This is a genomic window from Ruminococcus sp. MCC718 (genome assembly GCF_018783905.1).
Classification (GTDB): Bacteria; Bacillota; Clostridia; order Lachnospirales; family Lachnospiraceae; genus Hominisplanchenecus; species Hominisplanchenecus faecis.
In genome coordinates this window covers 1-48,804 of sequence record NZ_WQNP01000006.1, presented here as the reverse complement: position 1 = coordinate 48,804, position 48,804 = coordinate 1, and the positions used below count along the sequence as shown (strand labels likewise).

The 48,804-nt window shown below is 45.8% G+C and carries 26 protein-coding genes and 1 other annotated feature; of the genes, 24 read left to right on the top strand and 2 right to left on the bottom strand.

Annotated elements, in window-relative coordinates:
- Positions 1–418: 418 nt before the first annotated feature.
- A complete protein-coding gene (locus GPK60_RS00915) occupies positions 419–1,912 on the bottom strand; it encodes an AAA family ATPase (protein ID WP_147631749.1) in 1,494 nt (497 codons plus the stop codon).
- A gap of 180 nt (positions 1,913–2,092) precedes the next feature.
- Positions 2,093–2,357 (top strand) — a binding site (T-box leader).
- 106 nt (positions 2,358–2,463) lie between these two features.
- Between GPK60_RS00915 and GPK60_RS00910 the strand changes: the two genes are divergently transcribed.
- From GPK60_RS00910 to GPK60_RS00810, 21 genes are all read left to right on the top strand, one after another.
- Positions 2,464–5,115, top strand: a complete 2,652-nt coding sequence (locus GPK60_RS00910) for a valine--tRNA ligase (RefSeq protein ID WP_215658683.1) — start codon at positions 2,464–2,466, stop codon at positions 5,113–5,115.
- Between the two features lie 107 nt (positions 5,116–5,222).
- Positions 5,223–8,615, top strand: a complete 3,393-nt coding sequence (locus tag GPK60_RS00905) for a PD-(D/E)XK nuclease family protein (protein WP_215658682.1) — start codon at positions 5,223–5,225, stop codon at positions 8,613–8,615.
- Complete coding sequence (addA, locus tag GPK60_RS00900; RefSeq protein ID WP_215658681.1) at positions 8,615–12,256, top strand: helicase-exonuclease AddAB subunit AddA; 3,642 nt, start codon at positions 8,615–8,617, stop codon at positions 12,254–12,256. Before GPK60_RS00905 ends, addA begins: the two co-directional genes overlap by 1 nt.
- 161 nt (positions 12,257–12,417) lie before the next feature.
- The gene (locus GPK60_RS00895) at positions 12,418–15,498 is read left to right on the top strand and encodes a GtrA family protein (protein ID WP_215658680.1); all 3,081 of its coding nucleotides are present in this window, start codon (positions 12,418–12,420) and stop codon (positions 15,496–15,498) included.
- A complete protein-coding gene (locus GPK60_RS00890; RefSeq protein ID WP_215658684.1) occupies positions 15,488–16,669 on the top strand; it encodes an aminotransferase class I/II-fold pyridoxal phosphate-dependent enzyme in 1,182 nt (393 codons plus the stop codon). The genes GPK60_RS00895 and GPK60_RS00890 overlap by 11 nt, the downstream gene beginning before the upstream one ends.
- Position 16,670: 1 nt before the next feature.
- Positions 16,671–17,582, top strand: coding sequence for a UDP-N-acetylmuramate dehydrogenase (gene murB / locus GPK60_RS00885; protein ID WP_215658679.1), 912 nt, complete (start codon positions 16,671–16,673; stop codon positions 17,580–17,582).
- Positions 17,583–18,440 (top strand): RNase adapter RapZ, encoded by an 858-nt coding sequence (gene rapZ / locus GPK60_RS00880; RefSeq protein WP_022119807.1) that lies wholly within the window; start codon positions 17,583–17,585, stop codon positions 18,438–18,440.
- 11 nt (positions 18,441–18,451) lie between these two features.
- Positions 18,452–19,420: a DNA-binding protein WhiA gene (whiA, locus tag GPK60_RS00875; RefSeq protein WP_147631756.1), complete on the top strand. Its 969-nt coding sequence runs from the start codon at positions 18,452–18,454 to the stop codon at positions 19,418–19,420.
- Positions 19,413–19,673 (top strand): HPr family phosphocarrier protein, encoded by a 261-nt coding sequence (locus GPK60_RS00870; RefSeq protein WP_215658678.1) that lies wholly within the window; start codon positions 19,413–19,415, stop codon positions 19,671–19,673. Before whiA ends, GPK60_RS00870 begins: the two co-directional genes overlap by 8 nt.
- 73 nt (positions 19,674–19,746) lie before the next feature.
- Positions 19,747–21,264: a response regulator gene (locus GPK60_RS00865; protein WP_215658677.1), complete on the top strand. Its 1,518-nt coding sequence runs from the start codon at positions 19,747–19,749 to the stop codon at positions 21,262–21,264.
- On the top strand, positions 21,261–23,033 hold the full coding sequence (locus tag GPK60_RS00860; protein WP_215658676.1) for a sensor histidine kinase: 1,773 nt from the start codon (positions 21,261–21,263) through the stop codon (positions 23,031–23,033). The genes GPK60_RS00865 and GPK60_RS00860 overlap by 4 nt, the downstream gene beginning before the upstream one ends.
- A gap of 2 nt (positions 23,034–23,035) precedes the next feature.
- A complete protein-coding gene (locus GPK60_RS00855; protein ID WP_252191253.1) occupies positions 23,036–24,412 on the top strand; it encodes an extracellular solute-binding protein in 1,377 nt (458 codons plus the stop codon).
- Between the two features lie 392 nt (positions 24,413–24,804).
- Positions 24,805–25,569 carry a tRNA pseudouridine(38-40) synthase TruA gene (gene truA, locus GPK60_RS00850; protein WP_215658674.1) on the top strand — a complete coding sequence of 255 codons (765 nt, stop codon included), beginning with the start codon at positions 24,805–24,807 and terminating at the stop codon, positions 25,567–25,569.
- A 62-nt stretch (positions 25,570–25,631) separates the two neighbouring features.
- The gene (argS, locus tag GPK60_RS00845) at positions 25,632–27,398 is read left to right on the top strand and encodes an arginine--tRNA ligase (protein ID WP_147631761.1); all 1,767 of its coding nucleotides are present in this window, start codon (positions 25,632–25,634) and stop codon (positions 27,396–27,398) included.
- Positions 27,399–27,620: 222 nt separating this feature from the next.
- Complete coding sequence (locus GPK60_RS00840) at positions 27,621–28,169, top strand: hypothetical protein (RefSeq protein WP_215658673.1); 549 nt, start codon at positions 27,621–27,623, stop codon at positions 28,167–28,169.
- A 219-nt stretch (positions 28,170–28,388) separates the two neighbouring features.
- Positions 28,389–28,673 (top strand): hypothetical protein, encoded by a 285-nt coding sequence (locus GPK60_RS00835; RefSeq protein WP_215658685.1) that lies wholly within the window; start codon positions 28,389–28,391, stop codon positions 28,671–28,673.
- A gap of 49 nt (positions 28,674–28,722) precedes the next feature.
- A complete protein-coding gene (locus GPK60_RS00830; RefSeq protein ID WP_173899291.1) occupies positions 28,723–30,063 on the top strand; it encodes a serine/threonine-protein kinase in 1,341 nt (446 codons plus the stop codon).
- Positions 30,064–30,115: 52 nt separating this feature from the next.
- Positions 30,116–32,626, top strand: coding sequence for a hypothetical protein (locus tag GPK60_RS00825; protein WP_215658672.1), 2,511 nt, complete (start codon positions 30,116–30,118; stop codon positions 32,624–32,626).
- Between the two features lie 63 nt (positions 32,627–32,689).
- Complete coding sequence (locus GPK60_RS00820) at positions 32,690–33,298, top strand: type II CAAX endopeptidase family protein (RefSeq protein ID WP_022117964.1); 609 nt, start codon at positions 32,690–32,692, stop codon at positions 33,296–33,298.
- 464 nt (positions 33,299–33,762) lie between these two features.
- On the top strand, positions 33,763–38,316 hold the full coding sequence (gene gltB, locus GPK60_RS00815; protein ID WP_215658671.1) for a glutamate synthase large subunit: 4,554 nt from the start codon (positions 33,763–33,765) through the stop codon (positions 38,314–38,316).
- Positions 38,317–38,328: 12 nt separating this feature from the next.
- A complete protein-coding gene (locus tag GPK60_RS00810; protein WP_215658670.1) occupies positions 38,329–39,816 on the top strand; it encodes a glutamate synthase subunit beta in 1,488 nt (495 codons plus the stop codon).
- 29 nt (positions 39,817–39,845) lie between these two features.
- On the opposite strand, the gene GPK60_RS00805 is transcribed toward GPK60_RS00810, so the two are convergent.
- The gene (locus GPK60_RS00805) at positions 39,846–40,286 is read right to left on the bottom strand and encodes an ATP-binding protein (protein WP_173866199.1); all 441 of its coding nucleotides are present in this window, start codon (positions 40,284–40,286) and stop codon (positions 39,846–39,848) included.
- Positions 40,287–40,621: 335 nt separating this feature from the next.
- Between GPK60_RS00805 and GPK60_RS00800 the strand changes: the two genes are divergently transcribed.
- From GPK60_RS00800 to GPK60_RS00790, 3 genes are all read left to right on the top strand, one after another.
- Positions 40,622–42,877, top strand: a complete 2,256-nt coding sequence (locus GPK60_RS00800) for a S8 family serine peptidase (RefSeq protein WP_173866198.1) — start codon at positions 40,622–40,624, stop codon at positions 42,875–42,877.
- Between the two features lie 42 nt (positions 42,878–42,919).
- Positions 42,920–45,277 (top strand): leucine-rich repeat domain-containing protein, encoded by a 2,358-nt coding sequence (locus GPK60_RS00795; protein ID WP_173866197.1) that lies wholly within the window; start codon positions 42,920–42,922, stop codon positions 45,275–45,277.
- Positions 45,278–45,347: 70 nt separating this feature from the next.
- Positions 45,348–48,605: a hemoblobin-interacting domain-containing protein gene (locus GPK60_RS00790; protein ID WP_173866196.1), complete on the top strand. Its 3,258-nt coding sequence runs from the start codon at positions 45,348–45,350 to the stop codon at positions 48,603–48,605.
- Positions 48,606–48,804 lie beyond the last annotated feature (199 nt).

Here is a 48,804-nt window from a genome sequence, read left to right as displayed (position 1 = left end):
TCTCTGTTTTTTCGTGTTTTGTAATTTGGCCTGAAAGGACTGTTCCGCTTAAGCGACCCCCGGCAAGCCAGGAGCTTTTAACAATGTGCAAACGAACGGTATCGTAAAAAATAGTGCGTAAAATAATACAGCCATGATGAATTCGAAAACAAATCGCTCTGACGGTAGCAAGGCTTCCGTCGTGAGGTTTGCGATGCTGCCGCCTCAAGGAGCCGCTGTCTGAGACTCGAAGAGGCGAGTTTAGGCGAAGGGCGGCTAACCGACGAGCGAACCGAACAGGAAACGCAGCGTGTCAGGAGATTGTTTTCGAATCATCATGGCGTACTATTTTTTACAAAACTATTTTATGGCGTTCATTTGCACATTTACAAACCTTCTGCACAGATCATTTGCACATGCATAAATCTTCCATGTATGCTTAGTCGCGTAAGAGGCTGCGTACCATCTCTGCGGTAAACACAACTTCGGAAACACGGTTAACTTCGATCTGATACAGTGCATTTGCTGCGATATGTTCGGCGGCCTGTTCCAGATCACGGATTCCGGAGGTGTTGGAGAACAGTTCAATTACAGCATCCAGTGCTTCGTCTGTCATCTTGCACTCATTCTCTTTGAGGCTCATACGTTTGAGAATCTTCGGCAGTGCAAATTTGGAGAAGATGATCTTTTTCTCATCCGGTGTGTAATCCGGGATGTCGATCACGGCAAAACGTGACATCAGAGGTGCACTGATCTGCTCTTTGTTGTTGGCTGTGGCGATAGGATAAACGCCGGTCGTTGGAATCATACATTCCATATAGTTATCGGTAAAGCCGAGGTTGTCAAGCAAAGTCAGAAGCACGTCTGCCGGATTGCCGTTTCCCTTGCCGGAGGCTGCCTTATCCAGCTCGTTGATGATGAAGACCAGATTGGACTCTCCGGATACTGAGAAAGCCTCCATAATGATTCCGGGTTTTGCGTTTGCATAGACACGGGAGCTTCCGGTCAGCTGTTCCGGATCGTTGATGGAGCTCATGTCAAGCGTAGTCCAAGGAAGACGCAGGATACGTGCAACGGCATAGGCAATCTGAGATTTACCGGTTCCGGCAGGGCCGACCAGCAGCAGACCATATGCCGGCAGGGTATGCGTGCGGTTGATCTGGATGATCGTCTCCATGATACGCTGTTTGACGCGTTCCATACCGTAAAGTTCTTCATCGAGAATACGGCGTGCAGCAACCGGATCGATGGCTTCGAAGTAATTGCTCTTCCACTGAATGTTCATCATGATGGAGAGGGCACGCTGGGCATGGCGGCGTTCTTCAGGGGAAACTTCATGGGAACGTGCAACGGCAAGGTTGCGTCTTGCCCACAGGCGGATATTATCCGGCAGGGTGCGGCCGGCACAGATCATAAAGTCTGTGATGCTCTGAAGGCTGGTCAGTTTCATCTCATCGCCGACTTCCTCCAGATCTTCGTCTTCACATTCTTCCAGAAGCGGAGCATTGCTTGCAAGCAGACGTTCAATCATGAACTGAAGGAAACCATCCTCTGCAGAAAGCTTGGTGCCACCGCCGAAAGCAGTCTCGCGGATACGGTAAACCATATAGCCGCCCTCCCGGTTTTCACCGGATAAACGAACCGGAATGTGATTTTCACCGAGCCAGCGGAGCAGGCTTACAAAGCGGGCATCCACTTTTTTGATATCAGCGATTACAGTAGAACCATCATCTTCTTTAAATTCAAAAGCGGTACGCTTGTTCTGATTGGTAAACGTTCCGCAGGAGTGATGTTTCCAGGCTTTTTTGCTGTTGTCAAGGACAAGAAGCGGTTTGTCTGCGGAAGAAACATTTTCGTCGGAAGCAAAGGTGGTATAAGTACATTCCGGAACAGCATCCGGTTCCGGGGTGTTATTGAAATCAAATACAGGCATAAAAAAACTCCTTTCATCATTAGCACCAGAAAGAAAAGCGAAATATTGCAAAATCTTCTGTGTGTCAAGTGTATCATGGATTGCTGGCCGGCTCAATAGTATTTTCGCATCAATTTCACCGGAACAAAATCCACAGTCATCTCTTGACAAATCCGTCTGCCTTCGCTATGATTAACATGGACAAAGGCGAGGAAGAAGAGGAGTACATACACAGCTCTTTCAGAGAGGGTTTTTCGCAGGCTGGAAGGAAACCTAAGGATGCGTGGATGGAAGGTAGCTTTGGAGCCGGAGGGCAGAACGAGTTCTGTGACAGGCGGTATGCAGATAAGTATACGCGGACAGGACAGTAAGCTTTCACGTGACCCGACGTTAAAGGGAAATGAGGTATGCATCCGTCTGTGATGTATATGAAAAAAGGTGGTACCGCGTAAATGACGCCCTTTGCAGAATCTCCGTTTCCGGGGATGATGCAGAGGGCTTTTTTCGTTGAAACATTCCGTCTGGAGTGTATTTGATTTAATGTGCAGAACAAACAACAGCAGGAGGACAACATGAGCAAAGAATTGGCAAAGACTTATGATCCGAAGGGAATCGAGGATCGTATTTATCAGAACTGGTTGGATAAGAAATATTTCCATGCGGAAGTCGACCGCAGCAAGAAACCGTTTACGATCGTTATGCCGCCGCCAAACGTAACCGGTCAGCTGCATATGGGACATGCACTGGACAACACGATGCAGGATATCCTGATCCGCTATAAGAGAATGCAGGGCTATAATGCACTGTGGCAGCCGGGAACAGACCACGCGGCGATCGCTACGGAAGTAAAGGTCATCCAGAAACTCAAAGAGCAGGGCATTGATAAAAACGATATCGGACGTGAAGAATTCTTAAAACACGCCTGGGAGTGGAAAGAGGAGTACGGGGGACGTATCGTAAATCAGCTGAAAAAACTGGGTTCTTCTGCTGACTGGGACAGAGAACGTTTCACAATGGATGAGGGATGTTCCAAAGCAGTTGAAGAAGTTTTCGTAAAATTATATAACAAAGGTTATATCTACAAAGGTTCCAGGATCATCAACTGGTGTCCGGTATGTAAAACTTCCATTTCAGATGCAGAGGTAGAACACGTAGATCAGGACGGATTCTTCTGGCATATCAATTACCCGATCGTCGGAGAAGAAGGACGTTTCGTGGAGATCGCGACCACTCGTCCGGAGACACTGCTTGGAGATACGGCCGTTGCCGTAAACCCGGAAGATGAAAGATACCAGGATCTGGTCGGCAAGATGCTGAAGCTGCCGCTGACAGACCGTGAGATCCCGGTGATCGCGGATTCTTACGTAGATAAAGAATTTGGAACCGGATGCGTAAAGATCACACCGGCACACGACCCGAACGACTTTGAGGTTGGCAAGAGACATAATCTGCCGGAGATCAATATCATGAATGACGATGCGACGATTAACGAACTGGGCGGCAAATATGCAGGTATGGATCGTTATGAGGCAAGAAAAGCCATGGTAGCAGACCTGGATGCACTGGGACTTCTGGTAAAAGTTGTTCCGCATACACACAGCGTCGGTACACACGACCGCTGTAAGACAACCGTTGAGCCGATGATCAAACCGCAGTGGTTTGTAAAGATGCAGGAGATGGCGAAACCGGCGATCGAAGCTCTGAAAAAGAACGAGTTGAATTTTGTACCGGATCGTTTTGACAAGATCTATCTGCACTGGCTGGAGAACATCCGTGACTGGTGTATTTCCAGACAGCTCTGGTGGGGACATCGTATCCCGGCATATTACTGTGACGAGTGCGGCGAAGTGGTCGTTGCAAAAGAAATGCCGAAGGTCTGCCCGAAATGCGGATGCACACACTTTAAACAGGATGAAGACACACTGGATACCTGGTTCTCTTCCGCACTGTGGCCGTTCTCCACACTTGGCTGGCCGGATAAGACAGAAGATTTTGATTACTTCTATCCGACCGATGTGCTGGTAACCGGATATGACATCATTTTCTTCTGGGTGATCCGTATGGTATTTTCTGCGATCGAGCAGACCGGAAAAGTGCCGTTCCATCATGTACTGATCCATGGTCTGGTGCGTGATTCCCAGGGAAGAAAGATGAGTAAATCTTTAGGAAACGGTATTGATCCGCTGGAAATCATTGACCAGTACGGAGCAGATGCCCTGCGTCTGACACTGATCACCGGAAATGCTCCCGGAAATGACATGCGTTTCTACATGGAGCGTGTGGAGGCAAGCCGTAACTTCGCAAACAAGGTATGGAATGCATCCAGATTTATCATGATGAACCTTGAAAAAGCAGAAGTTCCGGGTGAAATGCCGAAAGATCAGCTGACGGCAGCCGATAAATGGATCCTCTCCAAAGTCAATACACTGGCAAAAGAAGTAACCGAGAACATGGATAAATATGAACTGGGTATTGCCGTTCAGAAAGTGTATGATTTTATCTGGGAAGAATTCTGCGACTGGTACATCGAGATGGTAAAACCGCGTCTGTACAATGACGGGGATACCACAAAATCAGCAGCACTTTGGACACTGAAGACGGTTCTGGTAAATGCTCTGAAACTGCTGCATCCGTATATGCCGTTTATCACAGAAGAGATCTTCTGCACGCTGCAGTCCGAGGAAGAATCCATCATGATCTCCAGATGGCCGGAGTTTACCGAAGAGTGGCATTTTGCAGAGGATGAGGCAGCCGTTGAGATGATCAAAGAGGCAGTCCGCGGCATCCGAAACGTGCGTACAGGCATGAACGTACCGCCAAGCAAGAAAGCAAAAGTATTTGTCGTATCCGAAAGCGAGAATGTGAGAAATACGTTCGAAAACGGAAAAGTATTCTTTGCAACCCTTGGAAGTGCAAGCGAAGTGACGGTTCAGGCAGACCGCAGCGGCATCGACGAAGATGCAGTATCTGCCGTGCTTCCGGAGGCAGTCATCTATATGCCGTTTGCAGAACTGGTTGACATCGACAAAGAGATCGAGCGTCTGCAAAAAGAAGAACAGCGTCTGACAAAAGAGCTGGCACGTGTCAACGGCATGCTGAGCAATGAGCGTTTCATGAGCAAGGCACCGGAGAGCAAAGTTGCAGAGGAACGTGCAAAATTAGAGAAATACAGCCAGATGATGGATCAGGTAAAAGAAAGACTGACTCATCTTCAGGCAAGATAGGAAACAGGATGCCTCCGGCATTCTTACTGTGAAAAAAGTGGTTCTGTACTTTGTGCGGGACCACTTTGCAGCATCAGGCAAAACAGGACACAGGAAGGGAAATGCTTATGTCATTGCAGTTGATCTACGGCCCATCCGGCAGTGGAAAATCGTATACACTTTATAAAAAAATCATAGAGCAGTCCATACGGGAGCCGGACCGGGAGTTTATCGTGATCGTTCCGGAGCAGTTTACCATGCAGACACAGCGGGAACTCGTAGAACTGCATCCAAACAGGGGAATTTTAAATATTGATGTGCAGAGCTTTTTGCGTCTGGCATGGAGGATCTTTGAGGAAGTCGGGGTGGATACACACACCGTTCTGGAGGACACCGGAAAGAATCTGCTGCTGCGGCGTGTGGCATCCCGTCAGAAAAATGATCTGACGGTGCTTGGACGAAATTTTCGCAAGCCCGGCTATATTTCGCAGGTCAAATCCATCATTTCTGAGCTGAAGCAGTATGATGTTTCACTGGAAGAACTGGATGAGCAGCTGCGTTCGGGGAAAAAAGATGCATTATCTTATAAATTACAGGATATTCGAAACCTGTATGAGGGATTTCAGGAAGAACTTCAGGGAAAGTACATTACTTCGGAAGAGATCCTAGAAGAGCTCTGTTATGTCGTAAAAAAATCTGAAATTTTAAAAGGCTGTGTGGTCGCCCTGGATGGATTTACCGGATTTACGCCGATCCAGAACAAGCTGCTGAGGGAACTGATGCAGACGGCGGAGAAAATCTATGTCACGGTGACGTTGGATGCCTGGGAAGATCCGATGAAAAAGGTTTCCATGCATAAACTCTCTTATCTGAGCAAAAAGACGATACAGCAGCTGGCCGGGGCGGCAAAAGAATGTGGCTGCATGCTGGAAAAGCCGGAAGTGCTCGGAAAAGAAGGAAGCATCCGTTTCAGAAGTGCACCGGCACTTCGCTTTCTGGAGAGACATCTGTTCCGACCGGGCAATCAGATTTATGAAGCCCAAGATTCACAGAAGCTGGAGCGGGAGATGTCTTTGCATGTGGCAAGAGATGCGAAAGCAGAGGCAGAATTTGCGGCACGGACGATCTGGCATCTGGTGCGTGAAGAGAATCTGCGTTACCGGGATATTGCCGTGATCACCGGGGATATGGAATCATTTGGTGACCATATGAAAAAGGAATTGCAGCAGAAAGGCATTCCGTGTTTTATCGACCGCACCAGGAAGCTCCTCTTAAATCCGCTGGTTGAATTTCTGCGGTCGGCCCTTCAGATCGCAGCCAAAAGCTTTCGCTATGAAAGCGTGTTCCATTATCTGCGGACCGGGCTTGCGGGGCTAAAAAAGGATGAGATCGACCGGCTGGAAAACTATGTGCTGGCAAATGGGATCAACAGCCGCAGACGCTGGGAAGAGCCGTGGGATGAACAGGAAGAACCGTTCAAAGAGAAGATCCTGCCGCCGCTGCTTGCCTTTGTGGATCAGGTCAGAGAAAAGGATGGGACGGTGCGTCAGAAAACAGAAGCACTTTATGATCTGATGGTGCATTATGGTATTGAGCAGAAAATGCAGGATTACCGGGAAAAATTTGAGCAGGAAGAGGCTTATGACCTTGCAAGAGAATACGAGCAGATCTACGGCATAGTGATCGAGCTGTTTGACAAACTGGTGGAGCTGCTTGGTGATGAGCCGATGAGCCTTCAGGAATATACCGAAATCCTCGATGCCGGATTTGAGGAGGCCAAGGTTGGCATGATCCCTCCGACGATGGACTGTGTGCTGGTCGGCGATATCGAGCGTACCAGGTTAAAGGACATCAAAGTACTGTTTTTTCTGGGGCTGAATGACGGCTGGGTGCCGAAAAAAGAAGAAAAAACCAGTATTCTCTCCGATATGGACCGGGAAACCTTATCCGAGCTTGGCATGGAACTGGCACCGACGGCAAGGGAAAACAGTTATATCCAGAAGTTTTATCTGTATCTGAATCTGACAAAACCATCGGCAAAGCTTTATCTTTCTTACGGAAGGATGGGGCTGGACGGACGAGTGCTGCGTCCTTCCTATGTGGTCGGAAGTATTTTAAGGATGTTTCCGCAGCTGACGCTTCAGGATGAAGATCTGATTGAAGATCCGCTTGCAAGGATCACAACGGCAGAGAGCGGGATTGTGCATCTGGCGGACGGACTGAGAAAAGCGGCACTTGGAAGCGTGGAGAAGACGGCGGCCAGTCTGTTTGGATGGTACGAAGGACAGGAAAAATATCAGGATCTGGCGAAAAAGCTGCTGGATGCGGCCTTTCTGCATGGAAAGACGGAGCCGATGTCAAAGACGACGGCAAAACGGCTTTACGGACAGACGTTGGTCAACAGTGTCAGTCGGCTGGAGAAATTTTCGGCGTGCTCCTATGCACATTTTCTGGATTATGGTCTTCGGGTATCGCAAAGAGATCTGTTTGTATTCCAGCCGGTGGATATGGGAAATATTTTCCATAAGGTGCTGGAGTCTTACGCACGAAAAGTGGAGGCGAGCGAATATACCTGGTTTAACATTCCGGAGAAAGAACAGAAACGTCTGGCGGCGGAGACGGTAGAAGAGGTTTCCGAAGCTTATGCATCAACCCTTCTGCATTCCAGTGCCAGAAATGAATATGTGATCCGCCGCATGAAGCGGATCATGGAACGCACGATCTGGGCACTGACCAGGCAGGTGCGTGCCGGAAACTTTATTCCGTCCAATTTTGAAGTGCCGTTTTTAAGTTCTTCGGACTTGAAGACGGTGAATATCGCACTTTCGGACGAAGAGACGATGCGGCTGAAAGGGCGGATCGACCGCATTGATCTGTACGAAACGGAGGATGAAGTTCTGGTAAAAGTCGTAGATTATAAATCAGGAAATAAAGTGTTTGATCTACAGGAATTTTATTACGGACTGCAGATGCAGCTTGTCGTTTATCTGAATGCGGCACTGGAGATGGAACAACGCATTCATCCGGATAAAAAAATAAAACCGGCAGGCATCTTCTATTATGCAATGAAAGATCCGATCGTGGATCAGAAGCATGGGGAAAGCGAAGAAGAGCTGGAAAAACGGATTTTGAAAGAGCTGCGTCCAAATGGTCTTGTCAATGCAGAAAGTGAAGTGGTAGAAGCACTTGACCGCAGTCTGGAGAAAACATCCGAGGTCATTCCGGTTGCCAGAAACAAAGACGGCAGCTATTCTCGCTATGCGAGCGTGGCATCCGAAGAGCAGTTTTTGACACTTTCGAAATTTGTGGAAGAGAAGATGCGGGCGATCGGATGTGCGATCCTTGAGGGAGATGTAAAGATCAATCCTTATGAAAAGAAAGGAAAAACAGCCTGCGATTACTGTGAATTTAAAGATATCTGCGGTTTTGATCGGAAAATACCGGGCATGCATTACCGGAGGCTCAAAGAACTGGATCCGGATGATATCTGGGAATTTTTGCGAGAAGGAGGGGATTTTTGATGGGAAATCTGTGGACAGAAGAACAGAAGCAGGTCATCTGGCTTCGAAACCGGAATATTCTGGTCTCGGCGGCGGCAGGTTCCGGAAAGACAGCCGTTCTGGTAGAGCGTATTTTGCAGAAGATCACGGACAGGGAACATCCGGTGGATATTGACCGTCTGCTGATCGTGACGTTTACAAGAGCTGCGGCGGCAGAGATGCGTGAGCGGATCGGACTGGAAATCCAGAAAAGGCTGCTCGCAGATCCGGATAACGAGAATCTGCAAAGACAGGAAACGCTGCTTTTCCATGCACAGATCACGACGATCGACAGTTTCTGTCAGTCGGTGCTTCGGACATATTTTCATCTGATCGATCTGGATCCGGCGTTTTCCATCGTGGATGAAGGAGAGGCAAAACTTCTGAGGCGAGATACGGCGGAAGAGCTTCTGGAAGAAAAGTATCGGGAAGGCAATACGGACTTTTTACAGTTTGTGGAATGTTTTGCAAACGGAAAAAATGATGAGAATCTGATTGAAATGATCTGGCAGGTCTATGAATTTTCCAGAAGTCATCCATGGCCGGAAGAATGGCTGGAAGAATGTAAGAAAAATTATGATATTGATACACTGGAAGATCTGATCTCAAGTGAATGGATGAAAATGATCTGTGAGCAGGTCGATCAGACCCTGAATGATCTGGAAATGATCCGAACAGAAGCCCTGAAAGTCGCAAATTCGCCGTACGGACCGTGGATGTACGCAGATGCCCTGGAGCAGGATGGCGAGATCTTAAAACAGCTTTCTAAAGGCAATGATTACGCAGAATATGCCAGACGTTTTCTGAACATCAGAAAATTTGCAGTGCTTTCCAGAAAAAAAGATGAAGAAGTATCGGATGAAAAGCGGGAACAGGTAAAGCTTTTGCGTGATCAGATCAAAAAAGGCATTGCCTCTTTGCAGGAGCAGTATTTTTACCAGAGTCCGCAGGAGATGTTAGAAGAGCTGAAGGCGGGAAAAGTGTCCGCACAGATGCTTCTGATGCTGGCATCCGAGTTTGGATTGCGGTTTACGGAGAAAAAACGGGAGCGAAATCTTTTGGATTTCTCAGATCTGGAACATCTGGCACTGCAGATCCTGGTGAAAAAAGAGAATGGAAATGTGGTGCCAGGTGAAGCGGCACTGGCTTTTTCAAAGCAGTTCGAAGAGATCATGATCGATGAATATCAGGACAGCAACATGGTCCAGGAGCTGATCCTGACCAGCATTTCCAGATGCAGCATGGGGCAGAACAATCTGTTTATGGTTGGTGATGTCAAGCAGAGCATTTACCGGTTCCGTCTTGCCTGCCCGGAGCTGTTCATGGAAAAATACGATACCTATACGACGGAAGACTCCGAAAATCAGAAGATCGAGCTGCACAAAAATTTCCGAAGCCGAAAGGAAGTGCTCTTTGATGTCAATTTTATTTTTCGCAAGATCATGCACCGGAATCTCGGAAATGTAGAATATGATGATAATGCGGCACTCTATGCCGGGATCGAATTTCCGAAACTGGTCACCAATGTTGAGACGGATGATCTGACGGCAGCAAAATCTCCGCTTTCCGGAAGTGAGATCCTGCTTTTTGATGCAGATTCGGTGACAGACACAAATGCAAGAGAGGCCGAAGCACGTATGATCGGCGGACAGATCAAAGCGATCGTCGGAAGAGAGCTGGTCTATGACAAAGAAAGCAGGCATTACCGAAAAGCAGAATATCGCGATATTGTCATTTTGCTGCGTTCCTTAAGCGGCTGGTCGGAAGAATTTCTGGCAGTTTTATCGGATATGGGGATTCCGGCGTACACCGGGACGAGAAGCGGTTATTTTTCGGCACTGGAAGTGCGTACGGTGCTGTCCTTTCTGCGTGTCCTGGATAATCCAAGACAGGATATTCCGTTTACCGCAGTGCTGACGTCTCCAATCGGCACGTTTGCGACAGAAGAACTGGCGAAGATCCGTACGGAGAATCCGGAAGTTTCTTATTATGAAGCGTGCCGGGCGTATGAAAATGCGGGCAGCGACGGGATTTTAAGAGAAAAACTTCAGAAGTTTTTTAAAGTGTTGGAACATTTCCGCAGTTGTGTGCCGTATACGCCGATGCACGAGCTTCTGTGGAAAATTTACGAAGAAACCGGATATTTTGACTATGTATGTGCGATGCCGGCGGGATCGCAGAGAAAGGCAAATCTTGAGATGCTCGCAGAAAAGGCGGCAGCTTATGAGAGTACCAGCTACCGCGGCCTGTTTAATTTTGTGCGATATATCGAAAATCTGCAGAAATATGAAGTGGATTTCGGTGAGGCAAGTACAATCGGAGAAGAAGAGAATACGGTGCGGATCATGAGCATCCATAAGAGCAAGGGACTGGAGTTTCCGGTCGTCTTTGTGGCAGGACTCGGAAAAGCATTTAACCGGCAGGATGCCAGAAGTACGATCGCCATCCACCAGAATTATGGCGTGGGCTGTGACGTCGTTGATCCGCTGCTTCGGACCAAGGCACCGACAATCTTAAAGAAAGCGATCCAGCAGATCCTGCTGACGGAAAGTCTCGGGGAAGAACTGCGAGTCCTCTATGTGGCGGTGACACGTGCAAAAGAAAAGCTCTATTTGAGCGGAAGTCTCAAAAAAATGGAAGATACGCTCTCGAAATGGAGCGGCGGGGCAGGAAAAAAGCAGCTGTCTTATCTGGAGATCAAAAATGCCGCATCGATGCTCGAATGGATTCTTCGCTCTGTGCTCTATGAAGAAGGGATACAGTCAGAAATTCCAATCCGCAAATATAGCGTGGATGACCTGTACCGGGAAAAACTGGATGAGGAAAACCACGGCGATACGATCTTGCAGCAGTTCAGAGATCACCTTTTTGAAAAGGAGGAAGGATATGCCGTTTTTCTTGCCTGGATGACGCAGGAGAGTGCGAAAATCTATCCATATGAAGGAAGGCTGGAGATCCAGGGAAAATGTTCGGTTTCAGAGATCAAGCGCCAAAGTCAGATACAGGAGCAGAAAGAAGAACCGGAAAATCAGGGGATCGTACTGATAAAAGAACCGGAAGATACGGCAACAGTCCCAAAATTTCTGGAGGCAAAAGAAGAAAAGAGCGGGGCGGTGAAAGGAACAGCCATGCATCATGTGATGCAGCGGCTTGATTTTACGGCAGCGGATACGGTCCGACAGGTGGAAGCACAGCTTTTGGAACTTCAAAAGAAAAAGCAGATAAGAGAAGAAGAGATATCGCTTTTGAACATTCCGGCGATCGTGCACTTTTTCCGAACCGATATCGGGAAACGGGCGGCAGATGCGGCCAGAAGAGGTCAGCTTTATCGCGAAAAACAGTTTGTGATCGGTGTGCCGGCATCGGATATCCGGCCGCAGTGGGATAAAGAAGAAATGGTTTTGGTACAGGGAATCATTGATGCATGGTTTTATGAAGGAGACCAGATCGTTCTGCTGGACTATAAGACGGACCGGGTTTTAAAAGGACAGGAACAGAAGTTAAAAGAACGCTATCAGGCACAGCTTGATTACTATGCAAAGGCACTGAAACAGACGACCGGGCATGAAGTAAAGGAAAAAATCATTTATGCGTTTTCTTTGCAGGAGGGCATCGCTCTTTAAACCTTGCATTTTGCTGCCGGTCGATATATACTGGAAAAGATATGGATGCAAAGATCAGGGTGTGGACTTTGTTCTTGTTCTGTGTAAAGATCAAAGCATCCAAAAAACGTAGTGCGGCGGATCATAAGAATCCGCTTTACAGAAAAAGTAAGGAAGGTAATATGGCAGAATTTATAAAAAAATTGTACCGTAATCAGGGCATCCGCTATATTTTCTTTGGCGGGTGTACGACATTTGTAAATCTTGGAAGTTATGCCCTGCTGCGAACTGTACTTGGGGTTGATATGACGCTTGCAAATGTGCTGGCGATCTTTCTCTCTATCCTGTTTGCATACGCAGTCAACAAACAGTTTGTTTTTGAAAGCCGCACGCATGGAGTGCGGGAACTGGCCGTGGAAATGGGCAGTTTTATCGGAATGCGTCTCTCCACAATGTTTATCGAAGTGTTCGGCGTTGTTTTTCTGAGCTGTCTGTTTGGCATTCCGGAAGTGGGTTCCAAGCTGGCACTTCAGGTGGTTGTGCTGGTGTTGAACTATATTTTCAGCAAAGTGTTTGTATTCTCGGAAAAAGAGAAGGCACCGGTAAATCCGGTAAAACGCAACTGCTGCATCCTCGGCTTTGCCATTCCGGCACTGACGATCGCACTGGCGTTTGCAGTCAATCAGGTATTTCCGTTTGGAGATCATGGTGTGCTGATCATCGATTCACTCCACCAGTATCTTCCGTTTTTTACGGAATTCCATGAAAAACTGGAACAGGGAAGTTCCCTTCGCTATTCTTTTGGAGGAGGACTGGGCTTTAATTTCTGGGCAACGTATGCCTATTATCTGGCGAGCCCGCTGAATTTCCTGATTGTGCTTTTCCCGAAGAGAAATATGATGGATGCGATGGCACTTCTGATCGTGCTCAAGATCGGACTTTGTGGTCTTACCTCTGCATGGTATTTCAGTACGAAGAGCAAAGGCCAGACTTACATGCCGCTTGTGTTCTCGCTGATGTTCTCTCTTGGCAGCTTTATCATCGGATACTATTTCAACCTGATGTGGCTGGACAGCATTGCCATGCTGCCGCTTGTGATGATGGGGATCGAGCAGATTTTAAAAGGAGAGAGGGGCAGTCTGTTCTGCATTTCCCTGTTTTATGCATTATACTGCAACTATTACATCGGCTTTATGCTCTGCCTGTTTTCCTGCCTTTATTTTGTGGTTCTGTGGATCAGTGCAAGAGAGATCAAGATCAAAAACATCATTACTTCAGCAGTCAATTTCGGCTGGCATGCCCTGCTTGCAGGAGGTATGGCTGCCGTGGTACTGCTGCCGGCCTATGTCGCACTTGGCGTTACGGAGTCTGCGGAGAACAGTTTTCCAAGCCCGATCAAGCTGTTTGTCAATAATTTATCGCAGCTGACGAGCCAGTTTGCATTCTGCGAACCGATCAACATTGCGGACGACCAGATCGGTGTCAATGCATTCTGCGGAACGGTGACGCTGATCCTGGCTGTTCTGTATCTGCTGGATAAAAATATCAAGCTGCGTGAACGGATCGCAAAGACGGCACTGCTTGTGCTGCTCTATGCAAGCTTTGATGTCAATGTGCTCAACTATATCTGGCATGGTTTCCATGTACAGAACGGACTGCCGAACCGTTTTGCATTTATCTATATTTTCCTGATGCTCACGATGGCGTTTGATGCCTGGAGGCATATGCATAAGTTTAAGGTATGGCAGGTTCTTCTGGCGATGGCAGCACCGCTTGCGTTTGCCATCTATTCTGCAGTGACCGGACTTGGCGAACGGGAACTGTATACGTATGGCATCACCATCGGACTTCTGATCCTCTATGGTATGGCGATGCTGATCTATCGCCTTGGGAAAATGCACCGGGAGGTCTTCCGCTCTCTTTTCTTTTTCCTGGCAGCGGTGGAAATGGTAAGTTATGCGATCTTTGGTGTATTCTGCAACGGAACTGTGGGACGAAGTACCTATCTGGATGAGCAGATCGCCTATGAAAAAACAACCGAACGACAGGAAGGCAGACAGGGAAATCAGGATAATTTCTATCGAAGCGAGATTGACAGCAACCGTATGCGTGACGAGAATATGTTCCTCGGAGCGGACGGCGTGGTTCTGTTTTCCTCTACAATGCCGGCAGCTACGGTTGATATGTGCAAAGGCCTCGGTATTGAGGCGAGAACGAATAAAAACGGTTACAATGGATTTACCAAACTGGTCAATGATATTTTCGGCGTAAAATATGTGCTCTCGAGCCGCGGAACCGATCAGCTCTATCAGATGGAGAAAGTCGATCAGGAAGGTGATATGAATCTGTATAAGAACAGCGGGGCATTGAGTCTTGGATTTATGGTAAAAGATGACATTATTGACTGGACGACAGACAGCACCGATCATTTTGAGGTACAGAATGATTTCGTGACGATGGCAACCGGTATGGATGAAGATCTTTTTGAACTGGAAGAGACGATCGACATGGAAGACGGCGGCACTTATACAATCGTGCTTCCGGCGGGCAAACAGGTTTATCTGGATGTGACCTCATCTGTGTCCAGCATTGAGATCACGACACCGGATTATACAAGAACATATGACACTTATAACGATCATCTGTATGACCTCGGATGTTTTGATGCGATCGACAATGCGACAGTCACCTGCACCTTTAAGGAAAACCAGAGCGGACCGGTGACAGCGGAAGTGTGGACCTGCGATCAGGAACTCTATCAGCAGGTACATGATGAGCTGGCCAAATCTCAGTTACAGCTCACAAAATTTGAGGACGGAAAGTTTGAAGGAACGGTGGAAGCGGCCGAAGACGGCGTTCTGATGCTTTCGCTTCCATATGATGAAGGATGGAGCGTCAAGATCGATGGCGAAGACGATGATTATTATATGATCGGAGATGCACTGACCGGTGTTGATGTGACAGAAGGAACACACACGATCACGTTTGAATATACGCCGGAAGGACTCTGGAAGGGTACCTGGATCAGCCTGATCTGTGTGGCACTTTACCTGCTGACCAGTGCGATCTGGATCAGAAAAGGTAAAAAGCCGGAACTTTTATCTGCAGGTGATGCGTTTGAAGAATATGATTTTGAAAACGGACAGGCAGAAAAAGACGCAGATGAGAAAGATGAAACAGCAGAAGAAACCGTATCTGCGGATCAGGCGGACGCAGATACAGGAGATATACAAAAAGGAGATGGAGAGGATCATGGAATTTGAGTTCTCGAAGAAAGCGGACAGCTTTCAGGCAGGAATTTTTGCAATATTAAATGAAAAGAAAGAAGAGATGGTGAAGGCGGGAAAGAAAGTTTATAATCTTTCCGTCGGCACACCGGATTTCAAGCCGGCACCTCATATCATGGAAGCTGTTTCAGAGGCGGCAAAAGATCCGGAAAATTATAAATATGCACTGACAGACCGCCCATTTCTTCTGGAGGCAGTGCAGAATTTTTACAAGAGAAGATTTGGTGTATCCATTGAGCCGGAAGAGATCATGACGATCAACGGTTCACAGGAAGGTATGGCTCATATTGCCTGGGCACTCTGCAATCCGGGCGATGTGGTCTTAACTCCGAATCCGGGGTATCCGATCTTCAGCATCGGTCCGTCTCTGTGCGGTGCGGATGTGCGTACTTATCCTTTGTACCGTGAAAACGGATTTCTGCCGAAGCTTTCCGATATTCCGGAAGAGATGGCAAAAGCAGCAAAATACATGCTGGTTTCTTATCCGTTAAATCCGGTCTGTGCAACGGCGAATGATGCCTTTTATGAAGAGCTGATCGCATTTGCGAAAAAATATAATATCATTATTTTACATGATAATGCATATTCTGATATTATCTACGGAGGAAGAGAAGGAAAATCTTTCTTAAGCTACGAAGGGGCAAAAGAAGTCGGTGTGGAGTTTTATTCTCTGTCCAAGTCTTACAACCTTACCGGTGCAAGAATTTCTTTTGTGATCGGAAATCAGAAGATTGTAGATAAATTCCGTTCTGTGAGAACGCAGTTTGACTATGGTGTTTTTCTGCCGATCCAGTACGGTGCGGCAGCAGCACTGAACGGTCCGCAGGACGCAGTGCTTGCACAGTGCGAAGAATATGAGAGAAGAAATCAGGCATTCTGCGGCGGACTTCGCAGCATCGGCTGGGATGTTCCGGACAGCGAAGGTACGATGTTTGTATGGGCACCGGTGCCAAAAGGACATGGTACATCGGAAGAATTCTGTATGGAACTGATGGAAAAAACAGGACTGATCGGTGTGCCAGGCAGCAGTTTCGGAAGTCTCGGAGAGGGATTTATGCGATTTGCCCTGGTAGAACCGGTTCCGGTGATGCAGGAAATTGTAAAAGCAATCGCAGAGAGCGGATTGTTGGAAAGAAAAGGAGAATGATGTGAAGCCAGATTTTTTAAAGCAACTTTGTGAAATTGCGGGAAAAGAAAATGTCAGAATAGACGAACCGATGAAACAGCACACAACGTTTCGCATCGGCGGTGCGGCGGATTATTTTGTTTCCCCACAGACAACAGATCAGATAAAAAATATTATAGACTTATGTAAAAGCGAGGCAATGCCATGGTATGTGATCGGAAACGGAAGCAATCTTCTGGTCAGTGACCGTGGATTCCGTGGAGTGATCATTCAGCTTTTTAAAAATTTTTCAGATCTTCGCGTGGAGGGAGACAGGCTGTACGTGCAGGCTGGCACACTGCTTTCCAGGACAGCGAAAAAGGCACTGGAAGCATCTCTGACAGGGTTTGAATTTGCAGCCGGGATTCCGGGAACCATCGGCGGAGCCATGGTAATGAATGCCGGAGCCTACGGCGGAGAAATGAAAGATGTGACAGAAGAAGTCACGGTTCTGACAGAAAAAGGCGAAATAAAAACCTTAAAAAGAGAAGAACTGAAGATGGGATATCGGACAAGCATCATTGCAGAAAAAGGCTATCTTGTGCTGGAAGCTGTTCTGCAGCTGACAGACGGAGATCTAAAAGAAATCCGTGCCGTGATGGAAGATCTGAAGAAAAAGCGGATTTCCAAACAGCCGCTGGAATATCCGAGTGCCGGAAGTACGTTCAAACGTCCGAAAGGATACTTTGCCGGAAAGCTGATCATGGATGCCGGACTTCGCGGATTTCAGGTCGGCGGTGCACAGGTATCGGAAAAACACTGCGGTTTTGTGATCAATACAGGCGATGCAACGGCAGAAGATGTCACCGAACTGATCCGTCAGGTGGCGGAAAGAGTAAAAGCACAAAGTGGTGTGACACTGGAGCCGGAAGTGAAATTACTGGGAGAATTTTAAATGAGATTTGTGATTGTGACCGGTATGTCAGGAGCCGGAAAAAGTACAGCATTAAACAGACTGGAAGATATGGGATATTTCTGCGTGGACAACCTGCCGATCTCGCTGATTTCCAAATTTGCGGAGATGGCGTACACACCGGGAAGTGAGATCCAGAGGGTGGCACTTGGCGTGGACGTAAGAAGCGGCGAGGCACTTGGAAAACTGGAAGATGTGCTGGAAGGCATGGCGGCAGCCAGTCAGAAATACGAGATCCTGTTTCTGGATGCAGCTGATGAAGTGCTGGTGAAGCGTTATAAAGAAACGAGAAGGACCCATCCGCTGGCACGCGGCGGCCGCGTGGACCGCGGGATCGCACAGGAGCGTGAGAAACTTGCGTTTCTGAAGCGTCATGCAGACTATATCATCGATACCAGCAAACTGCTCACAAGAGAGCTTAATATGGAGCTGGAAAAGATTTTTGTGGAAGGAAGAGAGTTTAAAAGCCTGGTTGTGACGGTACTCTCTTTTGGGTTCAAGTACGGAATTCCGGCGGATGCCGATCTGGTATTTGATGTGCGTTTTCTGCCGAATCCGTATTATATCGATGAACTGAAAAAACAGACCGGAAATGACAAACCGGTGCAGGATTACGTAATGGGATTTGATGTTTCCCATGTATTTTTAAATAAACTGACGGATATGGTGCAGTTTCTGCTGCCGAACTATGTGCAGGAAGGAAAAAATCAGCTGATCATCGGCATCGGCTGTACAGGCGGCAAACACCGTTCTGTGACACTGGCAAATAAGCTGTTCGAAAGCCTGAGTCTCCAGAATGATTACGGCATTCGCATCGAACACAGAGATATCGGGAAATAACGGAGGATGCCATGTCATTTTCAAGTGGAGTGAAGGACGAATTATCCAGACACCAGACGTTGGCACGCCATTGCCAGATTGCCGAGATCGCGGCGATCATCAGCATGTGCGGCGGTGTTTCCATATCCGAAAAAGACCATTACAGTTTAAAAATCCAGACAGAAAACGTATATGTTGCAAGAAAGTACTTTACATTATTGAAAAAAGCATTTAATATAGAAGTTGAAGTTTCAATCAGGCAGGGTACATTTTCAAAAGGAAGCCGTACATATACGGTGGCGGTGTTGAACCATGAAGATGCGATACGTATTCTGAAGGCGGCCAGGCTGTTCAATGCGGATATGGAAATTGAGGAGCAGTTTTCTATCTCGGACAATCTGGTGATTCAAAAAACATGCTGCCGACGGGCTTTTATACGAGGTGCTTTCCTGGCGGCGGGTTCCATCAGTGATCCGCAGAAATTTTATCATTTTGAAATCGTATGTGCGACGGTTCACAAAGCAGTTCAGCTTCAGGAGATTATGAATGATTTTGGCGTGGACGCGAAGATCGTACAGCGAAAAAAGCATTTTGTAGTGTATCTCAAAGAAGGATCCCAGATCGTAGATATGTTAAACGTGATGGGAGCTCATGTTTCTTTAATGGAGCTTGAGAATGTACGCATCTTGAAGGAGATGCGTAACTCAGTCAACCGCAAGGTCAACTGTGAGACAGCCAATATTCATAAGACAGTAAGTGCGGCAGTCAGACAGATCGAAGATATCCGCTATATTCAGCAGAAGATCGGTTTTGAGCAGCTGTCCGAGGGACTTGCAGAGATTGCAAGGCTGCGTCTGGAGCAGCCGGAGGCAACGCTCAAAGAGCTGGGGATGATGCTTTCAACCCCGGTCGGAAAGTCCGGCGTAAATCACAGACTGAGAAAATTAAGCGATATTGCGGAAACGCTAAGAGATAATGAGGAGGAAAATTATTATGATTAAGAAACCGATTACCATTCAGATTCCAAGTGGGCTGGAAGCAAGACCGATAGCACTGCTTGTTCAGGTTGCCAGCCAGTTTGAAAGTGATATCTATGTAGAGAGCGAACAGAGACGCGTCAATGCAAAGAGTATCATGGGTATGATGACATTAGGACTGACATCAGGGGAAGACATCATGGTGTCTGCCAGTGGTGAAGATGAGCAGGAAGCAATTGCAAACATCGAGAAATACTTAAGCGGCAAGGCAAATTAAATACAAACTGCAAAAGAAAATGTGCAGCCCCGATTTTTTCGGGGCTGTTTTTATACAGGGAGGTAGCAGTGCTATGACCGATATTATGCTGGTAGACGATGAAGTACTGGCACTGGAATATCTGAAAAACATGGTGGATTGGGAAAGAAACGGCTATCATGTGGTGGGATGTGCGACGAGTGGGAAAAAGGCTCTGGAACTTTTTGACAGGACGCATCCGCAGATCGTGATCTCGGATATCCGCATGCCGGGAACGGATGGTCTGGAGCTGACAAGACAGATCAAAGAAAAAGACAAAGAAACCGTTGTGATCCTGCTTTCGGCGTACCGTGATTTTGATTATGCTCAGAAGGGAATCCGCTACGGCGTATCCAATTATCTTCTGAAACACGAGCTTTCTTCGGAACTGATTCTAAAAGAGTTGGAAGAAGTGAAAGAAAAGCTGGAGAGAGCAGGCAATAAGAAAAAAATATATCAGAAATATTTTATGAATCAGCTGATCTACCATCGGGTGACGGCAGAAGAACTGGATAAGAGCATCCTGGGCAATCGCTTCTTTCTTCTGCTTCTCCACAAACGTAATCCGGTCATTCAGGGTGAGTTTGCCGAGACAAGGTGGACCGAAGAAGAGCAGGAGGCTGTGCGGAACATTCTGGAAGAGAGCCTGGAAAATATTGTGTTTTATGCGGCAGATGTGCAAATCACGGAGAACAACTGGATTTTACTTTACCGCATTGAAAATACAGCGAGCAAATACATGGTGAACAGTCTGATCCTGCGAAAATGCCATCAGATCGCAGATCAGCTGGAGCTGTGTTTGCAGATGCATTTTAACATGGTCTACAGCTACGAAATCACACCGGAGGAGATCAGTGAGACTTTCCGCACCATATCACGCCAGATCCGTTATTCCGTGTTCTGGGAAGATGAGGCGATCTGTGCAATGGAAAAAATGCCGGAAAAAGAAAAGAAAGCAATCTGGGGTGAACAGATCCGCATACTGCGGGAAGCGATCTATGGTTCAGAAGAGGAGCTGGAAAAGCAGATCGAGGTAATTTTTTCGGGAATCCGGGAAAAGGAAGATCTGGAAGACTGCAAAATGCTCCTGCCTTCGTTAAGCAATCTGCTCGGGGAACTGTGCGAGAGTGAAAACTGCAAAGAGATCGATCTGAAAGAACCGCTTTATACGATCCGTGAGATTGAACAGTATTATTGCAGGAATTTTTCGTACATACAGCAGAAATATGCAAGAAAAGCCCGGCTTGGTTATTCCAGAACGGTGCTGGATATGATCGATTATATCGAAAAAAATTATCCGCAGGAGTTAAGCCTGGAGCTGCTCGGTGAGAAATTTCATATGAACGGGGTATATCTTGGACAGATCTTTAAAAAAGAAACCGGACAGACCTTTCTGAAATATCTGACCAATGTAAGAATTTCCGAGGCAAAGCGTCTGCTATTGGAGGAGAACAGTACGGTCGCAGAAACAGCCCAGATGGTTGGCTACCGCACCAGCCAGTATTTCAGCCAGATCTTTATGCGGAACGTAGGGATGAAACCGCAGGAATATAAAAAACAGAGGAAAGAATGAAAACAGAGCGAAAGAAAAGAGACAAAAAACATTTAAAAGGACGGATCCTGCGGAGTATTTCTCTGATTTTGATATGTTCCATGATTTTGAGTACGCTGATCGGCTATTTATATTTTAATCAGGTGGTGCGAAAACAGAGGCTTGAAGAAGAAAAAAACCGTCTGATGCAGGTTGGCAGCCAGATTGCATTTCAGGCGGAGGATAACCGCCGGTTTGCACAGAGTATTCTGGTGGATGAACAGATGCAGTACCTTCTGGAAGAGAACGTCAAAGGGAATGAATTCCGCAGGCAGAACCAGTATGATAAGGTGACAAAACGGCTGGTGTTTTATAATAATCTGCGTACCTATCTGGAAGGGTCTGTTCTTCGGATGGCAGACGGAAATTTTTTCGGAAGCAGTTACAGCTCCAGGGACAGTGCCTATCTGAAGCAAAAATTAAAGCAGAAGGAACTGGAAGAATACACTGCAAAGAAGGAATGGATCTATTCCGATCCCTATTATGACAGTGACTCCGGAAATGATACAAGAAAGATCTGTTATGCGATCCCAATGTATGACAAACGCCGTTACGGTCATCTGAAAGCGACACTCTATCTGGAGATGAGCCTGGACTACTTTCTGACGCAGGTGAAGACTTATGCAAAAACACAGGACTTTGCTGCCCTGATCGGAAATGATTCAGAAATTCTGTACCAGAAGGATAAAAAGAATGTGCTACGGGATGCCATAAAAGAAAGAGGGCTGGATCAGGAAAATATTTATCATACTTCCGGCGGTTATCTGATCTGCATACCGGTAGAGGGGACCGGATGGAAGCTCTGTACGTTCCTTACCAATGCAGATCTTTTGGAAAACAGCAGTTTTGTGCTGAAGTTTTTTGTGCTCTCCTTTTTACTTTGCGTAGGACTGGTGCTGCTCGTTGTTTCCAAAATCCTGGAGAATATGGTGCGTCCGGTGACGGAACTGTCAAAGCAGATGGAACGCACGGAGTATGGCAAACAGCAGCCGATCCACATCGTCCATACCGGCGATGAGATCGAGATTTTATATCAATGTTTCCAGGATATGATGACGGAGCTGTACAAAGGAGAGCAGGAACGTATTGCTTATGAAAAGCAAAAACGTGACATGGAATATGACATTACGCTCTCACAGATCAATCCACATTATCTCTATAATGTATTAAATACAGTAGTATATTTATCGGCGGCCGGGAAAAATCAGGATGTAGTGAAGATCGTACACTCCCTGATCTATACACTGCATGAGACTTTAAAAGTCGGGGATGGAAATGTAGAAACCACCATTGAAAAAGAACTGGAACTGACGAAATGCTATCTGGATATTCAAAGATACCGCTATCCGGATGTATTTCAGGTGGAAGTAAAATGCGAAGAGGGATTAAAGGACTGCCTGGTGCCGAAAACCATGATCCAGCCGCTTGTGGAAAATGCGATCCTGCACGGGATCCTGCCGACGGAAGCATCCGGAAAGATCTGGATCATCATTCAGAAGCAGGGAGAAAAACTCTGTATTATGGTAAAAGATGAAGGGATTGGTGTCAGCAAAGAACAGCTGAAGCGGTTTAAGCAGGGAGAGACCATGGCAGAAAACAAGGCACGAAAACACATCGGTGTGGAGAATGTCCGTGACCGTATCCACTACCTGTACGGAGAGGGATTTGGAATGGAGATACAAAGCACACAAGGAAAAGGAACGACAGTCATTCTGACACTTCCGGTAAAAAGGGCGGAGGAAAAAGATTGAAAATGAGAAAAATCGGAAGGATTCTGACGGTGATGTTTCTGAGCGGAGGTCTGATGACCGGATGTCAGAAAAAGCAAACCGTGGTTTTACCGGAAAAAGAGCAAAAAGAAGAGGCAACAAAAACCGAGAGCAAAAACAAAGCAACACAGGAAATTTCTTTTGACGAAGAACTTCCGAAAGATTATGAAGGGACACTGACCATGTGGGGGTGGGATACCGACTATTATCAGACGGTCACACAGGCGTTTCAGAAGATCTATCCAAATGTTAGGTTTGAGTATACTTCCGTTGAAAACAAAGATATGCCAAAAAAATATGAAACAGCACTGATCGTCGGCGGAGAACTTCCGGACATTGCCTGGTCTGTCATCGACTCCAGAGGTGAAGTGTTTGAATTTGATATGTGGGAGCCACTGGAGCAGGAACCATACAATTTCCGTCTTTCGGAAGTTTATGAATATCTGCACCCGCATATGATCAACAGCAAAGGAAATGTCTGTGGGATTGAACAGTCGCTTTCACCGGCAGGGCTGGCGTATCGCAGAGATCTTGCAAAAAAATATCTTGGAACAGACGATCCGGAAGAGTTGGAAAAGATGATGCCGACCTGGGAAGCCTTTATCCAGAAGGGGAAAGAAGTTTACGAAAAAAGCAACGGCGAGGTCTATATGTGGTTTTCACTTGAGGATATCCGGCAGTTTACGCAGGAACAGTCCGATATGGTCTGGGTAAATGATGGAAAGATCAATGTGGAAAATGTTTTCGGCCGTTCCCTGTCGCTGATTACCCGTTTCCGTGATGAGCATATTTCAGATAATCTGATCACCTGGACACCGGCATGGAATGAGGCACTTCGGGAAGACCGGCACATTTTTACCGCCTGTGCAACCTGGTCTGTCAAATTCAGCATTGAATCAAGCGATCCGCAGCAGAAAAATCTCGGACGCTGGGGGCTGATGAGTGCACCGGAGGGAAATGCCAACTGGGGTGGGACAAGTATGGGAATCACAAAAACCTGCAAAGATAAACGTCTGGCGTGGGAATTTCTGAAATTTGCGACACTTTCGACCGAAGGGGCAAGGACACTCAACTCCATGGGACTTATGACTACGGCAAAAAAGCCATACGAAGAAGATCCGTCCCTGAAAAGCTATAAAAGCCGCTGGTTCGGAAATCAGGATCTGGGCATCTATTATATGGATCATATCATACCAAGCATTAAAACACGTACACTTACCTCGCAGGATGGTGTGATCCATGAATGTTTGCGGATGATTTTAAATGCCCTGAACAGAGATGGAAATCTTTCTTCGGAAGAAGCGGAAGAACTGTTAAGAGAAGAACTGCAAAAAGAGCTGAAAGATATTACCGTATATTAAAAAATGCAGAAAGCTGCGATGTGGCTTTCTGTAATTTATTTTCCATCTTATCATAAAACAAAAGCGGAATGCCTTTCCGAAGCATTCCGCAAATGTTAAAATAAGAGGGAGTTATGAAAAAGAAAAATTGTCTAAAGTGTTTCTTGCTTTGACAGTTATTATAATAAAATGAAAATATGAAATCCATGTGTTGTGATTGTGAAGAAATCATGAATAGATTTTGAGCGTTTATGAAAGAAATGGACGAAATTCAGAAAAAACGGTGACCGAATTGGACGGATTGACTGTTTGAGAATGAAAGTGAAAGAAAAATGATGATGAGTTTGAAGTATTATGCATAAAAAAGATAGAAAAAGAACGAAAAAGACGGAAAAAGAAAGGAGAGTGTGACGGTGAATTATAAGATATTAGTTCAATATGATGGAACACGCTACGAAGGATGGCAGAGACAGGAGCGTACCGAATCCACCATTCAGGGAAAAATCGAAGCGGTTCTGTCCAAAATGTGCGGGGAAGAAGTGCAGATCCAGGGAGCCGGACGCACGGATGCGGGGGTGCATGCAAAAGAGCAGGTGGCAAATGTACATCTGAAGGAACAGGTCGATCCACAGGAAGTGAAACAGTATCTGAACCGTTATCTGCCGGAAGATATTGCCGTATCCGAAGTGACAGAAGTTCCGGAGCGTTTTCACAGCAGACTGAATGCCACCGGGAAGATTTATGTTTACCGGATCGCCACCGGAGAAGTCAAAAAGGTATTTGAGAGGCGTTATATCTATGATTTCGGAGAAAAGCCGGATATGGAGCTTATGTGCCGGGCGGCAGAGATCCTTACCGGGACACATGATTTTAAGAGCTTCTGTGCCAACAGGAGGATGAAAAAATCAACGGTGCGGACGCTCTACAGCATTGATCTGAAAGAAAAAGAAGGGGAAATCGTGATCACATACACCGGAAATGGGTTTCTGCATCATATGATCCGGATTCTTACCGGAACACTTCTGGAAGTTGGAATGAAAAAGAGAAGTCTTTCCTCCGTGGCAGAACTGCTGGAAGTCAGAGACCGCGAAAAGGCAGGATTTACGGCACCGGCAAAGGGACTTACCCTTGAGAAGGTCTTATATTCTCCTTTACAAAAAGAAAGCGAAACATTATAATAAAAAACAGAGTTTCCGGCAGGATACCGGAAAATAAACAGTTTAGAGGAAAGGAAAACCATATGAAAAAAATATTGGATCTGATTTCAGAAGAGGTTGTCAAAGCGTTTGAAGAAGCCGGCTACAGTGCCGATTTTGCAAAAGTGACGCTTTCCAACCGTCCTGATTTATGCGAATATCAGTGTAATGGTGCACTGGCAGCAGCAAAAACCTACAAAAAAGCTCCGATCATGATCGCAAATGATGTTGTGGCAAAACTGAAGGAAAACGGTATTTTCCAGGAAGTACAGGCAGTCAGTCCGGGCTTTATCAACCTGAAGCTTTCCGGAGATTATCTGGCAGAGTATTTAAAACAGATGCAGGCAGATGAAAATCTTTCCGTAGAAAAAGCAGAGCATCCAAAGAAGATCATCCTGGACTACGGCGGACCAAACGTGGCAAAACCGCTGCATGTCGGACATCTGCGTTCTGCGATCATCGGTGAGAGCATCAAACGTCTCGGACGTTTTATGGGCCATGAGATGATCGGGGATGTACATCTTGGAGACTGGGGTCTGCAGATGGGACTGATCATCACAGAGCTGCGTGAGAGAAAACCGGATCTGGTTTATTTTGATGAGAGTTATACAGGAGAATATCCGGAAGAGCCGCCATTTACGATCAGCGAGCTGGAAGAAATCTACCCGACTGCAAGCGGAAAATCCAAAGAAGATGAAGCCTACAAAGAAGCTGCCATGCAGGCAACCTATCAGCTTCAGCACGGTCACAGAGGTTATCAGGGTATCTTAAAACACATCCTGAATGTATCCGTAACAGACTTGAAGAAGAATTACGAACGTCTGGATGTATCTTTTGATCTCTGGAAAGGCGAGTCCGATGCACAGCCGTACATCCCGGATATGGTAAAATACCTCAAAGATAACGGTTATGCCTATATCGATGACGGAGCACTTGTAGTAGATGTTAAAGAAGAGTCTGACACCAAGGAAATCCCGCCGTGCATGATCCTGAAATCTGACGGGGCTTCCCTCTATAATACGACAGACCTTGCGACGATCATCGAGCGAATGAAACTGTATCATCCGGATGAGATCCTCTACGTGGTAGATAAACGTCAGGAACTGCACTTTATCCAGTGTTTCCGCTGTGCAAAGAAGGCAAAACTGGTAGAGGATGATACCAGACTTACCTTCCTTGGCTTCGGCACGATGAACGGTAAAGACGGAAAGCCGTTCAAGACACGTGACGGCGGCGTTATGCGTCTGGAAAACCTGATCAAAGAGATCAACGAAGAAATGTATCGCAAGATCATGGAAAACCACGAGACCGATCCGGAAGAAGCAAGAAAGACTGCACAGATCGTCGGACTTTCCGCAATCAAATACGGAGACCTTTCCAACCAGGCATCCAAAGACTATGTCTTTGACGTAGACCGCTTCACTTCCTTTGAAGGAAATACCGGTCCATACATTCTGTATACGATCGTGCGTATCAAATCCATCTTGGCACGTTATCAGGCAGAAGGCGGTTCTCTGGAAGGAATCACCATCCAGACACCAAACAGTGAGAGCGAGAAAGCTCTGATGCTGGCATTGTCCAAATTCAATGCAGTTATGGAAAATGCTTTTGAAGAACTGGCACCGCATAAAATCTGTGCCTATATTTATGAGCTGGCAAATGACTTCAATCATTTCTATCATGAAGTCAAGATCTTAAGCGAAGAGAACGAAGAAAAGAAAAAAGGTTACCTGGCACTTCTGATGCTGACAAGAGATGTGCTTGAGAGCTGCATCCATGTACTTGGATTCACATCACCGGAGAGAATGTAGGAAGTGTAAAACACGGAACTCGCAGAGCCTTTATCTTAGTCGGAGATAAGATAAAAATCAGACACTGTGGCGAAAAGCGTCATGGTGTCTCTTTTTTTGCAGTTTTCTGCGTTCGAAAGATCGGCAAAAAAACAAAAAAGAAGTATGCAGTCTTTTTTGAAAACATAGGATGTAAAACAGGACAGGCATGGAAAAGAAACATGCCGGGAAAGGAAACATGCTATGATTTTGAAAGAAAGGATCTTGTATTCAAAACGAAGAACAAGGCGGTATCATCGAAAAGAACCGTCAGCAGATAAGAAGAAAAAAATGTATAGATTTTTGGCTGCATTGTGGGGAGTGTTATCCGCAGGCATTTTGCTTTTCGGATACGTGGCAGGAGCCAGGAGCCGTCATATCACAATGAACGGGTCGGTACATATTTTACTGGAAGAAGAGGAAGAACAGACGGAGAATATCGAAGTAAAACCGGGAGAGCAAATAGAAAAATCTGCCTGGGTCACCGTTGAAAAAAGTGAAGCGAAGGTGCAGGTGCGGGTCAAAGTACTGGCAGACGGGATCATGGCACCGCAGCAGAGAGATCTGTTAGAAAACATTCAGATGAATGAAAACTGGTTCTATTGCGAAAAAGATGGCTATTTTTACTGTGCAGAAAAACTTTGTGAAGGAAAAAAAGTACATTTTCAGGCAAAAATCACAGTCCCCCCAAAATGGAAAGAATGGACAGAAGATCTGCAGTTTCGACTGGAGCTGGCAGCTGACGGAGTATAATTTGCATATATAAAAACTTATTGTTGACATTATATCACTTTTACATTATAATAGCAACATATCAAAGAAAAATCTGTTTTTCAATGCCGTTCGGCAGGAAAATCCAATGAAAAAAGAAAATAAGGAACCTGTGCGAAGCGGCTTGAAAAAACTGCTTGGGTTTGTGTATACTGAATTCGGACAGACTGCTTCGTACAAACAAAAGAAAGGGGCAGTCTTATGCAAAAACAAAAGAATCAAAAGCAGATTGTATACGCAGATGTAGTTATTCATGATATGCCGCTCAGGAGTCTTCTGTATATTGGCAGGACATATGAGCAACTTGTACCGGTAAGAGAACGTTACAGAAAAGGAATGGTAAAACTTCCAATGCCGGAGGTTTACACTTTTTATAATGGAATAGAAAAGTTAAAACAACAAGATGCGAAAACTTTAAAAAAATGGCTCAGATTTGCAGTCATGGCAGATAATATCGGACAATTTGAGAATGCCATATCAGAGTAATATGACGGTGAAAGAACAAAATCAGGAGCAGGTGCAGTGCAAAAAGCAAATGGAACATCTGTTGAATCACCATGGTTATTTTCTGATCCGCAGGATAGGACAGGGGAGGACAGGAGCAGTATGGCTTGTGTTTCACCAGGCAACCGGTGCTTTGCGGGCGGCAAAAGCCATCTTTGCAGCTTCACAGAAAGTAGCTCTTCTACGGGCATGGGCAAGTATGGAGCATTCCGGACTTGTGAAAATTTATGATCTTTTACAGGAGCAGGAGATGTGCTGTTTTATTATGGAGTATCTTGAAGGAGAGAGCCTGAAAGAGCATATCCTTACGACAGGAGAAAAGAAAAAAAGAATTTCCGGGAGAAAAGCAGCGAAATGGGGGATAGAGCTGTGCGATGCACTATACTGCCTTCATATGTCACAGCCGGCGATTCTTTATCAGGATTTAAAACCTTCCAATGTGGTTCTGACAAAAGAGGGAAGATTAAAACTCATTGATCCGGACGGGGCGGGTTTCCAGAACGACGATTTTTGCATTATGGGTACCAGAGGATTTATGGCACCGGAACAGGAGCAGCAGAGGAGTCTTGATGCGAGAACGGATATCTACGCTCTTGGCAGGACATTGCAGTGGATTTTAGAAAAAAAGCAGCGGAAAAGAAAAAAGAGTTATTCTCCGCTTGGACGGATTCTGGAAAAGTGCACAAGACAGGATCCGGATGAACGGTTTCAAAATGTTGCAGAAGTGAAAAAAGCATTCAGAGATTATCTGCACATTACAAGAAGGATGAGCCTGTTTTCAGCTCTGATGATCATTACCGTATCCGTACTTGGAAGCATCGAAATTTCCATTCAGGATGAGCAGAAACGAGAACAGTTATATCAAACTTATTTAAGTCAGAAAGACATATCAGATTACAAATCAGCAATATTCTTATTTCCCGGTCGGGAAGAAGGTTATCAGCAATTTTTAGAAAGTATCATGGAAGACGGACAGATGGATCGTCAGGAACACCAGGAACTTATGTCGCTTCTCTTCTATACGGAAAGTGATCTTCAGAAAAACAGGAGAGCTTATCATCGTTTCGCAGGGCAATTATCTGTCATCTATCACTTTTTTTATGCGGAAAATGGCGGAGAACAATATGCAGAAAACTGGATTGAAAAATTTATAAAAACGAAGGATGATACACAAAAAGATGGTGCAGCAAAAGATAAGGTGCCGCAGAAAGCGACGATAAATGAAAGAATGGAACAACAGAAAAAAGAAGAGGAAGAAATGCAGCAGATAATGGATTTATACAGAGAATGGTTTCAGAAAAATGAGATTACAGAGGAAGAAGTACAGGAATGGAAACGGGGTGTGAGCAATCGAAAAGAAACAATGGAGTAAGCAAAAGGGCAGAATATGCAAAATGATATTTTTGATGGGAATATGTTGTTGTATGATTTGCTTTCATATTTTGAAAGTGAAAGCGGAAACAGGTGTCACAGAAAGAAGGAGAGAAGCAGTTACGAAAAACAGCGAAGAAGATCACGATAGAGAAAAAGTAAAAAACAGGAAAAAAGTGATCGTCTACGAGGCATATCCGAAAAACGGAAAAAAGATCTTTGACGATTCACGTAAAGTAGATCTGGAAGTGCGGGCACAGTGGGAAGGAGGTAAACCGGACGCAGAAGCCGCCGATCTGGTTGTGTGTGGCTATGCTGTTTCAAAAAATGTCGGGATCTGGCGAGTAGATGTGGAGTATGAAATTGCAGGGACCGATGCGGATGCGTACGTGTTGGAGTGCAGAAAGGCAGCTCTGGAGACAAAGGTGGAAATTGTGCCGAAAATTCTTCAAGTGTCGATCAGTGATGCAAACAAAGGGTATTTTGCGGACAACAAAACAGAAAATTTAAGATTTTCGGATGAAAAAAATGCGATTCAGATCAGTGGATTTATGAAAAACGGAGAGGCGAGCAATCAGCCGCCGGTAGGGTTTGTGATGCCGAAAGTCTGGATTGATGAGAACGTTTTACAGAAAGACAGTCCGATATATCAGAATGGACAGTATCTGGTATATCAGGGAGCTTTGACTTTAAAAGAAGAAGTCGCTGGCAAAAATGCCAATTATTGTTATGCTCCGGAAGATAAACGATATACTGCAAAAGGAAATGTTATTCTGGAGGAGACAGATCCAAATCCGGAAAATATAAAAATCAGGGCAAGATATGGAAAATGTGTGTATGATTCAAAAAGAAAGGTTTATCGTATCTCAAAAGGTGCTATTCTGGAAGCACAGCCGACAAAAGGAAGCGGATACAATCAGACAAACGTATCACAGCCTCTTTATGGAGAAGGAAGATGGAGTTTTGTGATGGAGCGTCGCCAAAAAAACGGGGAGCTGCAGGCGAGGTCAAAGAAAACAGAAATTTCATATGAAGTGGATGAGGAAGCACCGAGTGCAGAAGTCAGATTAAACGGAAAGAAACAGAAGCAGCTTTTTACATCGGATTTCTGTGTTTGCAGTGCAGAAAATGTGCAGGATGACACAGAGGGAGAAGTTCAGATTCAGTGGTATCTTGCAAGGGAAAAACTGGATGACGGACAGATCACACAGAAGCAGGGAGAATGGAGAGAAGGAAAGCAGATTGAGATTCAGGAAGAAGGAATCTGGTATCCGTATGTAAAACTGACAGATGCCTTTGGAAATGCCAGATATCTTCCGGTCGGAAAAGTTGTGATCGACCGTACATCACCGGAGATTGTCATACAGGGGATGCTGCAGAATCAGATTTTGCTTTCTGATTATAAAGTAAAGATTTCCCTGGAAGAATTTTATTTAAATCAAAAGAAGAGTTACATAAAGCTGTACAAAAGAACCGGAAGATCCGCAAAAGAAGAACAGCTTTTGGACATGCCTGTAAACTGGAAAAAGGGAAAGGCAGAATTGAAAGATAAGAAAAGCAGCGGCAGTAATACAGGGGAGAGCGGCGATGATGTATATCTGAAAGACGGCTGGTATCGGCTGAAAATCTATGCGGAAGATCTTGCAGGGAATCGGAAAGAGCAGGAAATCTGTTTTGCAGTGAACCGCTCTGGTCCGAAGCTTACGACGGATGCTTCCATGCAGAAATTTCTGAAACAGAAAACAGCACAGCAGGGACAGAAGTTAAAATTTCGGGTGTGGGATGTCAACAAAATGCAAAAGGAAGAGCTGCAATGCATATTTGACGGAAAAGCAAGAAATTTGGAAGAAGGAAAAGATTATCAGAAAAAATACAGGCCAACAGCAGAAGGATTCACGGAGTATGATTATGAAGTATCGGAGGCTGTTTTTGAAAAAGAAGGAAGGTACAGTCTGAAGCTTTTTCTGGAGGATGAAGCAGGACATCGGTTGTCGGAAAAAGAAAAAACATTATGCCGGGACTTTGCGATTGACCGGACACCGCCAATCTGTGTGATCGCTCCAATAAAAGCAACAGAAAAAGGCTTTCAGGTTCAGACGATCTGCGAAGATAATGTTGATTTTGCAAAAATTTGGCTCTGCAAAAATGGCAGCCTGTATAAAGAGAGCAAAAATCAGGAAAGCAGCTGGGAGATCTCCTTTGGGCATGGAGAAAAATGGCAGCTGGAAGTTTTTGATACAGCCGGAAATAAAGAAGTGCGGTATCTTCTGAAAGAAGAGCTGGAAAAAGAACTCGAACGGAAAAAACTGTTGCCGGAGAAGAAAGGGAAGCACAAGAACAGAATCTTTGAGACACAGAAACAGACAGAAAACGGAACACATGGGGAAAAGCAGAAAAAAGCCGGCTTTTTGCAGAAAGAGACGAATTCTTTATCAAACGAGCCGGAAAGACAGGAACAAGAAAAAGACAGGGATGAGGGACAGATGACAGTTACAGTAGTTTTTATAGTGCTGTCTGGTCTGTCAGGGATGCTGTATTGGGTTAAGCATCGACAAAAAGTGTAGATCTAGATTGTTCTGAACGGAAAAATATGCTATGATGGTTCAAAACTTAAGAGGTGATGGGCTTTGGAATATAAAATCATAGATCTTGTTTTTCCGATATTGGTACATTTTCTGGCATTGCAGCTTACCGGAATACTCGGCATTGGAGATGCGGCTTTTCAGACCATGCTGGCGGCCGTCATCACAATGCCGTTGTTCTTCTGGCTCTACCGGAAAGATCAGAACTTGTGGAGAAAAGAAAAAAGAAAGATAACCTGGATCCAGTGGATCATCGTGATCGTGGCGGCGGCCGGGCTGAATATCCTGTTTTCGGCACTGATGTCGTTTCTGGTATCGGATTATGGGATTACCAGTGAATCACAGGATGCCCTGCTCTCAAGCCGGATGCTGTTCCAGATCCTTGGAATGGGTATCGCAGTGCCGGTCACAGAAGAGCTGATTTTCCGTGGACTTGTTTACCGCAAGTTGGAACGCTATGTTTCCGTAAAGAAGGCAGTCCTTTTGGGAGCGGCGATCTTTGCGGTTTATCATGGCAATCTGCTGCAGATCCTGTTTGCTTTTCCGATGGGGATCATCCTGAATCTGCTTTACCATCGATTTGAAGATCTGAGAGTGCCAGTCCTGTTTCATGCGGTCTCTAATCTGATGGCTGTTTTACTGGCTGCAATTTAACCAAATCAAGTAAGTCTCCTGCTTCAATTGCGAAAAGCAATAAGCAGTGGGTGATCCTTAACTTTACAGACGGAGAACAGCAAATTTGCATCAGTGGCGGGATGCAATCTCTATCTGACAGGAGTCTTTGGCAGATTACAGAGGTGCACAGAAGAATGTTGCATATATTTTTAAAATTTGCATGAGAAACAAAATAGACACAACTGGAAAAATATAGAAACAAAAGAAAAATAATAAATAAAAAATCAAAAAAATACAGTTTTAAAAGTGAATTCACAAATAGTCTGACAATTTGACAAAAAATACGTCTTTACAAATGAAAAAAATGGGTGTATAGTCAATGACAAGATTTGAGAAAAAGTTGCATTAGCGAACACAGAAGTTGGCAGCATGCAGCAGGACATGGCAATCTGGTCAGTCCGCTTATCTGAACAGAATATTACAACTTAAGAAAGGAAAGACGTATGAGTACAGCAAAATTGAACGAAGCCGTTCAGACTCCTGGGCTGTATCAGCCGGAATTTGAACACGATAACTGCGGTATAGGAGCAGTTGTAAACATTAAGGGTGTCAAATCCCACGGAACCGTCGAAAATGCATTAAAGATAGTAGAAAATCTAGAACATAGAGCTGGCAAAGATGCCGAAGGAAAAACAGGTGATGGTGTAGGAATCATGCTTCAGATTTCACACAAGTTCTTCTCCAAAACCTGTGAGTCCCTCGGCATCTTTTTAGGTTCTGAGAGGGAATACGGAATCGGTATGTTCTTCTTCCCTCAGGATGAACTGAAAAAGAACCAGGCAAAGAAAATGTTTGAGATCATTGTGGAAAAAGAAGGTCTTAAATTTTTGGGATGGAGGGAAGTTCCGGTTGTTCCGGAAGTTCTCGGACACAAAGCACTGGAATGTATGCCGTGTATCATGCAGGGATTTGTAGCAAAACCAAAACACCTGGCAAAAGGTATTGATTTTGACCGCAGACTTTATGTGGTAAGACGTGTGTTTGAACAGAGCAATGACAATTCCTATGTGGTTTCTCTTTCAAGCAGAACGATCGTATACAAAGGTATGTTCCTGGTAGGACAGCTCCGTACCTTCTTCCGTGATCTGCAGGATGCAGATTATGAATCTGCGATCGCGATCGTACACTCTCGTTTCAGTACCAACACAAATCCGAGCTGGGAGAGAGCACATCCGAACCGCTTTATCGTACACAACGGTGAGATCAACACGATCCGTGGAAATGCCGACAAGATGCTTGCACGCGAAGAGACGATGTTCTCCGAGCATTTCAAAGGAGAGCTGCACAAAGTTCTGCCGGTTGTCAATACTTCCGGTTCTGACTCGGCAATGCTCGACAACACACTGGAATTTATGGTGATGAGTGGTATGGATCTGCCGCTGGCCGTGATGATCACGATCCCGGAACCATGGGCAAACAACAAGACCATGAGCCAGAGCAAAAAAGATTTTTATCAGTATCATGCAACGATGATGGAGCCGTGGGACGGACCGGCATCGATCCTGTTCAGCGACGGAGATGTGGTAGGAGCCGTGCTTGACCGTAACGGTCTGCGTCCTTCCAGATACTATATCACCGATGACGGTTATCTGATCCTCTCTTCTGAGGTCGGTGTGCTGGATATCGATCCGACCAGGATCGTGCTCAAAGAAAGACTGCATCCGGGCAAAATGCTTCTGGTGGATACGGTAAAAGGAAGAGTGATCGATGACGATGAACTGAAAGAAAGTTATGCAAAAAAGCAGCCGTATGGTGAGTGGCTGGATCGTTACCTGGTAAATCTTTCTGATCTGAAGATTCCGAATAAACGCGTGGAAGAGTACAGCGATGAGGAGCGTGCAAAACTCCAGAAAGCCTTTGGCTATACTTACGAAGAGTACCGTACTTCTATTTTAAATATGGCAAAGAACGGTGCAGAAGGCATCGCTTCCATGGGTATTGACACACCGCTGGCTGTTTTATCGGAATGTCATGTGCCACTGTTTAATTATTTCAAACAGCTGTTTGCACAGGTGACGAACCCGCCGATCGATGCAATCCGTGAAGAAGTGGTAACATCCACGACCATTTACATCGGTGAGGACGGAAATCTGCTTCAGGAAGAGGCAAAGAACTGTCAGGTACTGAAGATCAACAATCCGATCCTGACAAATACCGACATGCTGAAGATTAAAAATCTGGATGTCGAAGGCTTTAAAGTAGCGGAAATTCCAATCACGTATTATAAGAACACAAGCCTGGAAAAAGCCATTGACTATCTGTTTGTCGAAGTAGACAGAGCACACAGAGACGGAGCAAACATCCTGATCCTGACAGACAGAGGTGTTGATGAAAACCGTGTGCCGATCCCTTCACTGCTGGCAGTATCCGCTGTGCATCAGCACCTTGTAAAGACGAAAAAGAGAACTTCACTTGCAATCGTTCTGGAATCCGGCGAACCAAGAGAAGTGCATCATTTTGCTACACTGCTTGGTTATGGTGCAAGTGCGATCAACCCATATCTGGCACTGGATACGATCCATCAGCTGATCGACAGCAAGATGCTGGATAAGGATTATTATGCAGCTGTGGAAGATTACAATCAGGCTGTCCTTAGCGGAATCGTAAAGATTGCTTCCAAAATGGGTATTTCCACAATCCAGTCTTATCAGGGATCTCAGATTTTTGAGGCAATCGGCATTGATAAAGAAGTGATCGATAAATATTTCACAAATACGGTCAGCCGTGTCGGTGGTATCACAATGAAAGATATTGCAGAAGAAACGGACAAACTGCATTCCGGAGCATTTGATCCGCTGGGACTGGATGTAGATGAAACACTGTACAGCATCGGACGGCACAAAATGAGAAGTGCCGGAGAACATCACCGTTACAATCCGCAGACCATTCATCTGCTGCAGCAGTCGACCTGGAGAGGCGATTACAACCTGTTCAAACAGTACACGAATCTGGTAGACAAAGAAGAGACCGGTTATCTGCGAAGCCTGATGGATTTTGATTATCCGGAAAAAGGTGTGCCGATCGAGAAAGTAGAGAGTGTCGAATCCATTGTAAAACGATTTAAGACCGGAGCGATGTCCTACGGTTCCATTTCTCAGGAAGCACATGAAACACTGGCGATCGCCATGAACCGTCTGCATGGTAAGTCAAACAGCGGTGAAGGAGGCGAAGATCTGGAGCGTATGATCGTTACCGATCCGAACAGGAACCGTTGTTCTGCAATCAAACAGGTAGCATCCGGACGTTTTGGAGTTACCTCCAAATATCTGGTCAGTGCACAGGAGATCCAGATCAAAATGGCACAGGGAGCAAAACCGGGTGAAGGCGGTCATCTGCCGGGCGGAAAAGTTTATCCGTGGATCGCAAAGACCAGACATTCCACACCGGGTGTGAGCCTGATCTCACCGCCGCCTCATCACGATATTTATTCAATCGAGGATCTGGCAGAGCTGATCTACGACCTGAAGAATGCAAACAAAAACGCGAGAATTTCCGTAAAACTGGTATCGGAAGCAGGTGTCGGAACGGTTGCAGCCGGTGTTGCAAAAGCAGGAGCACAGGTCGTGCTGATCTCCGGTTATGACGGAGGTACCGGAGCTGCACCAAGAAGTTCCATCCACAATGCCGGACTTCCGTGGGAGCTCGGACTTGCAGAAACCCATCAGACGCTGATCATGAACGGACTTCGAAACAAAGTCCGCATTGAGACAGACGGAAAACTGATGAGCGGACGTGACGTAGCGATCGCCGCACTGCTTGGAGCAGAAGAATTCGGTTTCGCAACCGCACCGCTGATTACAATGGGATGTGTGATGATGCGTGTCTGCAACCTGGACACCTGTCCGGTCGGCGTGGCAACACAGAATCCGGAGCTGAGAAAACGTTTCCGCGGCAAACCGGAATACGTGGAAAACTTCATGCGGTTCATCGCACAGGAACTGCGTGAATACATGGCAAAACTTGGATTCTGCACCGTAGACGAGATGGTTGGACACAGCGAACTGCTGAAGAAGAAAGAACATGCTGCAAATGTAAATGCAGCGAAAGTGGATTTAAGCCGCATTCTGGATAACCCGTATGCAGGCAAAGAGATGAAAGTGACATTCGATCCTTCTCAGGTATATGATTTCAAACTGGAAGAGACGGTGGATCAGACCATTTTAATGAAGAAACTGAAAGCTTCTCTGGAGAAAAAACAGAAACGGAGCATCGAAGTCGATGTCACCAACATCAACCGTGCTTTCGGCACACAGTTTGGTGCTGAGATCACAAAACGTTACGGTGATACACTGGATGCTGATACCTACATTGTAAAATGTAAAGGTGCAGGCGGACAGAGTTTTGGAGCTTTTATCCCGAAAGGACTGACACTGGAGCTGGTCGGTGACAGCAATGACTATTTCGGAAAAGGTTTATCCGGCGGAAAGCTGATCGTATATCCGCCAACCGGTGTAAAATTCAAAGAAGATGAAAACATCATTATCGGAAACGTGGCACTGTACGGTGCAACAAGCGGAGAAGCCTACATCAACGGTGTTGCCGGAGAACGTTTCTGCGTGCGAAATTCCGGTGCAAAAGCTGTAGTAGAAGGCGTCGGAGATCACGGATGTGAATATATGACGGGCGGTCGTGTTGTTGTCATCGGAAAAGTCGGCAAGAACTTTGCAGCCGGTATGAGCGGCGGTGTTGCCTATGTTCTGGATGAAAACAACGATCTGTACACAAAAGTCAACAAGCAGATGGTTTCCGTTGAAAAACTCGGCAATAAATACGATGTGCAGGAATTAAAAGATATGATCGCAGAGCATACGGCATACACCAATTCTGCAAAAGGAAAAGAAATCCTGAATCATTTTGAAGAATACCTGCCGAAATTCAAGAAGATCATCCCGCATGATTATAACCGTATGATGATGGCGATCGTGCAGATGGAAGAGAGAGGCCTGAGCAGTGAGCAGGCACAGATTGAAGCATTTTATGCAAATAAAGCGAGATAGGAGGGAAAAGAAATGGGAAAACCAACCGGATTTTTAGAGTACGAAAGAAGAGTGAGTGAAGAGATCGCACCGCTTGAACGTATTAAAAATTTTAACGAATTTCATATCCCTCTGCCGCTGGAAAAACAGCAGCTTCAGGGAGCACGCTGTATGGCATGCGGAGTGCCGTTCTGCCAGTACGGAAAAATGATAAACGGCATGGCATCCGGCTGTCCGCTGAACAACCTCTGCCCGGAATGGAATGATCTTGTCTATACCGGAAACTGGGAACAGGCTTACAACCGTCTGATGAAAACACATTGTTTTCCGGAATTTACTTCCAGAGTGTGCCCGGCACTCTGTGAAGCAGCCTGCACCTGCAACTTAAACGGAGACCCGGTCTCCACAAAAGAGAACGAGCGTGCGATTATTGAGCGTGCCTACGAGACAGGACTTGTCAAGGCACAGCCGCCGAAAGTGCGTACCGGAAAAAAAGTAGCCGTGATCGGAAGCGGTCCGTCCGGACTTGCCGTTGCCATGCAGCTGAACCGCCGTGGTCATGAGGTGACCGTATTTGAGCGAAATGACCGCATCGGCGGCCTGCTCCGCTACGGAATCCCGAACATGAAACTGGAGAAATCCGTGATCGACCGCCGTGTCCGTCTGATGGAAGAAGAAGGCGTGATCTTTAAAACCAATGTCAATGTCGGTGTGGATGTCAAAGCCGCCAAACTTCTGAAAGATTTCGACCGTGTGGTACTCTGCTGCGGAGCATCAAACCCAAGAGATATCAAAGTGCCGGGACGAGAGGCAGAAGGCATTTATTTTGCCGTTGATTTCCTGAAAGGTGTGACAAAGAGCCTGCTGGATTCTGATCTGGCGGATCAGAAATTTGTTGCCTGCAAGAATAAGAAAGTGATGGTCATCGGAGGCGGTGATACCGGAAACGACTGTGTCGGAACAGCCATCCGCCTGGGTGCATCTTCTGTGGTACAGCTGGAGATGATGCCGAAAGCCCCGGATCAGAGAGCGGCAAACAATCCATGGCCGGAGTGGCCGAGAGTCTGCAAGACTGATTATGGTCAGCAGGAAGCGATTGCTGTATTCGGACACGATCCGCGTATCTATCAGACCACCGTAAAAGAATTCATTGCCGATGACAAAGGCAGACTGAAAAAAGCAGTGCTGGTCAAATTACAGAGCAAAAAAGATGAGAAAACAGGTCGCATGATGATGGTTCCGGTGGAAGGGAGCGAATGGACGGTTGAAGTGGATGTCGTACTGATCGCAGCCGGTTTTCTTGGCTCACAGAAATATGTGACCGATGCCTTTAAAGTAGATCTGACACCGCGTACGAACGTGGCAACGGAAGCAGAGAAATATCAGACTTCCGTAAAGAATGTCTTTACGGCAGGTGATATGCACCGGGGACAGTCTCTGGTTGTCTGGGCGATCCACGAAGGAAGGGAAGCGGCCAAGGCGGTAGATGAATCCCTGATGGGATATACCAACCTCGTTTAAAGAAAAGGAACGCAAAAAAACGGGGCAGATCATTCTGCCCCAAGTTCCAGCATCACACTGGCGATATACCATCCGTCTTTAATCTCTCTGGTGGAGATTCCGTTGTAACGGCGGACGATATCATCGATGATCTGACGGCCAAGCCCATGCTGCTTTTTATCCGCCTTGGTCGTGCGGATGGTAAGTGCCTTGTCTTGCATGGAAGGATCCATTTTGTTTCGAATGGTCAGGGAGAGATAATCCTTGACCATTTTCATTTCAATCACAATTTTCGGATCTTCGATTTTTCTGGATGCTTCGATCGCATTGTCCAGAAGATTCGCAACAAGAGAACAGAGATGATGATCGGGGATCGACAGATGTGGCGGCAGTACGATCTGAATATCCATCGGGATCTGATACTTATGAGCCGTGGCACATTTAAGGTTGATCACCTGAAGCTGGATGCGGCTGCTGTATTCGCTTGTCATTTGCTATAGACAGTGCAAGCCTTCTTCAGTACGCAGCAGAAGAGATCACTTCCTTTTAAAAGCAGGTTTTGGAAATAAAACCTGAAAAAATTTCCTTCTTTACACAAAAAAATAAAAGACTGAAAAAACGGATTTTTCAGGCGAAAAGGGCTTCATGCTACACAGGCATGGAGCCTTTTTCTGTGCTTGACAGACGTTTTTAAATATGTTACCAATATAAAACATAGAATAGTTTAGACTAACAAAAGAAAGCTAAAACGTACAAAAGTTACAAGTATACAAATAAATATAACGGAAGAGCTGTGCGATGTGAGGCTGACATGAAGGAGGACAAAATGAAACGAAGATTTCTGGCGTTTGTGTGCTGTTTCAGTATGCTGGTATCTCTGCTGCCGTGCAGTGCAAAGGCAAATGGGAGAACAACGAACGTAAATCTGCTGGAAACACCGGAAGAAGTGGCAGAAGTGTTTTACAGGCAGAATGCATCTCTTAGAAAGAGTAAGGGGGTCACGGCACAGGATCAACAAAATGAGATTCGCAAACGTGTGATCGTAGAGAGTGCACAGACTCTGGGAAATACATACGGAGCAGTAAAGACGTATTACTATACGGTGGGTGGCTACCAGATCTTACTGTATGACAGTGCAGATCAGGCAGAGCTTGCAGTGACAAACCTGAAAAAAGATTACCCGGGAGTACACATTTTTCAGGATATCCCGGTCACACTGGAAGAGGCAGCAAGAGACGGCGATGCAGATGTGCAGGTAGAAATACAGGATGCAGCCGAAAAAGAAGACGAGAGCGAAACAGAGACGGAAATCCAGGCATTTGACGGCATCCATATGATGGGTATGGACAAGTTGAAAGAGGATGCAAAAGACTGGAGCGGCGATGCAACCGTCGCAGTCATCGACAGCGGAATCGATGAGGATCATCCGTGGTTTACAACAAGACTGGATCGCAAAAACAGTGTCAATCTGGCAGCAGACGGTTTAGGCAAAGATGCATACAATGATCCGAACCAGGGACACGGCACACACGTTGCCGGCATCGTAACCCAGGCAACACCGGTGCAGGTCAAGATCATGGCCGTGCGAGTATTTGACCTGACTGGTTCTGCTTCTTACACAACGATCACACTTGGCGTTGACTATGCGGTACAGCATAATGCCGATGTTATCAACATGAGTCTTGGATTTGAGATTCTGCCGGGATTTGAAAGCGATGACACCGATTTGATGGATGAAGCCTTTGCAAGAGCCTTAAAAGCCGGCACAACGGTTTGCGTGGCATCCGGAAACGAGTATACCGATACGGCAAGAAGTTATCCGGCAAGCAGCCGCTGGACGATCGCAGTCGGATCTCTGGAGCCGGATAAAGACGGAAATTCTTACATTCGCTCTGATTTTTCCAACAACGGAACCCTGCTTGATTTTGCAGCACCGGGAAGAAACATCTTCAGTGCATGGATCGGCGAGGGCGAGACAACCGAGATCGCAAGCGGAACCTCAATGGCAACGCCGCATCTGGCAGCGGCAGCAGCCTATGTCAAACTGAAACATCCGGATTACAACCAGAGAGAAGTTTACTCCGTTTTCCGTGATTATGCCGTAGATCTTGGCGAGCCGGGCAAAGATACCGAGTTTGGATATGGATACGTAGATTTCACAAATTATGCGGCAGAAGATCAGAACACAGCAAAAAAATATCAGGCGATCACAGCACCGGCTCAGATTAATAAAACGATGAATGATCTGGATAAGCCCTTTACGATCGATATAGAGTTTTCCAGAGGAAACGGAACCTTAAGCTTTGCAAGTACCGATGAAAAAGTAGCAAAAGTAAACGGCAGTCAGGTTCAGGTAACGGGAGTCGGCAGCTGTGAGATCGTGATCACCGCATCCGAAACCGACCAGTATTATCAGACCGAAGAGAGGGTAAAGATCCGTGTGGAAAAAGGACAGCAGACCATCAACGTTCCGGTGACCGAATACCACAAATACCTCTCCGATAAAAACTTCAAGGTAACGGCAAGCATCGAAAAACCGGGCGACGGCAAACTGGTATTTCTGGCAAACGAAAACGATGTGCTGAAAGTGACCGAAGATGGCTATGTCACCATTTCAGGAACCGGTACAACACAGATTTATGCAGTGGCAAAAGCAAGCGATAATTTTGTAAGACAGGTCAGCGATGCAATCACCGTCACCATAGAGGAAGATCCGAAACCGCAGCCAAAGCCGGACAACAGTCAGAATCAGAGCGGAAATACAGATCATAATCAGCAGAATCCGGGAACTACCGTGTCACTGAAAAAGGCAGTGATCCGCAAAGTGCAGCCGAAAAAAGCTCAGGTCAAAGTAACCTGGAAAAAACAGGCGGCAGCAGGCAGCTACGAGATCCGTTATGCACTTAAGAAAAACATGAAAAATGCAAAGACGGTGAAGGCAAACGGCAAAAAGAGCAGTGTTACCATCAAAAAACTGAAATCAGGTAAAAAATATTATATACAGGTACGGGCTGTGAAAGAGAGCGGCACCGCAGTGACAAAGGGAGCATGGAGCACGAAAAAGAGCGTCCGTGCGAAATAGAAAAGTACAGGAAGAAATCTTTGCAGAGAAAGGAAGAAAAGCATGAGAAAGAAATTTGGTTATCAGGCAATGGCAGCGATCTTTGCAGTGGCAATGATCGTATCCGGAGCCGGAATGTATCAGACAACGGCAAAAGCAGCCGAAGAGCAGATCCGGACACCGCAGCAGAAAACAGCGGCCGAAACACAGGAGTCTGCAAAACGGAAGGCAGAAGCCGCATCTGCAGATCCGACGGAAGACGGAGAATACACTCTGACTTTTGAGGCAAAACAGGAAGGCAGCGATGAAAAATCCATGCTGGCAGGCTATTTTGACCCGAAAGCAAAACTGACCGTTGAAAACGGAAAAATGTATGTAACCTTTTTAAATACCAAGCTTTCCAGCTTTCTTCTTGATTTTACAGTGGCATCAGACGGAACGTATGCACAGACCGAAAAGACAGGCTTTGGTGAACAGGACGAAAGCGGAAATTACGCCATGTACGAGTATAAAATGGAGATCACAAAGCCTTCCGAAGTAAACAAAGGAGCGGCACTTGTTTCAGCCATGGGCGGGCAGAACAGCGACATTGGAAATTTTGACAAATACCTCAAGACGGACTTCACTTTCCTGACACTGGAAAAAGGCTGGAACGGATACGATGCATCCAAAACCGAGGACAAACCGACCGGAGCAGCAGCACTCAACGAAGCACTTCGCGATTATGGCATGGACAAAGACAATGACGGAATCGTTACAGCAGAAGAAGTAGCTCAGTATGGCGGAACCACACTGGATTTAAGTGAGTGCAACTTAAGCGAGATCGGACTTCTGCGTTATCTGCCATCTCAGATTGTAACGTTAAATCTCTCAAACAATGAGATCACAGCGATTCCGGAAGGACTGCTGGATAACCTGACCAGTCTGGAAAATTTTTATATCGAGCACAACAAGATCACAGAAATTCCGGCAGGACTGTTTAAAAACAACCACAGCCTGGACTGGATTTCCTTTACCGGCAATCAGATTTCCTCTCTGAAAGATAACACCTTTGAAGGGCTGGATGCTCTGACGATCCTTGATCTGGAAGGAAACCAGATCCGGGAGGTTTCCAAAAATGCCCTGACCGGCATGCCGAAACTTCAGCAACTCTCCTTTGTGGGAAATGGACTGGAAGATCTGAAGGATGATGTGTTAAAACCGCTTGCCGGATCTTTGCGGTGGCTGTTTTTACAGGAAAATAACATCGAGAGCCTGCCAAAGACCGTGGAAGACCTTTCTTCCCTTGAAGAACTCAATGCATACGATAACGGTATGAAAGATATCACAAAAGTGGATTTTTCAAAACTTCCACAGCTTCAGGAAGTCAACTTCATGCACAATGAGATTCGTGAAATCCCGTCCGGAACGTTTGCGAAGAATGAAAAGCTGGCAGGGCTGGATCTGTATGACAATCTGCTGACTACGATGTCACCGGATACCCTTCCGGCAACAGCAGTTCTGAGAAAACTGGATATCCGCCTGAACAACATTCAGGTCGTAGACCGCAAACTGATCATGAAAAGCCAGAGCTTTAACAAATTCTATCCGCAGAAAAGTGCGATGAGTCTGAAGATTGAAAAAGACGGCGAAAACGGCGTGAAATGGTCACAGGAACTGAGTATTCTGGATTTGCTGTACTGGTTCGATGCAACGAACGATGCAAAAGTCGAAGAAGCACAGTCTGTTGATGAATACAGAGAATTTCTGAAAGACAAAGGCTATGAAGGCCGCGATATCATGGATATTTTAAATGACCAGTACTATGACTGGGAGATTATTACCAGCATCGAAAAGAAAAACGCAGACGGAACCTACGAAACCGTATGGAAGAGTACGGATGATGATAAGGCAGACCTGGCAGGAGGAGCCTTTGCAACAGCAGAAAAAGGCACATACCGCGTCGTAAAAGATCTGTATTCCGGAAACAGCGGACTGCTGTTCTATCGTTTCAGCGTATTTTCAAACGAGGTCAATACAGCACAGCAGAACAATGTGACACCGGGTACAGACAAGCCGAATAATGGAAGTAACAGCAATACAAACGGCGGTAACAACGGAAACAGTGCAAATCCGGGAAATACAGCGGTGAAAAAACCGGCAAAGGTGAAAAAAGTAACGGCAAAGGCAAAAAAACGCACTGCAGTGATCAGCTGGAAAAAGGTAAAAGGTGCATCCGGTTATGAAGTTTACCGTTCTACAAAGAAAAACGGAAAATACAAAAAGATCAAGACGATCAAAAAAGCAGGAACGGTTCGTTTTACAGACAAAAAGCTGAAAAAAGGGTTCGCTTATTACTATAAAGTCAGAGCTTACAGAAAAACAGCTGTTGCGAAAGTGTATGGAAACGATTCGGCTGCAAAAAAAGTAAAAATAAAGTAAACATTAAAGTAAGATATCACGACGCAACAGATTCAAAGGAAAATGTACCAAAACGAGGAGGAAACAGAATATGAAGAAAAAATTTGTATGCCAGCTGCTTGCCCTTTCCATGACTGCTGTCATGGCAGTTCCACAGGCAGGACTGCCGGTATTTGCCGCATCTGCAGCAAATACACAGCAGGCACAGCTCAAAGAAGAAGCAAAAGTCGGAACAGAGATCACACAGCTTGAAGGATCAACCAGCTGGATGACAGGGACCCTGGAAAAAATCGTGCTTTCTGAGATTACTTCCGATTCTGCTTACTGCAAGGCGATTACGGGCATCAGCGTCAACGGTGTAGATTATGTGGCAGACTGGAATGAAGAAGATGATACACTGGTATACAGTGCCGGCTGGCTTGGTATGACGATCTACAGCGGAGCATTCAAAGAAGGCGAAAATACGATCGTGATCAAAGCTGACGGTTACCTAGACAAAACCATCCTCTTTACAAAAGCAGAAAATGAGTGCACGTTTGTAAGCCAGTCCGACGGAAACGGTGGTCAGGAACCGGAAGTACTGGATAAAACAGCTCTGACGGAAAAACTGGAAGAAGCAAAAGCACTGATACAAGGCGATAAGAGCGACGAGGAATGGGAAGATCTCCAGAGTGCGATCACAGCAGCAGAACATACATTAAGAGTGGCAACCACGCAGGCTTCCTTAAATACTGCACTGGAAGATCTGACAAAAGCAATGGAGAAATTTACCACAGGGCTGACTGCACCGACTGTTACCGCAGTTGCTTACGATGGCAACGAACTGACCATCGAAGAGATCAATCATTATTCCGATGATGCCAACTGGAAAGCTTACGGACAGTCCATTTCCGGAGTGACCGTAAACGGAACCGAATACAAAGAATACACCAATGATGATGATCCGGAAAGCGTTTACAGCCTTTCTGTACTGCACGGACTGACAATCGGTTCCGGCAAATTTACAGAAGGAAGAAACGCGATCGTGATCAAAGCAAAAGGTTACAAAGATAAAACGGTTGTATTTGCAAAATCCGGTGATACCTGCGTACTGATCAGTCAGACAGACGGGGACAGCGAACCTGTCACACCGCCGCAGCCAACCATCAAAGATCCGACCGAAGACGGTGTATATACTTTAACTTTTAAGACAACAAAAGCCGACAGCGAAGAAGACTCCATGCTGAGCAACTTCTTTGCGGCAAAAGCAAAACTGCAGGTAAAAGACGGAAAAATGACACTGACCATGTTAAATACCGGAAGCTCCAGAATGATGCTTGATTTTACTATTGGAAAAGACGGTACTTATCCGGCTGCCGAGAAGAAAGGCTACGGAGAAGCCGATGCTCAGGGAGCTTACACCGCATACGAGTACAGCATGGAAATTTCAGATCTGTCAGAATTACATTCTGCGGCAGCACTCGTTACCATGATGGGCGGAAGCGAAGCGGACAAAGGTAATTATGATAAATATATGAAGGCAAACATCAGTTTCGCATCCCTTGCAAAAGGATGGAAAGGTTATACCGATGAAGTGAGCGGTGAGCAGAAACTGATCAACAAGCTGATCGAGCAGGGATATGACCTGAATGATGACGGTGAGATCAGTGCAAATGAGCTGGCAGCAATCTCTGAGAGTGTGGATCTTTCCAACTGCGGACTGACAGACGTTTCCTTATTAAAAGGGCTGACAGATAAAGTAACCAGCCTGGATCTTTCCGAAAACCAGATCACCAGCCTGCCAGACGGACTGCTGGATCATATGACCGCACTTAGCAGCTTTTATGCAGATTCCAACTATATCGAAGAACTTCCGGAAAACTTCTTTGCAAACAATAAAAACCTGCAGTGGGTATCCATGCGTGCAAATAAATTAAAGAAGATCAACAAAAGCGATTTTGCGGGACTTACAGAGCTGAAATATCTGGAGCTGGACAACAATCAGATCGAAACGATCGCAAAGGGAGCTTTTGACGGCGATGCGGCACTGGATCAGTTTGGATTATCCGGCAACTTCCTGGAAAGCCTTCCGGAAGGTCTGTTTAAAGATGCCGGAGCATCCATGACCTTTTTGAATATTTCCGGAAATATGTTTGAGACACTGCCATCTGCCATCAGCGATGCAGTAAAATTAAAGAAACTGATCGCATACAATAACGTACTGACCAGCATTGCCGATGTGGATTTTGGCAAAATGGCAGATCTTACGGAAATCAACTTCATGAAAAACTATATTGCAGAGATCAAAGACGGAACCTTTGCAAAGAACAGCCACCTGCTGTCAGTCGATCTGCATGACAATCAGCTGACAAACCTCTCAGGAAGTGTATTTGCAGATACCTTTGAGAACAGCAGAGGAGATGGCAAACTGCAGAAACTGGATATCACCCTCAACAACATCCGCGTCGTAGATCCGGCTTTAATGAAAAAATGTGATACCTCCATCAACAAATTTTATCCGCAGAAGACAGCACTCTCCCTGACATTGAAAAAAGACAGTGACACCCAGATCAGCTGGAGTCAGGATCTGAGCATGCTGGATCTGGTATTCTGGTTTGATCAGACCGTAAGCGATGAGCAGAGAGAACTGGAGACACCGGAAGATTACCGGGCAATGCTGGAGCAGAACGGTTGGAAAGGCAAAACCATCACAGAAATCCTTCTTGCAAAGAACGATTCTTATGACTGGGATGTTATCACAGAAGTGCAGAAGAAAAATGCAGACGGAAGCTGGACAACCGTATCCGACAACACCGTAACAAGAGAGGCGGAAGCACTGACCGGAAGCTTCAAAGTAACGGATAAAGGCGTATACCGTATCATGAAAATGGTGAATACAACCCTGAACGGTTCCAAACAGTATCGCTTTACTGCATACTCCAACGTGATCGATCTGTCTGCAAAGGACGGAAACAACAATAATAGCAATAATAACGGAAATAATAACAGCAATAATAATAACAGCAACACAGACAATGGCACAAACGGAAATCAGAGTCCAGGAACACAGACTGTCAGCAAACCGGCAAAAGTAACAAAACTGACCGTAACTTCCAAGAAGAAAAAAGTAACTCTGAAATGGAAGAAAAACAGCAAAGCAACCGGATACGAAATCTATCGTGCCACAAAGAAAAACGGCAAGTACAAAAAGATCAGAACGATCAAAAAAGCATCTGCCGCAACATTCACAGACAGCAAAGTAAAGAAAGGCAAAACTTACTATTATAAAGTAAGAGCTTACAAGACCGTAAAAGGAAACAAAGCAAACGGAAAATTCAGTGCTGTCAGAAAAGTGAAGATCAAAAAATAACAAAAACTGCAAATAATAACAAAATTCCCCCTTCTGGTTGGAAAAAATATCTTCAAAATGTGTTACAATATAGAACAGTAACAGGCAGGCCTCGCAAAAGCGGGGCTTGTTTCTCTGTAAGTGCGCCTAGCGGCGCACGTTTCTAACGGGTTAAAGTCCCGAATCCGCCCGGTAGTGGGAAGGATATAGCCGAAGGCAA

Bases quoted from the DNA above. Each gene is read 5' to 3' on its own strand.
- GPK60_RS00915 (WP_147631749.1), bottom strand. From the start codon at position 1,912: ATGCCTGTATTTGATTTCAATAACACCCCGGAACCGGATGCTGTTCCG.
- rapZ (WP_022119807.1), top strand. From the start codon at position 17,583: ATGAGATTTGTGATTGTGACCGGTATGTCAGGAGCCGGAAAAAGTACA.
- GPK60_RS00825 (WP_215658672.1), top strand. From the start codon at position 30,116: ATGATTTGCTTTCATATTTTGAAAGTGAAAGCGGAAACAGGTGTCACA.
- GPK60_RS00910 (WP_215658683.1), top strand. From the start codon at position 2,464: ATGAGCAAAGAATTGGCAAAGACTTATGATCCGAAGGGAATCGAGGAT.
- GPK60_RS00840 (WP_215658673.1), top strand. From the start codon at position 27,621: ATGATTTTGAAAGAAAGGATCTTGTATTCAAAACGAAGAACAAGGCGG.
- GPK60_RS00835 (WP_215658685.1), top strand. From the start codon at position 28,389: ATGCAAAAACAAAAGAATCAAAAGCAGATTGTATACGCAGATGTAGTT.
- GPK60_RS00905 (WP_215658682.1), top strand. From the start codon at position 5,223: ATGTCATTGCAGTTGATCTACGGCCCATCCGGCAGTGGAAAATCGTAT.
- argS (WP_147631761.1), top strand. From the start codon at position 25,632: ATGAAAAAAATATTGGATCTGATTTCAGAAGAGGTTGTCAAAGCGTTT.
- GPK60_RS00810 (WP_215658670.1), top strand. From the start codon at position 38,329: ATGGGAAAACCAACCGGATTTTTAGAGTACGAAAGAAGAGTGAGTGAA.
- GPK60_RS00795 (WP_173866197.1), top strand. From the start codon at position 42,920: ATGAGAAAGAAATTTGGTTATCAGGCAATGGCAGCGATCTTTGCAGTG.
- GPK60_RS00830 (WP_173899291.1), top strand. From the start codon at position 28,723: ATGGAACATCTGTTGAATCACCATGGTTATTTTCTGATCCGCAGGATA.
- addA (WP_215658681.1), top strand. From the start codon at position 8,615: ATGGGAAATCTGTGGACAGAAGAACAGAAGCAGGTCATCTGGCTTCGA.
- GPK60_RS00790 (WP_173866196.1), top strand. From the start codon at position 45,348: ATGAAGAAAAAATTTGTATGCCAGCTGCTTGCCCTTTCCATGACTGCT.
- GPK60_RS00800 (WP_173866198.1), top strand. From the start codon at position 40,622: ATGAAACGAAGATTTCTGGCGTTTGTGTGCTGTTTCAGTATGCTGGTA.
- GPK60_RS00805 (WP_173866199.1), bottom strand. From the start codon at position 40,286: ATGACAAGCGAATACAGCAGCCGCATCCAGCTTCAGGTGATCAACCTT.
- GPK60_RS00855 (WP_252191253.1), top strand. From the start codon at position 23,036: ATGAGAAAAATCGGAAGGATTCTGACGGTGATGTTTCTGAGCGGAGGT.
- GPK60_RS00860 (WP_215658676.1), top strand. From the start codon at position 21,261: ATGAAAACAGAGCGAAAGAAAAGAGACAAAAAACATTTAAAAGGACGG.
- gltB (WP_215658671.1), top strand. From the start codon at position 33,763: ATGAGTACAGCAAAATTGAACGAAGCCGTTCAGACTCCTGGGCTGTAT.
- GPK60_RS00870 (WP_215658678.1), top strand. From the start codon at position 19,413: ATGATTAAGAAACCGATTACCATTCAGATTCCAAGTGGGCTGGAAGCA.
- GPK60_RS00890 (WP_215658684.1), top strand. From the start codon at position 15,488: ATGGAATTTGAGTTCTCGAAGAAAGCGGACAGCTTTCAGGCAGGAATT.
- GPK60_RS00895 (WP_215658680.1), top strand. From the start codon at position 12,418: ATGGCAGAATTTATAAAAAAATTGTACCGTAATCAGGGCATCCGCTAT.
- GPK60_RS00865 (WP_215658677.1), top strand. From the start codon at position 19,747: ATGACCGATATTATGCTGGTAGACGATGAAGTACTGGCACTGGAATAT.
- whiA (WP_147631756.1), top strand. From the start codon at position 18,452: ATGTCATTTTCAAGTGGAGTGAAGGACGAATTATCCAGACACCAGACG.